The organism is Nocardia sp. NPDC004860, assembly GCF_040609015.1.
Classification (GTDB): domain Bacteria; phylum Actinomycetota; class Actinomycetes; order Mycobacteriales; family Mycobacteriaceae; genus Nocardia.
Map to the genome: position 1 here is coordinate 57,672 of NZ_JBEXJI010000033.1, position 46,608 is coordinate 104,279.

The following is a 46,608-nucleotide window of genomic DNA, read 5'->3' on the forward strand; positions in this document are numbered from 1 at the left end:
ATCAGTGCCCGTCCGATGCGCCCGTTCCCATCGGTGAACGGGTGGATGGACTCGAACTGGGCGTGCGCGATGGCGGCTTGCGCCAGGATCGGCAGATCGTCTCGGTTGACGAAGACCAGCAGATCGGCGACCAAATCGGCGACCAATTCGGGGGGTGGAGGGACATGCGCAGCGTTGATCGGCGTGTAGTCGCTGCCGCCGATCCAGTTCTGCACATCCCGCAGCTGCCCCGCATCGCGGGCGGTGTAGTAGTCGATGGCCATCAGTAACCGATGTGCTTCGAGCAGATCGTCCAGCCCGACGCTGCCCGTGCCGGCCGCATCGACCATCGCGATCAGGGCCTTGACCGCCGCCAATTGCGACTTCGCATCGTCGCTGGCCTTACCTCCGGCGACAGCTTTGCCGAAGGCTCGCCAGCCCGCATCGATATGTTCGATCTTCGAGGACGCGACGGACTCACCGCGCAGCAGGAAGTCGGCCAGTGGCACGAGGTGCTCGCCGAACCCGGCCTCGAGGCGGGCTATCGCAATCAACGCCGCTTCGTGGGCGCGAGCAACGGGCCCGGTCGGATCGTAGTCGAGCTGGCCTATTCTGGGCGGAATCGCGACCGTGATCCGATCAAGGGTTCGATCCGCCCGCGAGCCGTGACGCTCACGCGGGTTCCAGACCCGCTCTTCGCTCCGGTGTGGTGGCCAGTTCACGCGGTCTCCTTCGAATAAGGTCGACCAACTCTGCGGTTAGCTTACTTTATAGGTACGAAACGTAGCTAGCGCCGCCCTTAATCTACTTTGCGTGCTCCTCCGCGTCGGTGATGAAGCCCGGTTCATCGGGGACGGTGAGCAGTGGGAGGCGGCGGGCTAACCAGCCGCGACCGAAAGACATCGGCGTGGACGGCCTACTTCGAGTCTTTGCCGTAGCCGAACTGGCGAGCCGGGGCCCAGTCGATCTCTTCGACGAAGGGGCTCTCGAGCAGACGTGGTTCGGAGCAAGCGACGTCACATGGGAAAGGCGGGCCGATCGTCCTTTTTCTCGGGCATTTGGGCCTTGCTGCTGAGACCTAGAGGAGTGATCGTGGATTGATGACAAATGTCTCGAATCTGACCGCGCCGGAACGACGCCAGCTGGCCCAGCACACGCTGGACTCGCTGACGGACCGGGCGGGGCATACGTTGACGCAGGTGCGGTGCGGTTGTGGTCACCGCGTGGCGGCGGTGTTCGATACGCCGGCCGGCGCGGTGTATCAGTCGGCGACTGGGCCGCACGCGCATGGATCGCGTGATTTCGTCGATGCTGCGCACAGCGCTCACGGGCATGGCACCCGGTTTACGGACCTGCTTGCCGGTGACGGCTTTGTCGATGACGCGTTGCCCGCTTCCTGCGAGTGCGGGCCGCACACACTGTCGCGGTTCCGGCTCCAGGAAGCTGTTGCGAACCACGAGCATAAGATTCTGCTGCCCTGATCAGCCATCACAAGGCCGTAGCCGTGCGTCACCAGCGGCGCGGAGCCGGTCTGCCACGAAAGCTCAGCTGGTAGCCGTCCACAGCGCACTCCTCCCGCGACCCCGCCTGCCCTTGGAACCGGCGGCCGCCCCGGCGTGCCATGCGCTCGAGTGGCTCAGTTCGAGCTCAGGGCGGAGTTGAGCGTGTAGGTGCCGACGAGGTCGGCTTGCCCCAGGACGTGGCCGGACATCGCTTGGCGCAGCTGTTCTCCGGTCACCGCCCGCTGTAGCGGCAGCCGTTCGACATCCAAGGCGCAGACGGTGAACACGTAGTGATGGATGCGCTGGTCGTTCCAGGGCGGGCAGGGGCCGTCGTAGCCGTAATGATCCATTTTCGCACTGCTGAAGTCGTTGAGGCCGTACCGCGCGTTATGGGGTGTAGCCGGACCCGGCTTGCCGGGTGTGCTCTGGAGGCTGCCTGCGGCGATCTGCCGCACGTCGGCTGGGATATCGAACAGCACCAAATGGTAGAAGTCGTTGCGCGGCAACTCCTCCGGCACCGTTCGCCCCTCGATGTTCACGTCCGATCCGGTGCGGGGTACGTCGATGTCGCAGCACACGACCGCGAACGATCGTGTTCCCGCCGGCACCTCGTCCCACGCCAGATGCGGGTTCCGATTGGCGCCCGCGCGGACATGGTGCGCGGCATCCGGTACGCCGTAGGCGAACGTGGCCGGAATGCGCGCATTATCGTCGAACGAATCACTTCGGACCTTCATAACGATGCCTTCCACTCATGCGGCCCGATCAGCCTCCGCTATTCAGATGGCGATGAGGGCGCAATCAACACAGCTCGTCGGTGGGATCATTCTGCGGCGTTCCCGCGCCATTGGGGGAATCTCATCTCGTCGGTCGACCACACTGTCGTCCGAACCTCTGCCTGGGCGAATCAATTCGTGCGATACATAGATTCTGCGCTTCTGCCCTGCCCCCGCCCAGAAGCGAAGGTCATCGGAACGGTATCCCCGCCGCTACAATGGGCATTACGGACTGCTCGCGCCCGCCAACTCAGTGGACGAGAATTACCGCGGCCAGCCGCCGTCGAGTCGGTTGTGAACGGTCAGATGACATTCGGTCGCTGGGTCGGGGCCGTCGGCCCGAGCGAGTCCGGTTGGGGCCGTGAATCATTGAAGCCGGGGAATCCCGGTGTCCTGCGCGAAGTGGTGAATCGATCGATAAACGATGACGCAGACGAGTAGTCCACCGCAACAGAGTCCGGTCACTGTACTGCTGGGCGGTGATGTGATGCTCGGTCGCGGCGTCGATCAGATCCAGCCGCATCCGGGTGATCCGCTGTTGTACGAACCGTGGGTCGATGACGCCCGCCGCTACGTCGAGTTGGCCGAGAAGACGAACGGGCCGATACCGTACCCGGTCGACTCCGACTGGCCGTGGGGCGACGTGGGGCCGATGCTCGACCAATTGGCGCCCGAGGTCCGGCTGATCAACCTGGAAACGTCGATCACCGCCGACGGCAGATTTGCGCCCGCCAAGGGCATCCATTATCGGATGAACCCCGCCAATATCGCGACGCTGAAAGCGTTTCGGCCCGACGTCTGCGCGTTGGCCAACAACCACGTCCTCGATTTCGGAGACCGCGGTCTGCGCGACACGCTCGATACGCTCGACGCGGCGAGCATCCGCACAGCCGGGGCGGGAACGAGCATCGACGCGGCCTGCCGACCGGTGGTGGTGGAGCCGGGCACCGGGCCGCGGGTGGTCATCGTCTCGGTCGCCAGCACCAGCAGCGGTGTGCCGCTGGCGTGGGCCGCGCAGCACGATCGGCCGGGGGTGTGGCTGCCCGGTGATCCGTTGGGCCGTGGTGTCGCTGACCATGTCGCGGCGGAAGCGTTGGCGCACAAGCGCCCCGGCGATATTCTGATCGTGTCCGTGCATTGGGGCCCGAACTGGGGCTACGGGACCGGGCGGAGCGAAATCCAGTTCGCGCAACGGCTCATCGACGCCGGCGTCGACATCGTGCATGGGCATTCATCGCACCATCCTCGTCCCATCGAGATCTACCAGGGCAGACCGATTTTCTATGGCTGCGGTGATGTCATCGACGACTACGAAGGCATCCCCGGATATGAGTCCTACCGTCCCGAACTGCGGCTGCTCTACCTGGTTTCGGTAGATCCCGGCGGGCAGCCGGCCGGAATCCGGATGCTGCCCATGCGGGTACGCCGCATGCGGCTCGAACGTGCTTCCCGGGCCGATGCCGATTGGCTGGGTAAGACGCTCACTCACATCAGCCGCCGGTTCCACACCCATATCGACCGCGGAGCCGACGACCTGCTCGAGATCCGCTGGGGCTGAGCCCAACTCACACCAATGGCCAGCTCGAAGCGAAAGTCATCGATCGACTTCAGACATAGAGGGCGTCGATGCTGTCGGCGAGGTTCTCGATGACTATCTTGCGGCGCAGTTTCATACTCGGTGTGAGATCACCGGTCTCGACGGACAATTCGTGGTCGATGATGTCGAACTTCTTGATCTGTTCCCAGCGATTGAGTTGGGTGTTGAGTTGGGCGACGTAGGCCTCGATCACCTCGTGGGTCTTCTTGTCCCGCGCGATTTCGGCGAGCGGTTTGTCTGCCAGACCGTGCTTGCCAGCCCATTCGATGATGCTCTGGGTATCGAGGCCGACCAACGCGACGCAATAGGGTCGTGTCTCTCCGTAGACGATGAATTCCGCTGCGTACGGACACATTCCCTTGAAGGTGGCGGCAATCGCGGAGGGCGCGACGTACTTGCCCTGCGAGGTCTTGAACAAGTCCTTCTTGCGGTCGGTGATGTGCAGGAATCCTTCTGCGTCGATCTCGCCGATGTCGCCGGTGTGGAACCAGCCATCCGCGTCCAAAGCCTCGGCGGTGGCCTCCGGGCGGTTGTGATAGCCACTCATCACACCGGGACTTCTGAGCAGGATCTCGCCGTCCTCGGCGATCTCGACCTCGGTGCCGGGGAACGGTTTGCCTACGGTTCCGAAGCGGTATGCATCCGGTCGGTTGATGAACGAGGCGGCGGCGGTCTCGGTCAGGCCGTAGCCTTCGAGAACGATGATGCCGATCGCGTCGAACCACTGCGCGACATCGCGGTCCAAGGGGGCCGCTGCCGAAACGAAGAACCTCAGCCGGCCACCGAAGCGTTCGCGGACTTTGGAAAGCACCAGCCTGTCGGCGACTTTGTGCTGCAAGGAAACCAGCAACGACGGATACCTGCCTGCCTGCCTGGCACGCGAGACCCGCAGGCCAACCCCGACTGCCCAGTCGAAGAGCTTCTTCTTGATCCCGCCTTCTTCTGCCATCGTGCCCTCGATACGGGCATGCGCCTTTTCGAAGATGCGAGGGGCGGCCGCCACGATGGTGGGGTGCAGTATCACGAGGTTGTCCACGATTTTGTCGACCCGGCCATCGATTACCGTGGGAAAGCCGATCAGCGGTGACAGCGCCAACATCACCTTGCCGAAAGCGTGAGACAGCGGCAGCCACAGAAAGTTCAGGTCGTCCGGGCGGAGGGCATTCAGCGCGTCGATTGCCGCGGCGCTGTACGTCCATGCGGAATGCGGCAGCCGAACACCCTTCGGGGTGCCGGTCGTACCGGAGGTGTACATGATGCTGCTCAGGTGCTCGGGCCGGATGCCGCGGATGCGGTCGGCGACCGCGTCGGGGGATTCGGCGAGCAGTCGGTATCCGAGCTCTTCGAGGTTGTCGAGCGTGATCACCCAGTCGCCGTCGCCTTCGCCATCGAAGATCACCACTTTCTGCACGTCGGGCAACTCGGCGCGATGCTCGATCAGCTTGTCGACCTGTGCCTGATCCTCGGCAACCACGATCCGGCTGCCCGAGTTGGCGACGATGAACGCGACGCCGGGGGCGTTGGTGGTGGGGTACACGGTGGTAGTGGCCGCGCCGGCGCACATGACGGCGAAGTCGGCGAGCACCCATTCGTAACGCGTGGACGACGCAAGCGCGACCCGTTCTTCGGCCTGGATTCCCAGTGCAATCAGCCCGGCGGCGAGTATGTCGACGCGGTCGCCGAACTGCTTCCAGGACACACTGGTCCAGCCCTCGCCATCAAGGAATCGGAACGCCTCCGCCCCTGGCGTCTCGGCGATGCGGTCGACCAGCATCTGGGCAACCGATGACGCCCGGTCCTCGATCTTGCTGAGATCGGGAAGTTCCTCGGATTGCCGGAGGAACGTCATCACTTGATTCTAGGGATTCCCCGGCCGATCGATGAGGCGCTCGGACGAGAAAAGGCGTGTAGTGGGGACTGCGCAATGCGGGCGGGGCGGCCGCTATTGCCCTGGTGATCGGGAGGGGGCACTGTGAGAGGCACCGGTGGCGCCACCGGGCGCTGCCTCTGTGCAGAAAGGAGGTGGATCGTGTTCGCACGGTCTACCACGCTTCAGGCGCAACTTTCCGCTCTCGAATCCGGGATCGCACATGTGCGGGACGAGGTTATGCCGGGGCTGGAGGGCATTCCCGGTTGTATCGGACTTTCGTTGCTCGTCGATCGGCACACCGGCCGGTGCATCCTGACGACCTCATGGGAATCCGAGGAAGCGATGAGAGCGACCGCCGAGCAGGCGGTCCCGATGCGCAATCGTGCGGCAGAGATATTCGGCGGCAGTCCGATGGTCGAGGAATGGGAGATCGTGGCCATGCATCGCGCGCATCAGACGCCGCAGGGTGCGTGTGCGCGTGTCACCTGGGTGAAGACCGATCCCAGCCGGATCGATAACGCCATCGAGGTCTACCGTGCCCACACCTTGCCCGGTATGGAGCAGCAGCTCGAGGGATTCTGCAGCGCGAGCCTGATGGTGAACAGGTCGTCCGGTCGTGCCGTCTCGTCCAGTGTCTACGAGAATGCCGAGGCGATGGAACGCAACCGGATCGCGTCGGCCGCGTTGCGCGTGGACGCCGCCCGGCAGGCACGCGTCGAGGCCGTCGACGTCCGCGAATTCGAGTTGGCATTGGCGCATTTGCGCGTCCCCGAACTGGTTTGACCTCGAGCGGGGGTCGGCGAAACGGCAGGCCGAGACCGGAGGTTCGACACGTCCGGTCCGTCCCCGAGCAGGTGGTCACCGCAGCACGGCCGCAGCGCGCGGCCGTGCTCGGTCGGCCGGTTGGGGCAGTTTTCCTGGCGCGCAGCCGCATTCCCACGATCGCCGGCACGGCGAGGCCGGTGGCTGAGCGCGGTCGCCAGTGGTGAAAGCTCTTTGCGCAGAACCTGTTTGCCCGCAATCTTGGTGAACCCGTGGGAGCGTGCCCTTCTTGGCATGCACATGCCCCGGCCGCAACAACGAGTCGATATCGACGAACGCGCACACGGGCACCCGGCAACAGATCGGCCCGCTCACACGACCGGGGCGAGTGCGCACGCAAGACTGATTCCAGTCGATTCGACGGTCATGACCGAAACTGAACTCCCACAACAAGATTCCGATCGTCGGCGGCGCAGGCACCCGGTCGAACGCCCTGCCCATGCCGCCGCTGCGCAACACGTCGACATCATCGGTGCTTTCCATGCGCACACACATCCGGGCGATCAGTGTCGCCAGCTTCCGGGCTGTTCGGACAGCCGCATCACTGGCACCGGACCGGCCCGCGACACGAGTTTCTAGATCATCGAGCACCGCTGACTCCGGGCGAACATATGCGAAACTTGCCCCCGCAGTGCACTTCTAAACCTGCCCCGATCACTGCCTGAACAAGCGATCATCCCAGCTCGACCGGAACCCCACATCGCCGACCACTACGACATGTGATCGGCGGGGATGCTGCGCGCCCGTAGCCATATTTTCGTCACCATCACCACCCGCGCGATTGCCTATTGGATCAACGCTGGGCGGCCAGCCCTGACGAGGAGGAGTTCGGCGATGAGTTCCCTACGCGTCGGCAGTGTTTTGAACACTTTCCTGACAGTCGTTGGGGTGATTGTTGCCGTCCTTGTGCCGATCGGGCCGATCGCTGGGGTGGCTTCGGCGGCGGGCTGCACGCTGACACCGACCGGCGGGACCGTCCCGCGAATGATCGGCACTCGCAATTACACGCTCAACGTGCCGCAGGGATTGACCGGCCCGGCGGTTGGGTTGCTGATCAGCCTGCACGGCACCGGCGACACCTCGGCAGGCATCGAACGCGAAACCGGATGGAGTTCCTACGCAGCGGCTCACAATTTCATCGTCGCCTACCCGCAAGGCACCGAGTTCGACAAAACTTGGCACTTCGAGCAGGGGTCTGTCGACGTCACCTTCCTCGAGCACGTTGTCACCGACATCGAATCGACCTGGTGTGTCGACACCCACCGCGTCTACGCTGACGGCTGGTCCGATGGGGCGATCATGTCTCAGCGGATGGCCTGCGACGCCGCGGACCTGTTCGCCGCCGTCACCTCATGGGAGGGCACCGACCCGACGGACCCCAACCCCCTCGAACCCAGTGCCGTCGGCACACCGTGCACACCGAGCCGCCCTATTGCGGTCGGAATATTCCAAGGGGCGTTCGACCCCATCTCCAACCTCGTGGTCGGCCTCGCGAACGTCCGTGACTGGACCCGCCGTAACCGCTGCCCAGCGACAGCAGACCCCACCTCCGACCGTTACGGCACCCATACGAACTATCAGCCCTGCGCCGCCGGAACGAACGTCGCGTGGCGAGTCGAATACAACACGACACACCAGTGGCCCACCGGCGCCATCGGCCAGGATCTACGCGATCAGCTCTGGAACTTCCTCGATTCCCGCACTCTCCCATGACCACTGAAACGTAGCTATTGCGCCGCCGCCGTCTCTGGGCTGTGTCACATGCCGTCCAGCATGGGCTCGGGACGTTTTCTTGGTGCGGGGCAGGAACTTTTGCAAGACCAGGTGGTGCAGCCAGCGGTGGCCAGGGTCGATGAGGGCTTGGCGCGGGTCGAGCTGTGGGCTTCGGTACCTCGGGTCGAGCGCGTGCCGGAAACCAGTTCGGTCGGAACTGTTTGGGTCCGTTGATGATTCGCGTGGGGTTCGCGGAAGTTTGTCGGGGCGATGCTCTAACGTAACGCGGTATCTGTCCGTCACGACCGTGGAGCGTTATGGCTGCCTCGTTCGACCTTCATACCCTTGCGGTGCTCGGTGCGGCTGGGGAGCGGCTGGTCATCTGGCATGTGAATGTGGGTGCGGCGCTGGGGGAGTCGCGGCTATCGGGCGCTTGGGTGCTGGATCGATCGCGCACGGCGGAGATCGAAAGTCTCACGGTCGGATACCCGATCGTTGAGGCAGGCAATGACGCTGCTGCTCCTGGAACTGTAGGCAACGATGCCCAGACGGCTGGCACGGTGGGTAATCGCACTCAACAGGCCGGGATGGTAGGCGAGAGTAACCACTTGACGGACGTCGTGGGCGTTGGGGCCGCTGTGGCGATCGCGGACGATCGGATTGTCGGGGGTGCTGGGATTGTCGATGTCGATACGACTGTCGAAACCGTCTGTGCCGCAATCGAATCGGCCGACCAGCGGTTCGCCGCGCATCAGGATGCGAGCGGCGGGAAGTTCACCAGGCCGCAGTGGCCGGTGATCGTGGCGCCGGATGTGGTTGCGCTGCCGCAGTTTCGGGTGGATGTGGCCGACGATCACATTCGGCCGGTGCTCACGCTGGCGCGGGGGCTCGCGGATCTGGCGGATGCGTGGGCAGCGTTCGAGTCGCTACGGCTCGCCCGGCCTTTTCTGGAGGACCTCGGTGGGGCGGCCGCACGGCCGTTGCCGCTCGCGGTGCGGTGAGTATGGCGGGACTGTCGTTCGCCGCCATCGATGTCGAGACCGCTAATTCCGCGCGAGGCAGTATCTGTGCGGTCGGCGTCACCGTCGTGCGGGACGGGCGGCGCGGAGAGACCGCGTCGTGGCTGTGCCGCCCGCCCGCGGGGCTGGACTTCTTCAGCTGGCACAACATTCGCGTGCACGGGATCTCAGCAGCCATGGTCGCCGACAAACCGGAGTTCGCGCAGCGCTGGCCAGAGGTGGAGAGCCTGGTCGGTGAGTTGCCCGTCATCGCCCACAATGTCGGATTCGACAGCAGTGCGATACGGGAAGCATGCGGCCGCAGTGGAATTCGGATACCGGCCTGGTCCTACAGCTGCAGCCTCGCCCTGGCCCGCCGCCACCTGAGTCTCGACAGCTACCGCCTGCCCGACGTCGCGGCCGCTCTGGGCATCGACTTCACCAACCACCACGACGCAGCCGCCGATGCCGCCGCCGCGGCCGACATCGTGATCGCCCTGGCTGCCCGGGCCGGAGTCGATTCGCTGTCAGCGCTCGAGCGCATGGTGGTCAACCGGCCCCTGCGGACAAATCGGACATCACGAAAGTCCGCGGCTAACACGCTGATGCGCGCTGTGCCGACTGTTGTGGAACGCACTCCGCGCCGATCCTGGTTCGGCCGTGAGGAATTGGTGCTGCCGGAGGCTACCGGCACCGATCCATCGCACCCGCTGTACGGCCAAATCGTGGTATTCACAGGTGATCTCGCTGCCATGACCCGCCAGGAGGCGTGGGATGCCATCGCGGCATGTGGCGCGACTCCCGCGCGGAATGTCACTCGGCGCACGACCCGGCTGGTCATTGGTGACGGATTTCGTGGTGTCGATCCCGATGCGTTCACTACGACGAAGGCGCGTCGGGTCGCCGAGTTGCGGACGCGGGGGCAGCGGATCGAGGTCATGGATGAGGCCGCATTCGTGGCGTGTGTGGGGGCTGGGGCCGGGTTGTCCGGAGGTCGGGGCGGGGTGTGAGAAGTGCATTGTTGCGTGGTTTTGACGGGCTCGGTAGAGAGGGTGAGGGGAATCGGTCGGATGAGTTAGAGGCGGAAATGACGAGTGCAGGTGGTCGGCGTCGGTGGGTGGCGGTGGGAATCGCCCTGGTGGCGGCGGGCTTTGCTGTGGTGCCGGGGATTGCGTCCGCTGTGGAACCGCTGGATTCCGGCGCGGCATTCGCGGCCGACGGCTCGCATATCGACCATCTGGTGCAGCGGGATGATCGCAAATCCGCCGTATTCGTGTATTCGGCTGCGATGAACCGTGTCATCGAACTCTCGGTCATTCGTGCCGCCGACAATTCCACGCCGCGTCCGACGGTGTATCTGCTCAATGGCGCAGAGGATGGCATCGATGGGAGTGGCAACGAGGTCTCCTGGGAAACCCGCACCGATGTCGTCGATTTCCTGGCCGACCAGAACGTCAACGTGGTGAACGTCCTGGACGGCCGCTACACCTATTACACCGACTGGCAGTCCGACGACCCCATGCTCGGCCGCAACAAGTGGACCACTTTCCTCACCCAGGAACTCCCGCCCGTCATGGACTCGGCCCTCGGCTCGTCCGGCCGCAATGCCCTTGCGGGAGTGTCGATGTCGGCCACCTCGGCCCTCGCCCTCGCCGAATCCGCCCCCGGCCTCTACCAGAGCGTCGGGTCGTTCAGCGGCTGCGCCCAGACCAGCACCGACCCCGGCCGCCGCTACCTGCAGGCCACGGTTCTCTCCGGCGGCGGCAACCCGTGGAACATCTGGGGTGTCGATGGCTCCCCGGCCTGGACCGCGAATGACCCGTCCACCCCCGCCAACCTCGAGAAACTCCGTGGCATCGACCTCTATTTGGCGGCTGGAACCGGCGCGAACCCGGCCGCGGCAGGCGGTGGCCAAGTCGGCGCGTCCAGCACAGCACTGGAATCCACCGTTGAAACCTGCACCCGCGCGCTGCAATCCAGCATCGAAGACCTGGACATCCCGGCCACATTCGACTACCTCCCCGGCGGCGGCCACAACTGGTCCTCGTGGCAGGTCGACTTTCACAACGCCTGGCCCGGAATCGCTCGCAGCCTCGGCGTGTGACTCGCAGGCTCGGCGTGTGCGGAGGCTCGGCGTGTGCGGAGGCTCGGCGTGTGGCTCGGAGGCTCGGCGTGTGGCTCGGAGGCTCAGCGTGTGACTCGCAGGCTCGGCGTGTGGCTCGCAGGCTCGGCGTGTGACTCGCAGCTTCGGCCGGCGAATCGAGGCACCACGCCGGATGGCCACCCGTTCGGTTCCGCTGTCACTCGGGTGCGGGCGGGCCGATAAGCTGCTCCGGGTGACCGACGAGAAGCTGCTGCAGGGACCCATCCACGCCGTCCATGTCGAGCTGGGCGCTACCTTCGCTCCGTTCGGGGGGTGGGAGATGCCCGTTTCGTACGCGGGGACCGTGGGGGAGCACACGGCGGTCCGTACCGCTGTCGGGCTTTTCGACGTCAGCCATCTCGGCAAGGCGACAGTCAAGGGTGCGGGTGCCGCGGCCTTCGTGAACTCGGCACTCACCAATGACCTGAATCGGATTCGCCCGGGAAAGGCGCAGTACACGCTGTGCTGCACGCCGGAGGGCGGGGTCATCGACGACCTCATCGCCTACTACGTGAGCGATGACGAGATCTTCCTGGTACCCAATGCGGCGAATACCGCGACCGTGGTGGCGGAGCTGCAGAAGGTCGCGCCGGAGGGCATCACAGTCACCGACGAGCATCGCGGGTACGCGGTCTTCGCCGTGCAGGGCCCGCGGTCGGCGGAAGTCCTCGCCAAGCTCGGCCTGCCGACCGACATGGAGTACATGGCCTACGCCGACGCCGAGTGGGACGGTCGCCCGATCCGGGTGTGCCGCACCGGCTACACCGGTGAGCACGGCTACGAGCTGCTGCCCCGCTGGGCGGACGCCGAGGCCGTCTTCCGCGCGCTGGTGAGCGAGGTGCAGGCCGCTGGCGGCCAGCCCGCCGGACTCGGCGCGCGCGACACCCTGCGCACCGAGATGGGCTACCCGCTGCACGGACACGAACTGTCCCTGGACATTTCGCCGCTGCAGGCCCGCACCGGCTGGGCCGTCGGCTGGAAGAAGCCCGAGTTCTGGGGCAAGTCGGCGCTGGAGGCGGAAAAGGCGGCCGGTCCCCGTCGAATCCTGATGGGGCTCAAGGCGATCGACCGGGGCGTGCTCCGGCAGGGCCAGACCGTGATGCGTGGTGACGCCCAGGTCGGCGAAACCACCTCCGGCACCTTCTCGCCCTCCCTCAAGGTCGGCATCGCCCTGGCCCTCCTCGACACCGCCGCGGGCCTCGAGCCCGGCGACGAGGTCGAGGTCGACGTCCGCGGCCGCCGTCTGCGCTGCGAGGTCATCCGCCCCCCGTTCGTCGAAACCCGCACTGCCTGATCAGGTTTCCTGAGCCGCGAATCCGACCAGCCGCCTCTGGCGACTACGACGCCATCGCGCGCGTTGTGGACGACTGGTGGGGGCCGGTCGGTCGTGGCGGCGGTTCCCAGGCTTTTCCTGGATCACTTCGCCGCGACCAGCCTGGTCGCCGGACAAGCGTCCGGCCGCGCCATCGCCTCAGCTGAACCCAGATCCCCAGCCGTATTTGGCCTCGGCCACAACAATTCCCCGGCCGCACGAGGCCTCACCCTTTCAGAGCCCACGGCCCGCCCCCAGAGTCGCGACTGCATCGGAGTCCCGGCTGCTGCACCAGGGCTCATGCCGCTCTGGGTGTCAGCCGCACCAAGTGCCGACGACGTCGTTGTCCTGTTTGCAGGCTGCGGCGTCGAGTCCGGCAGGGCGGAGGGAGTTGAACATCGTTCGGATGGTGTCGTCGGTGGCCGTGCCGTCCGTGCCCTGATCAGCGTAGAGGACCATGACCACGGACTGGCCGTTGTTGCCGGGCACCGCGACGGCGTGGACGATCGAGGCGGCCGGGTGCGAGCAGTCGTTCGGGCCCGGGTTGGCGAGGGTCGCTGTCACGCGTGCGGCGGGTTTGCCCTGCACCGTAAGGGTTTCGACGTTGCTCATCGTGTAGGTGGAGTTGGGGCGGTCGTCATTGGCTCCGGCCACGGTGGCCCAACTGCCGGCCACGTCTTTGGCGGCGGCGGACACGTCGCCCAGTTTCGAGCCCGTCACGCCCGCGATGGCTTTCGAGTGGTGGCCGTCGCACGCCTTCGGGGAGAGTTCCGCGGCACCGCTCATCACCACGCGTCCGCCGCCGCCCTCGAAGCCGACGATGGTGGTCGGTGTCGGGACCGTCCAGTCCTGCGGCACGTCGTACACGGCATTGCGTGAGATGGAGTAGGACGTCTGCCATCCCGGCGTGAGCGACGCGATGGTGGATCTCGGTGCGCTCGCCGTCGTGGTGGGTAGCGGTTTGGCGCGGGTCGCGGTGTCCTGCGGCCCGTATTGGTCTGCGGGCAGCGCGGTTCCGGTCACGGTGTGTGCGGGCGTCAGCGCTGCTACGACGAGGATGGCGACCAGGCCCAGCACGCTCACTGCGATCAGCGCGATCATCAGGGGCCGGTGCGAACTGGGCGGCTTCGACAGCGGATGCTCCGGATACACGTCGCCCACCCTATCCAGGGGCAGCGACGGCGGCCGGTCACCGAACCGTCCGGCCGGTCGACAGGGGTAGCCCGGACCATCCGGTCGAGGGCGGCGAATTAGACTCCCGGTCATGACTCTTGCCGCACAGTTCACCCGTGTACCGCATCCCGCGCCACTACCGGCGGAGCGGCGGCAGGAGATTCTCGCGGAGCCGGGGTTCGGGCGCTACTTCACCGATCACATGGTGTCGATGGATTACGTGGACGGGCAGTGGACCAACGGCCGCGTCGAGCCCTACGGGTCGCTGGCCATGGACCCGGCCACCATGGTGTTCCACTACGGCCAGGCCATCTTCGAGGGTCTGAAGGCCTACCGTCAGGCCGACGGCAGCATCGCCACCTTCCGGGTGGATGCCAATGCCGCGCGTTTCCGCCGCTCCGCCGCGCGCATGGCGATGGCGCAGCTGCCCGAAGAACTGTTCATCGAATCGATCCGCCAGCTGCTCGAGGTGGACGCGGACTGGGTGCCCGCCGCCGGCGGCGAGGAGTCGCTGTACCTGCGGCCGTTCATGTTCTCCACCGAGGTCGGGCTGGGCGTGAAGCCCGCCTCCTCCTACAAGTACCTGCTGCTCGGCGGTCCCGCCGGCGCGTACTTCCCGCGCGGCCTGAAGCCGGTCAAGGTGTGGCTGTCCACCGAATATGTGCGCGCGGCTCCCGGCGGCACCGGTGAGGCCAAGGTGGCGGGCAACTACGCCGCCTCGCTGCTGGCCCAGCAGCAGGCCGCCGAGAAGGGCTGCGACCAGGTGGTGTGGCTGGACGCCTGCGAGCACAGCTATGTGGAGGAGATGGGCACCAACAACCTCTTCTTCGTCTTCGGCAGCGGCTCCGACGCCCGCCTGGTGACCCCCGAGCTGTCCGGCTCGCTGCTCCCCGGCATCACCCGCGACTCGCTCATCACCCTGGCCGCCGACTCCGGCTACAAGGTCGAGGAGCGGAAGATCTCCGTCGAGGAATGGAAGAGCGGCGTCGAATCCGGTGAGATCACCGAGGTTTTCGGTTGCGGCACCGCAGCCGTGGTCATCCCGGTCGGCTCGGTCCGCTCCGCCGACGGTGAATTCACCATCGGCAACAACGGCGAACCCGGCGAGGTGACCATGGCGCTGCGCGAGAGCCTCACCGGCATCCAGCGCGGCACCTTCGCCGACAGCCACGGCTGGCTGCGCACCATGGCCTGACCGGCCCGCCGAACGAAAAGCGCCCGCCCCGAGAGCATTTGGGGCGGGCGTGGACATTTCATGGTGCGGGAGCAGCACCTACCGCTGAACCTGGTGTCGCGGGGACGAGCAGCGGGGCGCAATGGTTGTGGCGGGCGTTCCCGATGGCCGCGTGTGCAAGGCCTCGCGGTTTCAAGGCGCTCGCTTCCGCCGACCTGCCAAGCGACACATCAGCACAGGGCATCTGGGCCGATACACCGCTTGCGGCACAGGGTCAGCTGGGCATGAACATGTGCCACTGCTCCAGGGTCTGGGGGCGCATGACGTAGTTGTGTTCCTTGATGTGGGTGAGCGACGCGCTGGGCTCGTCCGAGTACCAGTGGCCCGGGTAGACCGTCGGGTTCGACTTCAGATCGGCCAGGTAGCGCAGGCTGCGGAACATGGCGTCGGAGTCGCCGCCGGGGAAGTCGGTGCGGCCGCAGCCGTCGACGAACAGGGTGTCGCCCGCGATCAGCCGGTCCTCGAACAGGAAGCACTGGCTGCCCGGCGTGTGGCCGGGGGTGTGCAGGAGTTCGATCTCGAAGTCGCCGACCGCGACCTTGTCGCCGTGCGCGTGACCGGTCAGCTCGCTGGGCGCGATGCCGGTGACATTGGCGACCCAGGGCAGTTCCTCGGCATTGACGTGGACCGCCACATCGGTCTTCTCCAGCAACTCCTTCACCCCGCGCAGGGTGAAGCCCATCATGGTGCCGCCGACGTGGTCGGGGTGGTGGTGGGTGGCCAGCACTCCGGTCAGCCGCATGCCGTCGGCCTCGGCGATGTCGGCCAGCTGCCCCGCCTCGTACGCGGGGTCGACGACCACGCATTCACCGCTGTCCCGATCCCCGATCAGGTAGGCGAAGTTGCGCATCTGCGTGGCGATCGGATCGCCCACGGCCCAGTCGCGCCCGGAGAGCAACTGGCGAAAGTACAAACGGTCGGAGGCCATGCCTGACAGCGTATTGCCCGCCCGTCAAAACCAAGCATCCGGATCCGGGCAATATGTCCGAAATTGCCGTTTGACCAGGGGATTTGTTGTCGGTCGGTGTTGCTGATCTGCCGCCATGCCCTCGGTCCTGCATGAAGTCGTCATCGACCTGTTCCGGCACCGCCCGCAACTCGTCGCCGAACTACTGCCACTGGTGACCGATATCCCCCTACCCGAATTCGACCATGCGCGACTGGAATCCGGTGACTGCCCCGATATCGACCCCACCGAGTACCGCGCCGATGCCGTGATCGTGCTGGCCACCGGCACCACACCGCAATTGGCTGCTTCTTGGAGAGCCTTATGACCGCCGGAACATACAAGTACAAGAGCGAGTTCGCTCGGCGTTACTTCAGTCGGGGCGAAGCTGAGGGCCAGGCCAGAGGGGAGGCCAAAGGGGATGCCAAGGCGCTGCTGGCAGTCTTGCGGAGCAGGGGGATCACCGTGGATGAGTCGACCGTCGCTCGCGTCGGGGCGTGCACTGATATCGAGCAGCTCGACGTATGGCTCGTCAGGGCCGCGACAGCATGCTCTGCCAGCGAGGTGTTCGGGGTCTGAGGTCCGGTCGCACTCGAGACTTCGGTGCCGACCTTCGCCTTCCGAGGTTCGGTGAAGAGGGCGGACATTCTTGCCGCGACAAGTATCTGCACGCCGATTACATGGTCGGCGTGCAGATACGGTAATTGTCGTGGCTGGTCAGCGCAGGATGGCTTCGATCTCGTCCACGGCTTCGGGGCCGTAGGCCTCGCGCAGGCGCTTCATGGCGGCGTCGTGGTCGAGCCTCCAGTCCTGGGGGCCAACGGTTTCCAGGACCAGGACCGCCACCAGCGAGCCGAGCTGGGCCGAGCGCTCCAGGGACAGGCCCGCGGACTGGCCGGTGAGGAAGCCCGCGCGGAAGCCGTCGCCGACGCCGGTCGGGTCGACCTTGGCGATGTCGGGGACCACGTCGACGTGCAGTTCGGTGCCGTCGCGGTCGACGACCTTGGCGCCCTTCGAGCCCAGGGTGGTGACGCGAATGCCCACGCGCTCACCGATTTCCGCCTCGCTCAGACCGGACTTCTGGAGCATGATGCCCCATTCGTACTCATTGGTGAACAGGTAGTCCGCGCCGTCGATGAGACGCAGGATGGTCTCGCCGTCCACCAGCGCCAGCTGCTGGGAAGGGTCGGCGGCGAAGCGGATTCCGGCGGTGCGGCACTGATCGGTGTGGCGCAGCATCGCTTCCGGGTCGTCGGCGCCGATGAGCACCAGATCCAGGTCGCGGCCCAGCTGGGTGATGTCGATCTCGCGGGACTCGGTCATGGCGCCCGGGTAGAAGGAGGCGATCTGGGCCATGGTCTCGTCGGTGGTGCAAACGAAGCGCGCGGTGTGGGCCTCGGTGGAGACGCGCACGGCCGAACAGTCGACGCCGTTGTCCTCCAACCACTTCCGGTACTCGCCCCAGTCCTGGCCGACGGCGCCGACCAGCAGCGGGGTGCGGCCCAGCACGCCCATGGCGTAGCTGATGTTGCCGGCCACGCCGCCCCTGCGGATGACCAGATCATCGACGAGGAAGCTGAGCGACACGTGCTGCAGCTGGTCGGCCAGCAGCACATCGGAGAACTTGCCCGGGAAACGCATGAGGTGATCGGTCGCGATGGAAGCGGACACGGCGATGGTCACGGGGTAGATCCTTCGGTGACGTGCGGCTGCGCACCGGGATACGGAGATGACAGACGCGGGGGCCGGCGGTGGATGACGCGGCCGACAGGGCCGCAGTTCGAAACTACTCTGTCCGGGACAGGGTATTCCAGATCTCGTATGAGTCAGCGCACACAACAGCGCGGAACATCCGGTGTCGGACGTTCCGCGCTGGCGGACGCTATGTCAGTTGAAGCTGTCGCCGCAGGCGCAGGAGCCGGTGGCGTTCGGGTTGTCGATGGTGAAACCCTGCTTCTCGATGGTGTCGACGAAGTCGATCGAGGCACCCTGCACGTAGGGGGCGCTCATGCGGTCGACCGCGAGCTTGACGCCGCCGAACTCCACGACCAGGTCGCCGTCGAGGCTGCGGTCGTCGAAGAAGAGCTGGTAGCGGAGGCCCGCACAACCACCGGGCTGGACGGCGATGCGAAGGGCGAGATCGTCGCGGCCTTCCTGATCCAGCAGCGCCTTCGCCTTCGAGGCGGCGGCGTCGGTCAGAGTCACACCGTGAGTGGTGGTCTCGTTCTGCACAGTCATGAACTCTCCTAAGGGACCTGTTTTCAACCCGTGAAGGCGCACGGCTCGATGGCTACCAACACCTGCTGGCAGGCGGCTATTCCCCATCCTACGCGGCGCGTATTCCCCGGACGGCCCAGGTTGTGCAGTCGCTGACAGATAGCTGGTGAGGTGTGCGACACAACAATCCGGCAGACCAGGATTTTCCGGCAGACATGCCATCGAATAGCCTGGTCGGCGTGAAGTTCCTGCGCCGTGGCGAGTCCACCCCCACCTCCGACAGCTCCAGCACCGATGCCGTCGCCGCGGTGGAGGACAAGACCGTCACCCTGGGTAAAGGGCGGCCGACCCCGTCGCGGCGGGAAGCCGAGGGCCGCCGCCGCGGTCCGGTGGCGCCCGCGCCCAAGACCGCCAAGGAGGCCCGCGCCCGCCGCAAGGCGCTGCGCGGGACCAGGGAGGAGCGCAAGGCGTCCTCGGCCGAGCGCAAGGCCGATATGAACGATCGGCGCTCGCGCATGCTCGCCGGTGAGGAGCAGTTCCTGCTCCCGCGCGACAAGGGCCCGGTCAAGAAGTACGTCCGCGACATCGTGGACGCGCGCCGCAATCTGCTCGGCCTGTTCATGCCGCTGGCGCTGGTGCTGATCCTCAGCATGATCCTGTCGCCGGCGCTGCAGGCGATCGTCACGCTGGCCATGCTGGTGATGATGCTGTTCATGATCATCGAGGGCGTCGTCCTCGGCCGGATCGTGAACAAGCGGGTTCGGGAGCGCTACCCGGACACTGCCGATTCCTCGTTCTCGCTGGGCTGGTACGCCTTCGTGCGCGCCTCGCAGGTGCGCCGCATGCGCGCCCCGAAGCCGCAGGTGAGCCCGGGCGACGCGGTCTGATTGCCGCTGCTGCCGTCGGCGCTGACGGCGCTGGATGAATTCCCTGACGGGCGGTGTCTCACCGCCCGTCAGTTGTGTTCGCGGTAGGTCGACAGGGCGCGGATCTCGAGCGCCATGCGGTCACGGTCGCGGTCGACGACCTGGCTGGAACCGGCCATGTCCCAAGCGTTTTCGCGGTGGAAGGGGACGGCCCGGCCGGCCGCGGCCAGCAGTGCGACGATGCGGCGGAACAGGGTGACTGCCTCGGGGGCGCCGGTCGCGGTGCGGAACTGGCCGGAGGTGATGGTGGTCATGCGCGGATCTCGCTCTCATCGAGGGGTTCGGTGGTGTCTCCGGACATGAAGCCGAAGGTCAGGGTGCCCAGCGCTGCCATGGCGGTTCCGGCTGCGACGATTGCGGACAGTGCTTGCATGGCAGTAAGTTTTCTCTAGGGAAGTTCCTGCCAACAGTGGCTGTTCTGACATTGTTCGCAAATATCCGGCCAGAGGGGATCGGACCATGCTCTCGAAGGTCGCCGTCGTACTCAACGACAACCTCGCCATGTTCGAATTCGGCGTCGTCTGTGAGGTTTTCGGCCTCGACCGGACCGCGGACGGACTGCCCGCCTTCGACTATCGGGTCTGTGGCGCGGAGCCGGGGAAACCGCTGAAGTCCAGCTCACCGGGCATTCACGTGACCCCGGAGTACGGGCTCGAGGAGTTGCGCGACGCGGATCTGGTTGCCATTCCGGCCTTTCCGATCTTCGCGGACAACCCCTTCGATCGGCGTGTGGTGGATGCCGTGTGGGACGCCGCGCAGGCCGGGGCCACGGTGCTCACGGTGTGCTCGGGGGCCTTCCTCGCGGGCGCGGCCGGACTGCTCGACGGGCGTAAGTGCACCACGCACTGGCGGTACGTCGATCTGCTGGCGGAACAGTTTCCACAGGCCACCATCGATCCCGATGTCCTGTACGTGGACGAGGGCAATCTCATCACCAGCGCGGGCACCGCGGCCGGCATCGACGCCTGCCTGCATCTGGTGCGGCGCGAACTGGGCAGCAGCGTCGCCAACGCCATCGCCCGTCGCATGGTGGTGCCGCCGCAACGCGATGGCGGACAGCGGCAGTTCATCGAGCGGCCGGTGGTGGACTGCGATTCCGACAGCCTCAGCGAGACCCTGCACTGGATGGGTGAGCATCTGGAACTGCCGCACACGGTCGAAGCGCTGGCCGCGCGTAGCGCCATGTCGACGCGCACGTTCGCGCGCCGCTTCGCGGCCGAGACCGGGACGACGCCGGTGAAATGGCTGACCGGGCAGCGGGTGCTGCTGGCCAAGCAGTTGCTGGAGGACACCGACCTGGATCTCGAATCCCTCGCTCACCGTTGCGGATTCGGGTCCGGGGCGCTGCTGCGGCATCACTTCCAGCGGGTGGTGGGGATCGCGCCCGTCGAGTACCGGCGGCGGTTCGGCGCTCGCGTGTCTTGAATGGGCGGTGCCTGAAACAGGCGCTGTCCGAAGCGGTGCCTACGGCTACGATGCGCCACCGTGCGTTGGGGAGTGATGATCGCGGCCGCGCCCTTGGCGGTGCTGGTGGCCGGTGGGGCCGCCGGGTGCAAGGATCCGCGGAATGCGGCGGGGGACTGTGTGGTGGGGACTTCGCCCGATCCGCATGTGAAGCCGGCGCCCTGCTCGGGGCGGCACGACGGCAAGATCATCGCGGGTGTGAACCATCGATCGGACTGCCCGCAGGGCACGGACTGGTCGTATACCGCCAAGGACCCGAAGGTCATGTGCGTGCACAACGCGCAGAGCTCCTGAGCCGCACCCGGACGCGGGCGGTGAGACCGCGGTCCGCAGGCGTGTGATGGTCGTGCCTACTCGGCCGGAGCACAGGCACAGTTGATACCGTGCTGACGTGTCGCACACTGCTCAGACAACCGATCGGCCGTTGCGGACCCTGGTGCTCGGTGGCGCCCGGTCCGGGAAGTCGGCTTACGCGGAACAGTTGGTCGCGTCGGAGGCGGTGCGGTATGTAGCCACCGCGGTGGCCGATCCGGCCGACGCCGACTTCGCCGAACGTATTGCGGCGCACCGGGCTCGGCGGCCCGCGAACTGGACGATCGTGGAGGGCGACGCCGTCGCCGCACTGGCCGAGGCCACCCCCGTCACCCTGGTCGACGACCTGGGCACCTGGCTGACCGCGCGGCTCGATGCGCGCGCCGCCTGGGAGTCGCCGCGAGGCATTGTCGCGCCGGATATCGATGCGCTCGTCAGCGCGGTGGCCGGATACGGGCAGCGGCTGATCCTCGTCAGCCCCGAGGTGGGGCTCGGCGTCATCCCGGCGACCGCCTCCGGCCGTCTGTTCCGCGATGAGATCGGCACGCTGAACCAGCGGCTCGCGGAGGTCTGCGACGAGGTCTTCCTGGTGGTGGCCGGGCAGGCGATGCGGATCAAGCCCGATGTCGCGGCCGCGCTCGCGGATGCGGCCGCAGCGACTTCTGCCGCCGCAGTGGCGACTTCGGCCCAGGGTTACGGTGCCGACGCGGATGGAGCTGCGGTGCAGCCGGTTTCGGCCGCTACCGCGCAGGCTGGATCGGTCGGCAGCGGTGCAGTGCCCGCAGCGGCCCCGGCGGCTCCGGCGAGCGATGCGGGGGTTGGTGCGGGCGACGCGGCGGCTGCGGCTGGAAGCGGGCCGCGCAACGCGGAACTGGGAACGACGGCCGCCGGGGCGGCGACCGCGGCCGCACCGGGTGCCGCGGCGGCAGTTGGCACTTCGACCGAGCAGGACAATGCGACGGCGGTCGGGGCAGATACCGCGACCGCCGGTGCGGACCGCGCGAGTGCGGCCGGGGACGTCTCAGGTGCCCCGGTTCTGACCAAGCCCGTGCGGATTTCGTTCGGGCCGGTGCAGGGTCCCGACGCCGGGGTGCGGAAGGCCGCGGAGGAGCGGCAGTTGCAGCTGACCAAACCCGCCGGGGCGCTGGGGCGGCTGGAGAAGCTGGCCAACTGGGTCGCGGCATGCCAGGGGGTGTGCCCGCCCAAGCAGTTCGAGCGGGCTCGGGTGGTGGTCTTCGCGGGCGATCACGGGGTGGCGCAGCACGGGGTGTCGGCCTACCCGAGCGAGGTGACCGGGCAGATGGTCGCCAACTTCCTGAACGGCGGGGCCGCGGTGAATGTGCTGGCGCGCCTGGCCGACGCCACCGTCCGGGTCGAGGACATCGCGGTGGATTCCGATACCGCGCCGGAGATCTCGCGGCACAAGGTGCGGCGGTCCAGCGGCTCCATCGATCGTGAGGACGCGCTGACCGAGGCCGAGGTGCAGGCGGCGCTGACCGCGGGCGCGACCATCGCCGACGAGGAAATCGATTCCGGCGCCGACCTTCTCATCGCCGGTGACATGGGCATCGGCAACACCACACCCGCCACCGTGCTGATCGCGGCCGTCACCGACACCGAGCCGGTGATCGCCGTCGGCCGCGGCACCGGCGTCGACGACGCCGGATGGATCCGCAAGACCGCCGCCGTCCGCGACGCCATGTGGCGGGCCCGCCCGGTCGTCAAGGACCCGGTTGCCCTGCTGCGCACCGCATCCGGCGCGGACTTCGCCGCCATGGCCGGCTTCCTCGCCCGCGCCGCGGCCCGCCGCACCCCGGTCATCCTGGACGGCGTCGTGGTCACCGCCGCCGCCGTGGTCGCCGACCAACTGGCCCCGGGCGCCCGCGCCTGGTGGGTGGCGGGTCACCGCTCCAGCGAGCCCTCCCACACCATCGCCCTCCAGCGCCTCGACCTCGAGCCGCTGGTCGACATGAGCATGCGCCTGGGCGAAGGCTCCGGCGCGGTCGCGGCCCTCCCGCTCCTCCGCGCCGCCGTCGCCACCCTCGGCGAAATGGCGACCTTCGACTCCGCCGGAGTCAGCACCGCCGACACGGGCGCCGAAGCCGCCGGTGCCTAGCACCCCACCGCTCGCGGCACCGAGCCCCGCCTCGCGAGACGCGGTGCCGCGCAACCCGGTACGACGCCATGCGGTCGTAACGTCCCGGCCGAATGCCGCCGCCCGCGACCAGCGCGCACACGGCAGCTCCGCCGATGTGCCCGGCGCCGGGGTGGTCGGAGCTGCGCAATGGGCGGTGTGGGAACGGTTCAGGGGGATTGCGTGAATGCGGTTCGGCTGGCGGTGTCGTGGTTGACCGTGCTGCCGGTGCGGGGGCCGGACGAGGTGGATCGGGGCGTGGCGGGGCGGGCGATTGCGTGGGCGCCGCTGGTCGGGGTGGTGTTCGGGGGACTGGGTGCCGGATTGCTGTGGGGGCTGGGTGAATTGGGGGCCGGGTGGCTGCTGGCCGGGTTTGTGGCGGTGGCCGGGCTGGCGTTGATCACGCGGGGGATGCATATCGACGGGCTGGCCGACACCATGGATGGGCTCGGGAGTTATGGGTCGCCGGAGCGGGCCCGCGAGATTATGAAGAGTGGTGGGGCGGGGCCGTTCGGGGTGGCGGCGTTGGTGTTCGTCATTGGGATTCAGGCGGTTTCACTGGGGGCGCTGGCCGGGGGTGGGCGGTGGCTCTCGGTGGTGGTCGCGGTCGCTGTCGGGCGGGTCGCGGTTGTGCTGGCCTGCCGGAGAGGGATCGAGGCGGCACCGGGTGCAGGATTCGGGGCGCTGGTGGCGGGGACGCAGCATCCCGTTCTGGGTTGGGTCTGGGGTGGGATCGCGTGTCTCGCAGCGGTGTTCGCCACCAGGAATCCGTGGCAGGGGCCACTGGCCGTGGTGGTGGCGCTGGCAGGGGCGATGTTGCTGGTGCGGCACTGTGTGCGGCGGTTCGGCGGCCTCAACGGTGACGTGCTCGGTGCTGCACTGGAAGTGAGCGTCACGGTCGCTGCCGCAGTGCTGTCGTTCGCCCGCTAGGCGCGGCTGCGGGATTCCTCGCCGCCAAGTGCATGGGCTGAAGGTCGGTGGTATCGGCCGGGAATTCGGCAGCCGGCGTCAAGCTCGCGGGAGTCGGGACGAAGGTGTCGGCGGGGAGCATCCGTTGGGCTCAGTCGATGAGTAGTGCGACACGCCCGAGTGTGGGAAATGTCGAGGCGCGCAGTGGATTTGCCGCATTCGTCGAGACCGGGTGGCAGTTCGTTTGTGCTTCGCGATCCGACCGCCCGGTGGCCGCGAATACCTCATGATCGCAACTGCCATGGGTGGGAATGGAGTCGTGCAATGCTCGGAATCCTTACGCAGCTGGGTGTGCTGGTGTTGTTCGCGGTGGTGGCGGTCGGGGTCTTCGTCGTCGGGGATCGGGTGCGGCCGAAGTCGTGGCGGCACAGCGACGATGCGGGGGCGGGGCACATGATGCTGGACATGGTCAATATGTTCTTCGCGGCCATTGTGGCGTTCGTGGTGGTGATCCTCTGGGAGCAGTACGACACCTCCCATGAGCACACGGTGAGCGAGGGCAAGGCGCTGGTCAGCGTGTACGAGACCGCCAATGACATGCCGGCGCAGGATCGTAAGCAGATCCAGTCGCTGGTGACCGGCTACACCAAGCAGGTAATGGGCGACGAGTGGAAGGTGATGGACGAGCAGCGGCGGCTGAGCCCGGCCGCGCAGGCGACGCTGGACGATCTCCGCCAGGCGGTGGCCTCCGCGCCCGTCACCGACGCCGATGCCAAGTCGACCCAGGACAAGGCGCTCACCGCGGTGGACGCGATCGCCGAAGCTCGCTATGACCGCGGGCTGGATGCTGCATACCGACTGCCTGGATTCCTTTATGTGGCACTGTGGTTCGCGACCGTGATGCTGCTGTTCGGCACGGTCTTCTCCGGCGTGGTGGTCACCAAGCGCAGCATCCTCATGACCGGACTCTTCGGTGTGGTGATCGGCGCGGTCATCGTGGCCATCTACCAGCTGGACCAGCCGTTCTCGGGCGGCAACCACGTCTCCAAGGACGCCTACGAGCTGGCCCTGGCCCGCTTCCAGCACATCGCCTCGGACGCGCCGGTGGCGAGCGGCGGCAATCCGCGCTGATCTGCTCGACCGAGCAACCCGCACTTGGCTTTCGGAGGCAGCGTGAACGGAACTCGAAGAACAGCACGAGGATTCGCGGCGGCAACAGCGGTGCCACTGACCGCGGCACTGCTCGCCATTCATCCGAAGGTCGCGGCCGCCGATCCCGGACTCCCGGAGCTGCCGCTGATCGGTGAGATCATTACCGGCAGTGCGGCTCCGGATACCGGGGCCGCACCGATCGACGCGTCCACCGGGAGCGCGCTCGGGCTCGGCACGGGCAGCAGCTACACCGGTAGCCAGGGCGGCGCGGGCAAGGGCGGGGCCATCACCGGCAGCTCGGCGGGACTGGCGCAGAGTCCGGTGGCCGGAGTCCCGCTCGGTACCGGCGCGTCCGGCAGCGCCGAACCAGCGGACGGAACCGCGCCGCGCACAGCGGATCTCGCAATACCCGGACCGGCCACGGAGAGCCCGGCCGCCGTCCCGAACACTCTCGGCGGCCTGCTCGGCCTGAACTCGGGCAGCATGCTCACCGCCTGTGCGGGCAGCGCTGTGCTGGGCAGTGCGGCACTGGGTTTGGGCATTCTGACCGGCAGCAGCATGGGCTCGGGGTTGATCGGCCCCGGCTTCGTGCCCGGGTCCAGCGGGCTGGTCGGGCCGGGCTCGGCCGGAGCGGGCAGCGTGGCGGTGGGCAGCGCCGCCACCGGAAGCGCGCTGCTGACCTGCATGCTCATGCTGCCGGTGCCCATGGCGCCGGGACCCGGTATCCCGCTGCAGATCCCGCCCGCGCCTGCCATTGTGCCCGCGGCCGCACCGATACCCGTACCGGCGCCTGCGGCGATTCCACCTGCCCCGGTGCCGGTTCCGCCGCTGCCGCCCCCACCGCCGCCCGTCGAATACGCCGCCCCCATTCCACCCGAGCAACGGATGCCCCTGACCGCTCTCCAGGTCATGACGGTCATGATCATCACCATCATCGCCGGGGCCCGTGCCCGCCTTGCCCGCGCCCACCGCGGAGCGGTCGACTAGCGGGCACGCGTCGACTGGCCGAAAGTCATTGCCGGAATTTGGCTTCCAGATCAGTCGCGGTGGCCTGGAGATCGGCCGCGGTGTTGGTCTTGAAAATGCCCTGGAATCCGGCCTCGGCCTTGATCGCCGCCTCCACCTCCGGGTCGTGGTAGATCTGCGTCAGCTGCACGTACTTGGGGTTGTCCTTGTCGGCGGCCCGTGCGGCGAAGATATTGATGTACTGCTTCAGGTCCGGACGGTTCGGGTCATCGGTGTAGATGATCTGATCATTGGTCAGCCCCGACTGCCGCGCCCAGGTGTCGTCGACATAGGCGGCATCCACGCTGTCCAGTGACGCGGCGGTCAGCGTCGGGTCGATGGCGGTGAGCCGCACCTTGGAGGCGGACTTGTCGACGTCCTCGAGCTTCGAATCCCACGAGCCGCCGTTCTTCAGCACGATCAGCCCGGCGGCGGCCAGGTTGAGCAGCGGCCGCACCTGGTTGGCGGGATTGTTGCTCAGGGTGATCTCCCCGCCCTGGGGGATCTCCGACACGGACCTGTGCTTCTTCGAATACAGGCCCAGCGGGTAGACCTCCGTAGCCCCGATCGGTACGAGCGTGTCGTTGTTGCGGGCGTTGTAGTTGGCCAGATACCGGATGTGCTGGAACTTGTTGAGGTCGATGCGGCCCTGGGACAGCGCCGGATTCGGCTGGTTGTAGTCGGTGAAATTGGTGAACTCGACCGTGATGCCCGCTGCGGCGGCCTTCCTCTTGAACACGTCCCAGTGCGGTTGTGAGAGATCGTTCACGCCGATGCGGACCACGTCGCCGTGGTGTTCCGTGCCACAGGCGGCCGTCAGGGCCAGCGCGAACAGGACCGGAATCACCAGGAAACGGCGGAATCTTCGCATTTCAGGCACCGTAGGCGAGCGGTCGTCGCGGCCGGAAGCGTTTGGCTCCCCGGGATCGCAATCATTGCCCGGCGATTGCCCGCACGGTTGCATGGCCGGGTTCGATTTCCACCAGTCACGAAGCAGTACAAGCATGCGGGAGCACGAGTGAAATTCCATCGGGTACTGGCGATCCCGGTCCTGGTAGCAGCCGTCGCGAGCCTCACCCTCACGGCCTGCGGCAGCAGCGGCGACTCCGGCGGCACCACGGTGCGCATCGGCACCACCGAGTCCGATCCGCACTGGGACGTCTTCAAGGACAAGGCCAAGGAACAGGGCATCAACCTGAATATCGTTCACTACTCGGACTACTCGCAGCCGAATACGGCGCTGGCGCAGCAGCAGATCGATGTGAATCTGTTCCAGCACCTGCAGTTCCTGGGGCAGTACAACGTGGCCAACAATCAGGATCTGACGCCGATCGGGGCCACGCAGATCGTCCCGCTGGGGTTGTACTCGAAGAAGCACAAGTCGGTGGCAGAGATCCCGCAGGGCGGGGAGATCGCCATTCCGAACGATCCGACCAATCAGGCGCGGGCGCTGTTCGTCCTGCAGGCGGCCGGACTGCTGAAGATCAACGGGGCCGTTCGCCAGCCGACGCCCGCCGATGTGGACAAGGGCGCGTCCAAGGTGAAGGTGACCGCGGTCGACGCGGCGCAGACGGCGCTGTCACTGGAGTCGGTGGACGGGTCCGTCGTCAACAACACCTACCTGCTCAAGTCCGGCATCGATCCGAAATCCGCTTTGTACAAGGATGATCCGGGCAATCCCGGCGCCGAGCCGTACATCAACGCCTTCGTGACCCGGGCCGCGGACAAGGGCAATGCCACCTACCTGAAGCTGGTGGACATCTTCCACAGCCCCGAGGTGCAGAAGTCGGTGCAGGAGGATTCCAAGGGCACCGCGCTCGAAGTGACCAAGAACGGGCCCGAGCTGGAGCAGATCCTGGCGCGGGTGCAGCAGACGATCCGCGACACCAAGTGAGCGACGGCGGTGCCGTGACCGGCGAGAATTCGGCCGCGACCGGCGGGAGCTCCGTCGCGGCAGTCGAATTCCGGTCGGTCACCAAGGTTTTCCGGACCGGTAAGCAGCGCCACACGGCGCTCGACGGCATCGACCTGCGCATCGAGCAGGGCGAGATCTTCGGTGTGATCGGCTATTCCGGCGCGGGCAAGTCCACGCTGGTCCGGCTGATCAACGCCCTGGAGCAGCCCACCGACGGCACCGTGCTCGTCTCCGGAGACCCCATCACCGGCGTCCCGGAATCGCGGGTGCGGCAGCTGCGCCGCGATATCGGCATGGTGTTCCAGCAGTTCAACCTGTTCCGCTCGCGCACCGCCGCCGGCAATATCGAATACCCGTTGAAAGTGGCGGGCTGGCCACGCGCGCGGCGGAAGGCGCGCGTGTCGGAACTGCTGGAGTTCGTGGGGCTTTCGGACAAAGCGCGCAGCTACCCGGACCATTTGTCCGGCGGCCAGAAACAGCGAGTTGGCATCGCCCGGGCACTGGCCACCTCGCCGTCACTACTGCTCGCCGACGAGGCGACCTCGGCGCTGGACCCGGAGACCACCGGCGAGGTGCTGCGACTGCTGAAGAAGATCAACCGCGAGCTCGGCGTCACCATCGTGGTCATCACCCACGAAATGGACGTCATTCGCGCGGTGGCAGACCGCGTCGCAGTGCTGGCCGAGGGCCGAATCGTGGAGTTGGCCAGCACGTTCGAGGTGTTCTCCGCACCCGCCGCCCCACCCACCCGATCATTCGTGGAGACGGTCCTGCACAACCGTCCGACCGCCGACGAACTGCAGCGGCTGGGAGAGCGGCGCGCCGGCCGCCTGGTGACCGTTGCCGTCGACGACGAGCACGGGATCGGTCCGGCCCTGGCCGCCGCCGCAGCCCAGGGCGTGAGCTTCGAGATCGTCTTCGGCGGCGTCAGCACCTTGCAGGACAAGACTTTCGGCAGTCTGACCCTCGCCCTGGACGGCCCCGAGGACGCCGTGCGTCAAGTGGCCGAGCGCCTCGCCGCCCGCGCCACGACAACGGCCCCCGCACGCGCCGGGACGGCAGCCACGGATGGCACAGCAACCGCGTCCGCCGACGGCGCCGATTCGGCTACGGCCGAGCGTTTCGAGTCGCGGCCGCCCGTTCGCCCGGGGGCGGCAGTGGATCTCGCCGCGCCCGTGGAGCGGAACGCGGAGGCCGTGGTGGATGGTGTGGTCTCGGCGGCGGGGAAAGTCCGCACTCGGGAGTCGGAGCATGGGGTGGCTGCCGAGGTGGCGAGGAGTGTCGAGACGCCAGTAGTGGAGAAGGCGGCCGCCGACAATGCGGCGACGGTGGAGGCTGAGAACGATCGGAGGAGTGCATGAGTGGCGCTGTGAGCAGTCTGGCTGCCGTGCATACGGATTGGGATCGGCTGCGGCCTGTGCTCAGTGAGGCTGTCGGGACCACGATCTACCTGGTGCTGCTCACCTTTGTTGTCGGCGGCACCATTGGGCTGGCGTTGGGGACCGCGCTCTATACGACGCGGAAGGGTGGGTTGCTGGCGAATGCGCCGATCAATCTGGTGTTGAACGTGCTGGTGAATGTGGTGCGGCCGATTCCGTTCATCATCTTGCTGGCCGCGCTGGGGCCGGTGACGCTGAAGGTGATCGGGACGACGATCGGGACGGATGCGGCGGCGTTCGTGATGATCGTGGCCGCTTCGTTCGGGATCGCGCGGATTGTCGAGCAGAATCTGGTGACCGTGGATCCGGGGGTGATCGAGGCGGCGCGGTCGATGGGGGCGGGGCCGCTGCGGATCATTCTCACTCTGCTGATCCCGGAAGCGTTGGGGCCCTTGGTGCTCGGGTACACCTTCGTTGTCATCGCCATTGTCGATATGTCCGCGATGGCCGGGACGGTCGGCGGGGGCGGGTTGGGCGACTTCGCGCTGGTGTACGGCTATCAGCGGTTCGACTGGCAGGTCACCGTGGTGGCGACGCTGATCATTATCGCCGGGGTGCAGGGGATTCAGTTCCTCGGCAACTGGCTGGCCCGCCGGGTGCTGCGCCGGTGAGGACGCGTGCGACCCGGCGGGACATCGGTCAGCTCAGCTTCTCCAGCTTCGGGACCTGCCACTGTCCGTTGAGCACCTCGTCTTTCGGCGCGTATAGCCGCAGGGTGAGGGAGAACGGGCCGGTCTCCGGAATGGGCAGCCAGTGCCCGTCGGGCACGTCCGCGCCGGGATCGGCGCTCTGCACGGCGATCTCGACCGTGCCGTCGGCGGCGGGTTTGAGCGGCACCAGGTGGCCCACCGAGTAGATGCCCGCCGGATTCTGGATCAGGTAGCTCTCCTCGTCATAGGCCGTGAGCGACCAGAACGCGTCGACCGGCGGTAGCTGATCCTTGGCGAAGGTCACCCGGAATCGGTTGCCGCTCTCGGCCTTCGTGTCGATGCTCGGGTACACCGCGTCCCGAGGCAGATTCGCGCCCAGGCCGACCGCCGCGACCTGCGCGCGCAACATGTAGTTCGTGCCGTACGTACCGATATCGAGATCGAAGGTCCAGTCGTTCTGATGCTGGGCCTTGGGGTCCCGGTAGGCGGCGAGCCGTTTGCGGGCATCGGCGACGGCCGCGGTGAGGACGTCCGGGGGCGCGGTGCTCGCGGTGGCGTCGGTGGTGATGCCGATGGCGGCGAATCGCTTCATGGCGTCGGCGTCATCGGGCGCGGGCGGGTTGCGGGCCATCACCGCGCACATGCGGGTGAAGAAGGTGGGGCCGTCCATCTTCATCACCATCTGGGCCGGGACGCCGCCGCCTGCGAGCTGGGCGCCCGGGCCGCCGTGCACCGCGCTCGGGTCGTCGCTCCAGACGCTCAGCGGGGCCAGCTTCAGCTTCTGCTGCAGAGCCCGCACGTGCTTGATGTCGTTGTCGCCCTTGTACTCGATGCGGCCGAGCAACCAGCTGGTGTCGGTGGGCATGGCCAGCTGGGTCATGCCGTCGGGCACCGTGCCCTTCCAGCCCGGCCCGGTGACCAGATAGGTATACGGCGGATTGGGAACCCCGTCGTCGAGCCGGGGGTTCGTGCCGGCCGGATCGTGCACCGTGTTGGTCCACGCGTCCAGGAGCTGCATGAGCCAATATCGACCGGATTCGATGGCGGGCACCTGCACCACCATCGGCTCGGTGCTCAGGTCCAGCCAGGCCTGCGAGTAGAGGGTGTCCAGGTTGAGCCGGACCACCTGCTTCTCCTCCGGCGTGGGCGGATTCTGGTGCACGAATTGATTGGCCGGGCCGCCGGTTTCGCGGGTGACGTCCATGAGCACCAGCGGAAACCCGAAGATGTAGGCATCGGCGGCGACGGCCCCGGGGTCGTGGGAGGCGGCCGGGCTGGTGCTGGTCGCGGTCGAGCTGCTGCTCGACGTGCCGCAGGCGGTCAGTCCGAGGGTGGCCAGCGCGGCGGCGCCGAGTCCGAGGGCCGTGCGGCGGTTGACGCGCGGGGCGTCGCCAGTGGACGGGAGATCCATTGATACCGAGTCCTTTCCGAGAAGGTGTGGTGGCGAGGAGGACTTCCGGTGATACGAACACCCTATTGCAGTAGCGCTGCAAGTACAGTGGCTAACCAGTGGTTACCGTACTGCTGCGGCAGCGAACGAGCGCGCAAAATGAGCTCGGCCGATCTGATCGGCACCGGTGGACCGATCGTCACCGCGACGCGAACCACCCGAATCCCACCCATGTCGCCGTGACCGACGGCCGGATCATCGCCGTCGGCGGGTGCAGGTGCTGGACCGGAGCGGCGGCGGCACCGAGATCGTCGATCTGGGCGTGCGCTGCTGCCGGGATTCGTTGAGGCGCACACTCATCCGACCCAGGGCCAGATGATGCACACCGACCTGGTCGTCGACATCCGTCGGAACGGGTACAGCTTCCTGGCCTATCGGCCCACGAGTCGTCCGGCATCGACCAGCCGGAATTCAGGTGATGCAAGTTACATAGATTAGATCTAACTTAGATTGAATCTATGTAAGATGAAGTCTCCTATGAGTAGGAGGCTTGGGTGGAGTTCAGAGGGCGGGCGGCGGACCTCGATCTGCTAATGCGGCAGCTGGAACTTGTGACCGGTGGGACTGGGGCGACTCGAGGACGTGCTGTGGTCGTGACCGGGCGGCGGCGGGTTGGGAAGTCACGCCTGGTGCAGGAGTTCTGCGACCGTTCCGGTCTGACATATCTCGTCTTCCAGGCAACGCGGGGGCGAAACCCAGCTGCCGAACGAGGCGACTTCGCGGCTACCGTGGCGCAGTCGCCCCTGCCGGGGGCGGAATTGGTCGCGGGGATATCGGCAGGCGATTGGAACCAGGCGTTGCGGACCCTGTCCATCGCATTGCCGGATGACGCTGCGAGCATTGTCGTGCTCGACGAAGTGCCCTGGTTGGTGGAGCGGGACTCCGAGTTCGAGGGAGCGCTGCAGACGGTATGGGATCGGCACCTCTCGGCCAAGCCGGTGCTGCTGGTACTGGTTGGCAGCGACATCGCGGTGATGGAAGCGCTGCAAACGCACGGCCGCCCATTCTTCGGGCGGGCAGCGAAAATGACCGTTGCGCCACTGCATCTGGCGGATGTACAGGCCATGACTGAACTCCCGGCGGCCGAGGCGCTGGATGCGTTGTTGATCACCGGTGGATTCCCGGAAATCGTTCAGTCCTGGCAGTCGGGCATGAGCCGCACGGATTTCCTGCGTGAGGTAGCGAGGAATCCATTGTCGCCGCTGCTGGTGGCCGGCGAGTTGTCGCTGCTGGGTGAGTTTCCCGAGGCATCGCGTTCGCGTGCCGTGCTGGAGGCGATCGGCAGCGGTGAACGCACCTTCAGTTCCATCGCTTCCGCGGCGGGCAGTTCGGGTGTGCTGCCGGCCGGGACGTTGACGCCGTTGCTGAATACCTTGCAGGCCAAGCGAATAGTGGCCGCGGATCTGCCGCTGTCCACGAAGCCGGACACGAAGAACAAGCGCTATCGAATCGCTGATTCCTATCTGCGTTTCTGGCTGGCTTTTCTGGAGCGGGGAATTCCGCTCATCGAGCGTGGCCGGGGCGATCTGGCATTGGACCGGGTCGAGCGTTCGTGGACGACGTGGCGTGGCCGCGCGGTAGAACCGGTGATCCGGGAATCACTGCTGCGCTTGCTGCCCAATGCCCGATGGCCGGAAACCGAAGCAGTGGGCGGCTGGTGGAATCGGCAGAACAATCCCGAGCTCGATTTGATCGGTGCTGATCGCGAACCCGTCGCGGGTGCAGTGCACTTCATCGGATCGATCAAATGGCTGGAGGATCGACCATTCGATCGCCACGACTACGATGCCCTCGCACGCGGTGTGCTCGCCGTGCCCGGCGCGCAGTTCGACACCCCTTTGGTGGCGGTCTCGCGCTCCGGGGTGCACGGCGACTTGCCGCTTGCGGCTCACTGGGGGCCCGAAGATCTACTGCGTGCCTGGCAATGAACAGCAAAGAATCGGCTGAGCGGCGTCGCGCCGAAAATGTAAGGGCCGCACACCCATCCGGGTGCGCGGCCCTTACGCGAAGTCCAACTACAGGTTGACCGGGTAGGTCGGTTCCTGGATCTCGGGCTTGATGCGGTTCTCGACGAAGATGCCGTGCCAGATCATGAAGACGATCAGGGTCCAGAGGCGGCGGCTGTGGTCGACCGGGCCGGTGCGGTGGGCCTCCAGCATGGCCAGGATGGCCTGCTTGTTGAGCAGGTGGTCGGTGCCGGACTCGGTGATCTGGGCGCGGGCCCAGTCGTAGAGCTCCGGGCCGCGCAGCCAGTGGCGCAGGGGGACCGGGAAGCCGAGCTTGGCGCGGTTGAGGACGTGCGGGGGCACGATGTCCGTGAGCGCCTGGCGCAGGGCGTATTTGGTGGTTTCCTTGGTGATCTTCTGGTCGACCGGGATCTTCTCGGCGACCTTGAAGACCTCGGGGTCCAGGAAGGGGACGCGCAGTTCCAGGGAGTTGGCCATGGTCATCTTGTCGGCCTTGACCAGGATGTCGCCGCGCAGCCAGGTGAACAGGTCCAGGTGCTGCATGCGCGCCACCGGATCCCAGTGGTAGCCCTGCATCGCGTAGATGGGGGCGGTCACGTCCTGGTGGGTCCACTCGGGGCGGAATTCCCGCAGCACCGAACGCAATTGGGCGTCGTTGAAGCTGCGGGCGTTGCCGTAGTAGCGCTCCTCCAGGGTGAGCGAGCCGCGGTGCAGCAGGCTCTTGCCGCGGGTGCCCTCCGGAATCCGGTCCGACAGCTTGCCCGCCAGCTTGCGCAGCGGCTTGGGCAGGAACTCGAAGGGCTTGAGCGACAGCGGTTCCCGGTAGATGGTGTAGCCGCCGAACAGCTCGTCGGAGCCCTCGCCCGACAGCACCACCTTGACGTGCTTGCGGGCCTCCTTGGCCACGAAGTACAGCGGCACCAGCGCCGGGTCGGCCACGGGTTCGTCCAGGTACCAGACGATCTCGGGAATGGCGGCCGCGTACTCCTCGGGGGAGACCATGCGGATGTAGTGCTTGGCGCCGATGGCCTCCGCGGTCTCGGCCGCCACGTCGGCCTCGGAGTAGCCCTGCCGCTCGAACGCCGAGGTGAAGGTCAGCAGGTTCGGGTTGTGCCGGATGGCCAGCGCCGCAATGGCGGTGGAGTCGATGCCGCCGGACAGGAACGCGCCGACGGTGACGTCCGCGCGCATGTGCTTGGCGACGGAGTCCTCGAGCGCCTCCGCGATCTCCCGGTACCGCTTGGCCTCCGAGCCCGCCGCGAACTTCTGCACCCGGAACTGCGGGTTGAAGTAGCGGGTCACCCGCGGGGTCTCGCCCGGCTCGACCCAGGCGTAGCAACCGGATTCGAGGCGGCGGACGTCCTTGTGCAGGGTCTCGGCCTCGGGCACGTACTGCAGCACCGTGTAGTGCTCGAGCGCGCGCGGGTCCAGGTCGTCGGAAAGCTCCAGCGCCGGAAGCAGACCCAGCAGGCTCTTCTTCTCGCTGGAGAAGGCGGTGCCGCCGGCGCCGGTGGCGATGAACAGCGGCTTGATGCCGAACGGGTCGCGCGCCAGGAACAGCTTGTTCAACTGGGTGTCCCAGATGGCGAAGGCGAACATGCCGCGCAGCCGGCTCGGGGCCTTGGCGCCCCAGTAGTGGAAGGCAGCCATGATGGCCTCGCCGTCGCCCTCGGTGCGGAACATCGGCTCATCGCCGAACTCCGCCTCGTGCGCCTCCTTCAGCTCGGCGCGCAGCTCGAGATAGTTGTAGATCTCGCCGTTGAAGGTCATGGCGTACCGCTCGGGGTTCTCCGGCGGACCCCAGCGCAGCGGCTGGTGCGAGTGCTCGATATCGATGATCGACAGGCGGTTGAAGCCGAAGATCATGCGGTCGTCGTTCCAGGTGCCGCGCTCGTCGGGACCACGATGGCGCTGGCAGTGCAGGGCCTCGTACACCTGTGCCGCGGTGGTTTCGACCGTCCGCCCATCCGGAGTAGTAGCCGTTGTAGCTGTCAGAAATCCGAGCAGACCACACACTGCGCCGAGAACCTCTTTCCGGGGTCTAGGGATTGGGGCGTACCCGTACGGGCACGCTGCACGCGAAACCTACTGCCCGAGTATGCCGTACCGGGGCGGATCATGCTCAGCCCGTATCCAACACCGAAATGTTCGCAGCCCGCCTCGGTCTGGACTGCGCTCCGCCTCCCCGCGCTTGTCGCGGAAGCCGGAGCGAAGCGGAGGAGCGGAGGAGGGAAGACCGAGGTGACAGGGCTGCGAACAGCCGGAGCGAAGCGGAGGCGAGTTGGACAGAGCGTGTCGAACGGGACCCCGTCACAACGGGGGCGGTTCTTTGGTCTACGCTGCGTAGTACTTGGGAAACTCTCAGGGTCGGTTGCGCGTTCGCGCGTATCCTCCCCGAGGTCCAGAACTGTGCTGAAAATGTGTCGCCCGGCGGAAGGGAGTCCGGGCGACGCGGTGTCGGAATGACGACCAGGAAGGCGTTGAGCGTGGCGCACAAGGCGAGCGAGGCGATAGGGGCACGACCCGCCCAGGGTCGGCGGGGCCGCATCCTTCGGCGGGCCGGGCTGGCGGTGTCCTTGGGGATGACCGCGATGCTCGTCTCCGGCTGCTCGATCGACAACGTTTGGCTTCGATTCGGCTGGCCTTCGGGCATCACGCCGCAGGCCACCCGGATGCGCGAGCTGTGGACCTGGTCCGTGCTCGCCGCCCTCGCGATGGGCGTGCTGGTGTGGGGCCTGACCTTCTGGACCATCGCGTTCCACCGCAAGAAGCCGAACTCCCCGGAGTTCCCGCGGCAGACCGGTTACAACGTGCCGCTGGAGCTGAGCTACACGGCGATCCCGTTCGTGATCATCGCCGTGCTGTTCTACTTCACCGTGGTGGTGCAGAACTACGTCCACGAGAAGGTCGGCAATCCGGATGTCACCGTCGACGTGACCGCCTTCCAGTGGAACTGGAAGTTCGGTTACCAGAAGGTCGACATGCAGATCGACGGCCAGCCCGCTCGGTACACCTTCGACGGCGTCGACCACGAGCGCCAGGACATGAACACGGACATCCAGGAGCGCTACAAGGAAGCGACCAAGGATGGCCACCCGCAGCCGGGCCCGAACAACGGCCTGCCCGCGAACGACATCTCGTACCTGCACTACGACAAGGTCGAGACCGTCGGCACCTCCAACGAGGTTCCGGTGCTGGTCCTGCCGTCCGGTAAGAACATCGAGTTCCAGCTGGCCGCCGCGGACGTCATCCACTCGTTCTGGGTGCCGGAGTTCCTGTTCAAGCGCGACGTGATGCCGAACCCGAAGCAGAACAACTCGGACAACGTCTTCCAGATCACCAAGATCGAGAAGGAAGGCGCGTTCGTCGGCCGGTGCGCCGAGATGTGCGGCACCTTCCACTCGATGATGAACTTCGAGATTCGCGTGGTGTCCCCGGCGGACTTCCAGAAGTACATGGACGCGCGGACCAAGGACCACAAGACCAACGCCGAGGCGCTGGCCAGCATCGGTCAGTCGCCGGTGGCGACCTCCACCAAGCCGTTCAACACCGACCGCAAGGCGCGCGGTAACGAACTCGCCGACGCCAAGTGAGGATGAACTGACATGAAGGTCGAAGCTCGCATCTTCGAACTGATCACGGTCTTCTTCGTGATCGTGGCCGTCGTGTACGGCTACTTCACCGGCCGCTCGCGCACCGGCGTCGAGTGGGCGGGTACCACCGCCATCGTGCTGTCGGCGGGGCTGGCCCTGATCGTGGCCACCTACTTCCGCTTCGTCGCCCGTCGTCTGGACCTGCGTCCCGAGGACTACGAAGAGGCGGAGATCGTCGACGGCGCCGGCGACCTGGGCTTCTTCTCGCCCGGCTCGTTCTGGCCCATCCTGCTGGCCGGTGCGGGCTCCATCGCCGCCCTCGGCTTCGCGTTCTTCCAGTTCTGGCTGATCGGCCTCGGCGTGATCTGCATCCTGGTCGCCGCCGGCGGCCTGGTGTTCGAGTACCACCTCGGCCCGGAAAAGCACTGACGTAGGTCACGAAGCGCCCCACTCGGAATCCGAGTGGGGCGCTTCGCTGTTCGTGCATGAGCCGGGAATGTGACCGGGGGAGAACGGGTTTCGGGCTCGCGGGGGTGCGAGTCCGGGAGACCGCCGGTCGAGCTCAGATACCCAGGGCGTGCTTGAGACGGGTGGTCCGCGGGGACATCGAGGTCAGGCCCAGGAGGGCTCGGGGGAAGCGGGGCTGGATGATTTGCGGCGGGGGGGTGCGGATGGCGGTTTCGATCCAGCGGGCGGCCTCGGCGGGGTCCAGGGTGGGGTTCTCGGGGCGGTAGGCGGGGGAGCCGGAGTCGAGTGTGAAGGCGGGGTACCGGACCGTGGTGACGTGGATGCCGCGGGGGGAGAGTTCGGCGTCGGCGCATTGGCCGAAGGTGGTCCAGGCGGCCTGCGCGCTGGCATAGGAGGCGAAATTGGGGGCGGCGCCGGTGTCGGCGCTCCAGGGTCCGACATTCACCACGTGGCCGGAGCCGCCCGCCAGCATGGCCGGCAGCAGGCCGAGGGTCAGGCGCAAGGGGCCGAAGTAGTAGGCGGCCATCATGCGCTGGTAGTCGCGGAAGCGGTCCAGGGATTGCAGCACCGGGCGGCGGGTGGGGCGGCCGGTGTTGTTGACCAGGACGTCGACGGTGTCGAACTCGGTGAGCAGCCACTCGACCAGCTGATCCACATCGCCGAGGGCGGCGATGTCGCAGCGGAACCAGTGGGCGCGGCCCCCGGCCTCGATGATGGCGGCGCACTCCTCGACCAGCTGAGAGCCGTTGCGCGCCACCAGGATTACCTCGGCACCGTGAAAGCCCAGTAGTCGCGCGGTCTCCCGGCCGATCTCGGAGCAGGCGTCGGTGACGACGATTCGTTTGCCCTCGAAGGGGCGTTCCCCCGCAAGGGATCCGGCGGTGCGGGGACGGCGGGCAGCACGGAATTCGATCATGGGACAGGCAACCTTCATCAGAGGATTGAGCATGAACCATGCACCGACACCCCGCCGACAGTGCCGATACCGCCGCCCCGCCAGGCTGCTAACCGATAGCTGGCAGTGCGGCGGAACACATTCTATTCGGTCGGGTCATAACGCCGGGCGCGTTCAGCGAGACAGATCTCGTCGATTGCGGACACGATGTCCCGCAACAGTTCCGAGGGCAGCGCCGCCGGCCGCAACCGGCAGGTGAAGGTGATGAAGCCGTGGTCCTCGTTGTCGAGTTCGCGCAGGTAGTGAGACCGTACGCCATAGGTCATGGCGGAGATGACGGTGAAGCAGCCGGTGCGCTCGCGGTGCCCGGCGAACAGGTCGTGCAGGCCGTGGAAGACCCGGGCGTAGGAGGACAGCGGCGCGAAAACCGAGACGCGGTAAGCCGGTCCGCGCTCGGAGGAGCTGATGACGGTGTCGGCCAGGTACTCGGCGTCGCGCAGGGTCAGCACCTTCGGAGCGAACATGAGCGCGCCGGCGGCGGCATTGCGGACCGGCATACCGGCACGACCGCCCGCGGATGCGGCGATGGCGCCCAGCGACTTTCGGGCGCGCGCGCCGACCTCGCGGCGGGCCCGCAGCGAGAGGTTGGGGGTGGTGGGGTGCAGACTCGACCACTGGCCGAAGCGCACGGTGCCCAGCTGCACGGTACCGGTACCGACCGGCCGGGCAACTTTCAGGGGCGCGGTGTCCACCCAGCGGCCCACCTGCAGTATGGCGTCACCCGGCGACTGGATCTCGCGGTAGGAGTGCTCCACCCAGGTGTCGAAGTCCAGGAACCGGTGCGCGTCGGTGGTGAGCCAGGTGCGGTCCTTGTCCACACTGGTGACCTCGAGCGTCAGCGCGGTGATGATCCCGGTGCGCCCGCCGCCGCCAAGGATCCGGCGGAACCGCTCCGCGTGATGGGTACGCCCGCAGGTACCGAAACGCCCGTCCTGATCGACGTATTCGAGCTCGGCCACATTGTCGCTGAACATGCCGAAGCGATGCGACGCCGCCGACAGCCCGCCCACCGCCGCGAATCCGCCCGCCGTGATGTCCCGGTGGTCGCCGACCACGGGCAGCCCGAGCCCGTGCGCGCCCAGCGTCCGGTCGATGTCGTAGAGGCGTGCCCCCGCCTGCACCCGTACCGTCCGGGCGTCGGCGTCCACCACCTGGACCCGGTTCATCTTCCGCAGGCTCAGCACGGTGCCCTGATCGGGCAGCGCGAGCTCGTCCTCCGGCCGTTCCCCGCCCCGGATGATCAGCGGTTTCGTCGAACGGCGTGAATCCCGAACGGTCCGAACCACATCCGCGGTATCGCGGGGCAGAAATTCGTCGGGGTGGGTGGAGACGGGCGTGCTCATGGCGCTACAGCTAACCACAGTCACGCGTATTGTGCTCGTCCTTGGACGGGCGTCCTAGTGAGCACTGCGCGGACACGCCGTGAACAGCGCGTTTTGGGTTGTGGGACACAGGTTCCCTGCGGGTTTGCGGGCAGCGTTTGTCGCCCCTCGCGCGTAGAGTCCGGGCCATGAGTTTCCTGGGCGGGATGTTCGGTTCGCCACGAAATCGGTTCGGCAAGAAGGTCTTGGAACAGGTGCTCGGCTACGAGGCCGTGGAGACCGCGCACTTCGACACCGAGGCGTTCGAGATCGGCTACCGGCTGAAGAACGGGTACGTCGCCAAGATGAACCTGGGCACGTTGTACCGCCGGTTCGACGGGAAGATCACCGCCGGCCTGTTCCAGGCCGTCGACAACCTCATCCTGCCGCCGGAGGCGCCGCAGGGCTGGAAGCAGGCGGCGCCCAGGCTGCGACCGGTGCTGCGGCGGGCCGGGTACGGGTCCGGGGCGATACGAGTCGGCGAACTGGAGGGGCGGGACCTGGTGCTCTCGCGTCCGGCGCTGCCGTTCCTGACCGAGATGGTGGTCATCGATCTGCCCAGCACCGTGCAATTCGTGACGAAGCAGGAACTGTCGAGCTGGGGCGTGGACGCGGAGCAGGTCTATGCCGTCGCGCACGCCAATCTCACCGAGCTGGCCATGAACACGCTGGAGGCCCTCGAACCGCCGCAGGGGATGCGGGTGATGGACTTCGTCGACGACGACGGCGAGAGCTATGTCGGTTCGCTGCCGCTGGTGGCCGGATGGCTCGAGGGCGTGCGGGCCCGAACCGACACGCGCCCACTGCTTTTCCTACCCGGGCACCTGGGCATGCTGGTCGTGCTGGGTGCGACGCCCACGGCTCTGCCGCAATTGCTGGCGCTGGCGGCGGAGCGGCTCGAGGGGGCGCTGCGACCGCTGTCCGCGGTTCCGTACACCGTCGACGACAATGGCGACGTGGTCCCCTTCGAGGTGGACGCGGACCATCCGGCCCATGGGCTCATCCGCCGCGCGCACGCGCAGCTCGCGGTGGGGGCGTATCACGCGCAGACCGAGCGGTTGCGCGCCGAGGCGGAGCGCGAGGGCGCGATCATGGAACTGCTGCACGTGCGGGCGCCCGACGGCAGCGAGTACACCATGACCTCCTGGACCGACGGGGTCACGAATCTGCTGCCCGCCGCCGATTTCATCTGCTTCGTCACCGGCGACGGCGATGTCTTCCGCGTCGCCTGGGAGGACGTGTCCGGGCTGGTGACACTGGAACTCGCCGCCGAGTACGACCCGCCGCGCTATCGCGTGCACGACCACCCGCCCGCCGAGATCATGACCCGCCTGCGTGCACTCGCCAGCTGACTCCGTGCCCTACAGGCAACTCGGTGCCCGACAACCGAATGGACGCGGCGGCGCGTCGGCGGTGTGGCGCGATATCGCCACGATTCTGTCAGCTCTGTCGGCTAGGGTCGCGGCGTGGACAGGGCGCAGCTGACAGCGGACATGGCCGACGGGGCGAGACCGGAGTTCCTCTTCTTCTGGGGGCACACCCGCACCCCCGGCCACGAGGTCGGCAAGTGGGTGCTCAGCCAGTGGTGGCCGGTCGAATTCAGCGTCGACGGCCAGAACTACGGCAGCGCAGAACATTTCATGATGGCCGAGAAGGCCCGCCTGTTCGGCGACGAGGACATGCGCACCCGCATCCTGTCCAGCGACACCCCCGCGGACGCCAAGCGGATGGGGCGCGCCATCTCCGGCTTCGACCAGGACGCCTGGGAAGCCCACCGCTTCGACATCGTGCTGCGCGCCAGCATCGCCAAATTCGGCCAGCACGACCAGCTCCGCGACTTCCTGCTCGCCACCGCCGGCAAGGTGCTCGTCGAAGCCGCTCCCCGCGACACCATCTGGGGCATCGGCCTGGGCGCCGACAACCCCTCCGCCGCCGACCCGGCGCGCTGGCGCGGCGAGAACCTGCTGGGCTTCGCCCTCATGGACGCCCGGGACGCCCTGGCCCCGGCCCGTCAGTCCTGACCGGCTCCGCGGTGGGGGAGGATCGGGGGATGGACACGCTGCGAAGTCGTGAGGTGTACGCGAATCGGTGGATCACGCTGCGGGAGGACGTGGTTCGGCAGGCCGACGGGGAGGAGTCGGTGTACGCCTACATCCGGAAGGCGGACTTCGCGATCGTGATTCCGTGGGATGGCGAGCGATTCCACCTGGTCGAGCAGTATCGGTATCCACTGGGGCGCAGGTGCTGGGAGTTCCCGGGCGGGGCGGTGGCGGGGGAGAGCGATCCGATCGCGGTGGCTCGGCAGGAGTTGCGGGAGGAGACGGGGTTGCGGGCGGGCCGGCTGACGGCGCTGGGGAAGGTGGCGCCCGCCCCGGGCACCAGCACGCACTACGGAACCGTGGTGCTGGCCACCGAGCTGACGGCGGGGCCGCACGAGCGGGAGCCCTCCGAGATGGACATGGAGTCCGCCTGGTTCACCCGGGACGAGGTGGAGGCCATGATCCTGGCGGGCGCGATCGTGGATGCCCAGAGTGTGGCCGCGTATTCCCTGCTGTTGCTGCACGAAAGGCGCGGCGGGCTGGGCTAGCCCCGGTCGGCGTGCTCGATGAGGCCCGCGACGACCTCGGGGAAATCGGCGGTGATCTGGGGGCCGATCTCGGGGCCGAGGGTGGCGGCGGCGGGGCCGGTGATCTCGGTGCGGTAGACGACGCGGGTGGCGCCGGAGGGCAGGGCGTCGAGGCGGTGCTGGGTCAGCACCTCGAAACCCTCGCCCAGGAAGACGTCGCTCCAGAGTTCGCCGTCGACGATCTCCACGAAGCGCAGCTCCACGGTGTCACCGTCCGGCGAGGTCATGCGGAAGGTGGTGCCGGGCGCGAAAGGCCCGTCCAGCTCGAAGGTTTCGATGCCGGGATTCCACTCGGGCCAGCGGCTCGGGTCGGACCAGCTGCGCCACAGCGCTTCCCGGGGCACGGTGGTCTCGGCGCTGTGTTCGTACTCCCACATGATCTCGTCCTCGATCGAAGTTCAGTCGGATAGACGGTTTATCACAGTCGAAACCCGAAGATCGGCTGAAGTGAACCGCGATCCCCCTTTGCGCCGTGCCGGGAATGGCGTTTAATCGGCGTCGCGGTCCACGCATCGAAGGGCCGGGGGATTGATCATGGATCGTATTGGTGCACACAACGATACGAAGAGTGATCGATATGCGCGGAAAACTCCGACCGGCACTGATAGTGGTCACCCTGCTCACGGCTCCCCTGGCGACCGGCCTGGCCACCGCTCACGCAGCACCTCTGGTGAGCGCCCACGCTGTGCCCGCGGCGGCCGTCACCGCGGCCCGCCACCACGATGGCGATCAGGATCAGGACGGGAACGGCGATCAGGACGGCTCCGGCGGCGGCCAAGGCGGATTCGGCGATCAGAACGGACCGCGCGACCAGGGTGACTGGTGGTTCGTCCACCACTGCATCCAGCAGCACGAGTGGTGGCAGCAGCGCTGCCGCCGCGACGGCCCCGGCATGTGGCACCGCGGTGACCCCCAGCCGAACGGCAGCTGGTAGTCCTCACCATTCGATACGGCCGTACTCCTCCTGTCCCCAGATGTGACCCCAGAACGTGCCGGTCGGGCCGTCGGCGGGCAGCGTCGCGAGGTGGACGCTGGGCTCGGCGCCCTGTTCGGCGGTGCGGAAACCGCTGTTGGCGTTGAGATCTGTCGCGGTGTAGCCGGGGTTGGCGGCGTTCACCTTGATGGGGGTGTCCTTCAGTTCGAGCGCGTACAGGACCGTCACCATGTTCACGGCGGTCTTGGACGAGGTGTACGGGATGGCCGAAACCATTTGCGACATGGGGCTGTTCGGATCGGTGCGGCCGGCCAGTGAGCCGACCTCGCTGGACACGTTGACGATCCGGGCCGCCTCGGCGCGCCGCAGCAGCGGCAGCAGGGCATTGGTGACGGCGACCAGTCCGAAGACATTGGTCTCGTATACGTGCCGCAGAGTGGCGAGGGTGCCCGACGACGGCTTGCCGTCACCGTCGAGGCCGCCGCTGATGGCGGCATTGTTGACGAGGATGTCGAGCCGTCCGAAGTCCGCTTCGATCTGGGCGGCCGCCGCGGCGATGGACTGCTCGTCGGCGACGTCGATCCGGATGAAGTGGGCGTCCGCGCCTTCGGCCCGCAGTTTGGCGGCCGCGGCCTGCCCGAGTTCGGGATTCCGCGCGCCGAGCAGGACGGTCACGCCGTGCGCGGTCAGCTGCCGTGCGGTCTCGTAGCCGATGCCCTTGTTGGCGCCGGTGATGAATGCGGTGATGGTCATGGGACGAGCATCACGCCGGGCGGGTTGCGGCGGGAGGCCCAACCAATACCACCCAAAATCGAGACGGCGGCCCACACTGGAGCCATGGCTGACAGAAGCGAACTCGCGGCCTTTCTGAAGGCTCGGCGTAATCGGCTGACACCCAGCGATGTCGGCCTGCCCAATGGGCTCAACCGCCGCGCCCTGGGATTGCGCCGTCAGGAGGTGGCGCAGTTGGCGGGGATCTCGGTCGATTACTACATCCGCATCGAGCAGGCCCGCGGCGCGAAGCCGTCGCGGCAGGTGCTGGCGGCGCTGGCCCGCGCGCTCATGCTGACCGTGGACGAGCGCGAGTATCTGTTCCGGATGGCCGGGGAGTCGCCGCCGGTCACGGCCGGGCCGCACAAGACTGTGCCGCAGGCGGTCCGGTCCATCCTCGACAACCTGGCGGCGCCGGCCTATGTGGTGGACGCGACCTACGAGGTGCTCGCCTGGAACCGGGCGGCCACGCCCTTCGTCGGCGATCTCGACACCGTGCCCGAGCACGAGCGCAATATGATCCGCTGGATGTTCCGGGAGGCCGCCGACCATCCGCAGTGGGCCGACGCCGAAACCCGCGACTTCGCCCGCGCCCTCATCGCCGATCTGCGCGCGGCCAATGCCCGCTATCCGGGGCATCCGGCGCTGGCCGCGCTGGTCACCGAACTGCTGGGCACGTCGAAGCGGTTCGCGGACATGTGGGCCGCCCACGATGTGGAGGTGCGCCGAATCCACCGCAAGCGCATCCGTCACCCGGAGCTCGGGCCGCTGGACTTCCACTGCCAGGTGCTGCACATCTCCGACACCGATCAGCGGGTCATCGTCTACTGCGCGACGCCGCACACGCGGACCGCTGCCGTGTTCCAGTCGCTGGCCGCCGCCACCGACCGCTGAAGGTTTGCCAACATTCGTTGGCCAACAAGTGTTGACATCACTTCGACCGGGTCGTACCGTCTAAATCAACAGACGTTGGCCAACGAATGTTGGCAGAGCCTCAGGAGTCGTCATGAACACCGTCCCCGCCACCGCCTCGGTCGTCATCGTGGGTGCCGGTCCCGCCGGGCTGACCGCGGGCATCGCGCTCGCCGACGCGGGTGTGAACGTGGTGCTGCTCGACAAGCTGGCCGAGGGCGCCAACACCTCCCGCGCGGTCGTCGTGCACGCCCGCACCCTGGAGGTGCTCGAGCAGTTCGGCGTCACCGAGACCCTGCTCGAGCGCGGAATCGTGGTGCCGCACTTCGTGATGCGCGACGGCGACCACGCGCTGGCCCGCATCTCGTTCGAGGGACTGCCCACCGCCTACCCCTACACCGTGATGATCGGTCAGGAATCGACCGAGGCGATCCTGCTGGCGCGCCTCGAGAAGGCGGGCGGGCAGGTGCACCGGCACACCGAGGTCACCGGCGTCGTCCAGGACGCCGACGGTGTCACCGTCTCCTTCACCGACGCCGACGGCGCCCCGAATTCCGTTCGCGCGGACTGGGTCATCGGCGCGGACGGCATGCACAGCCCGGTCCGCGAGGCCGCCGGGATCGGCTTCACCGGCGCCACCTACCCCGAGTCTTTCGTTCTCGCCGATGTGCGCATGACCTGGCCGGACCCGCGCGACGAGGTCTCCCTGCACCTGTCGCCCGAGGGGGTCACGGTCGTCGCGCCGCTGCCCGACCCGCAGCCCGACCGCTTCCGCATCGTCGCCACCGTGGCCGACGCTCCCGAACACCAGGATCTGGCCTATGTGCAGGCGCTGGTCGACGCCCGCCGGCCCGGCGCGCACGCGAAGATCGAGGAGATCGTCTGGAGCTCGCGCTTCCGCGTGCACCACCGGGTCGCCGACCACTACCGCGCCGGGCGCATCCTGCTCGCCGGGGACGCCGCGCACGTGCACAGCCCGGCGGGCGGCCAGGGCATGAACACCGGCATCCAGGACGCCGCCATGCTCGGCCGCCTGCTCGCCGCGGTGGTCGCGGGCGCACCCGAGTCCACCCTCGACGAGTACGAGCAGACCCGTCGCCCGGTGGCGCTGGGCGTGGTCGGCTTCACCGATCGCATGACCCGCATGGCCACCCTGCGTCCGCTGCCCGCGCGGCTGGTCCGCAACCTCGTCATCAGCACCGCCGCCCGCATTCCGGCGTTCCGCCGCAAGATGGCCTACCAGCTCTCGGAACTGGCCAATCGCTGACTGCCGCAGCATGATTCGGCGGGCCCCCCCCCCGGGGGGGGGGCGCCCGGCCGGGGGGGGTGGGGGGATAAGCCCGGGCGAGAACGGTGCCGGCCCGCGGAGCAGGGGCCGCGCGG

The 46,608-nt window shown here is 67.3% G+C and carries 45 protein-coding genes and 2 pseudogenes (1 of these 47 cut by a window edge); 30 read left to right on the top strand and 17 right to left on the bottom strand.

Features of this window, described 5'->3' with window-relative positions; all coding sequences use genetic code 11:
• Nucleotides 1-701, bottom strand: partial view of a Fic family protein gene (locus tag ABZV44_RS38130; RefSeq protein ID WP_354847729.1) — the 5' portion only. It extends 490 nt beyond the left edge of the window; the window shows 701 of its 1,191 coding nt (coding positions 1-701); its start codon is at nucleotides 699-701; its stop codon lies beyond the left edge, outside the window.
• Between the two features lie 378 nt (nucleotides 702-1,079).
• Here ABZV44_RS38130 and ABZV44_RS38135 point away from each other — a divergent pair, with 378 nt between their 5' ends.
• On the top strand, nucleotides 1,080-1,460 hold the full coding sequence (locus ABZV44_RS38135; protein ID WP_354847731.1) for a hypothetical protein: 381 nt from the start codon (nucleotides 1,080-1,082) through the stop codon (nucleotides 1,458-1,460).
• A 155-nt stretch (nucleotides 1,461-1,615) separates the two neighbouring features.
• On the opposite strand, the gene ABZV44_RS38140 is transcribed toward ABZV44_RS38135, so the two are convergent.
• Nucleotides 1,616-2,218, bottom strand: a complete 603-nt coding sequence (locus ABZV44_RS38140; RefSeq protein ID WP_354847733.1) for a YbhB/YbcL family Raf kinase inhibitor-like protein — start codon at nucleotides 2,216-2,218, stop codon at nucleotides 1,616-1,618.
• Between the two features lie 463 nt (nucleotides 2,219-2,681).
• Here ABZV44_RS38140 and ABZV44_RS38145 point away from each other — a divergent pair, with 463 nt between their 5' ends.
• Nucleotides 2,682-3,815 (top strand): CapA family protein, encoded by a 1,134-nt coding sequence (locus tag ABZV44_RS38145; RefSeq protein WP_354847736.1) that lies wholly within the window; start codon nucleotides 2,682-2,684, stop codon nucleotides 3,813-3,815.
• A 49-nt stretch (nucleotides 3,816-3,864) separates the two neighbouring features.
• On the opposite strand, the gene ABZV44_RS38150 is transcribed toward ABZV44_RS38145, so the two are convergent.
• Nucleotides 3,865-5,703, bottom strand: coding sequence for a long-chain fatty acid--CoA ligase (locus ABZV44_RS38150; protein WP_354847739.1), 1,839 nt, complete (start codon nucleotides 5,701-5,703; stop codon nucleotides 3,865-3,867).
• Between the two features lie 180 nt (nucleotides 5,704-5,883).
• Between ABZV44_RS38150 and ABZV44_RS38155 the strand changes: the two genes are divergently transcribed.
• Entirely contained in the window at nucleotides 5,884-6,507 is a 624-nt protein-coding gene (locus ABZV44_RS38155; protein ID WP_354847741.1) for an antibiotic biosynthesis monooxygenase, read from the top strand.
• 127 nt (nucleotides 6,508-6,634) lie between these two features.
• Here the strand turns inward: ABZV44_RS38155 and ABZV44_RS38160 are convergent.
• Nucleotides 6,635-7,115: pseudogene (locus tag ABZV44_RS38160) on the bottom strand (IS1380 family transposase); the annotation flags it as partial.
• A gap of 415 nt (nucleotides 7,116-7,530) precedes the next feature.
• Between ABZV44_RS38160 and ABZV44_RS38165 the strand changes: the two are divergent.
• The 5 genes from ABZV44_RS38165 (at nucleotide 7,531) to gcvT (ending at nucleotide 12,694) form a co-directional block, all read left to right on the top strand.
• Nucleotides 7,531-8,259, top strand: a complete 729-nt coding sequence (locus ABZV44_RS38165; protein ID WP_354847744.1) for a PHB depolymerase family esterase — start codon at nucleotides 7,531-7,533, stop codon at nucleotides 8,257-8,259.
• 317 nt (nucleotides 8,260-8,576) lie between these two features.
• Nucleotides 8,577-9,260: a hypothetical protein gene (locus ABZV44_RS38170; RefSeq protein WP_354847747.1), complete on the top strand. Its 684-nt coding sequence runs from the start codon at nucleotides 8,577-8,579 to the stop codon at nucleotides 9,258-9,260.
• A gap of 2 nt (nucleotides 9,261-9,262) precedes the next feature.
• On the top strand, nucleotides 9,263-10,267 hold the full coding sequence (locus ABZV44_RS38175) for an exonuclease domain-containing protein (RefSeq protein ID WP_354847749.1): 1,005 nt from the start codon (nucleotides 9,263-9,265) through the stop codon (nucleotides 10,265-10,267).
• Nucleotides 10,268-10,344: 77 nt separating this feature from the next.
• Complete coding sequence (locus ABZV44_RS38180) at nucleotides 10,345-11,361, top strand: alpha/beta hydrolase family protein (protein ID WP_354847752.1); 1,017 nt, start codon at nucleotides 10,345-10,347, stop codon at nucleotides 11,359-11,361.
• Between the two features lie 232 nt (nucleotides 11,362-11,593).
• Nucleotides 11,594-12,694 (top strand): glycine cleavage system aminomethyltransferase GcvT, encoded by a 1,101-nt coding sequence (gcvT, locus tag ABZV44_RS38185; RefSeq protein WP_354847755.1) that lies wholly within the window; start codon nucleotides 11,594-11,596, stop codon nucleotides 12,692-12,694.
• A 333-nt stretch (nucleotides 12,695-13,027) separates the two neighbouring features.
• Here gcvT and ABZV44_RS38190 read toward each other — a convergent pair whose 3' ends face one another.
• The gene (locus ABZV44_RS38190) at nucleotides 13,028-13,864 is read right to left on the bottom strand and encodes a hypothetical protein (protein ID WP_354847757.1); all 837 of its coding nucleotides are present in this window, start codon (nucleotides 13,862-13,864) and stop codon (nucleotides 13,028-13,030) included.
• 112 nt (nucleotides 13,865-13,976) lie between these two features.
• Between ABZV44_RS38190 and ABZV44_RS38195 the strand changes: the two genes are divergently transcribed.
• Complete coding sequence (locus ABZV44_RS38195) at nucleotides 13,977-15,080, top strand: branched-chain amino acid aminotransferase (RefSeq protein WP_354847759.1); 1,104 nt, start codon at nucleotides 13,977-13,979, stop codon at nucleotides 15,078-15,080.
• A 253-nt stretch (nucleotides 15,081-15,333) separates the two neighbouring features.
• On the opposite strand, the gene ABZV44_RS38200 is transcribed toward ABZV44_RS38195, so the two are convergent.
• Nucleotides 15,334-16,047, bottom strand: a complete 714-nt coding sequence (locus ABZV44_RS38200) for an MBL fold metallo-hydrolase (protein ID WP_354847762.1) — start codon at nucleotides 16,045-16,047, stop codon at nucleotides 15,334-15,336.
• Between the two features lie 115 nt (nucleotides 16,048-16,162).
• On the opposite strand from ABZV44_RS38200, the gene ABZV44_RS38205 reads away from it, so the two are divergent.
• Both ABZV44_RS38205 and ABZV44_RS38210 read left to right on the top strand, forming a co-directional pair.
• Nucleotides 16,163-16,393, top strand: coding sequence for a hypothetical protein (locus tag ABZV44_RS38205; RefSeq protein ID WP_354847765.1), 231 nt, complete (start codon nucleotides 16,163-16,165; stop codon nucleotides 16,391-16,393).
• On the top strand, nucleotides 16,390-16,644 hold the full coding sequence (locus ABZV44_RS38210) for a hypothetical protein (protein WP_354847768.1): 255 nt from the start codon (nucleotides 16,390-16,392) through the stop codon (nucleotides 16,642-16,644). The genes ABZV44_RS38205 and ABZV44_RS38210 overlap by 4 nt, the downstream gene beginning before the upstream one ends.
• A gap of 138 nt (nucleotides 16,645-16,782) precedes the next feature.
• On the opposite strand, the gene ABZV44_RS38215 is transcribed toward ABZV44_RS38210, so the two are convergent.
• Nucleotides 16,783-17,748: a carbohydrate kinase family protein gene (locus ABZV44_RS38215; protein WP_354847771.1), complete on the bottom strand. Its 966-nt coding sequence runs from the start codon at nucleotides 17,746-17,748 to the stop codon at nucleotides 16,783-16,785.
• Between the two features lie 204 nt (nucleotides 17,749-17,952).
• On the bottom strand, nucleotides 17,953-18,303 hold the full coding sequence (locus tag ABZV44_RS38220) for an iron-sulfur cluster assembly accessory protein (RefSeq protein ID WP_033089671.1): 351 nt from the start codon (nucleotides 18,301-18,303) through the stop codon (nucleotides 17,953-17,955).
• A gap of 218 nt (nucleotides 18,304-18,521) precedes the next feature.
• Here ABZV44_RS38220 and ABZV44_RS38225 point away from each other — a divergent pair, with 218 nt between their 5' ends.
• Nucleotides 18,522-19,169 (top strand): DUF3043 domain-containing protein, encoded by a 648-nt coding sequence (locus ABZV44_RS38225; protein ID WP_354847842.1) that lies wholly within the window; start codon nucleotides 18,522-18,524, stop codon nucleotides 19,167-19,169.
• A gap of 68 nt (nucleotides 19,170-19,237) precedes the next feature.
• Here ABZV44_RS38225 and ABZV44_RS38230 read toward each other — a convergent pair whose 3' ends face one another.
• Together ABZV44_RS38230 and ABZV44_RS38235 are read right to left on the bottom strand one after the other, a co-directional pair.
• Nucleotides 19,238-19,462 (bottom strand): hypothetical protein, encoded by a 225-nt coding sequence (locus tag ABZV44_RS38230; protein ID WP_354847774.1) that lies wholly within the window; start codon nucleotides 19,460-19,462, stop codon nucleotides 19,238-19,240.
• Nucleotides 19,459-19,581 (bottom strand): hypothetical protein, encoded by a 123-nt coding sequence (locus ABZV44_RS38235; RefSeq protein ID WP_354847777.1) that lies wholly within the window; start codon nucleotides 19,579-19,581, stop codon nucleotides 19,459-19,461. Before ABZV44_RS38235 ends, ABZV44_RS38230 begins: the two co-directional genes overlap by 4 nt.
• Before the next feature lie 86 nt (nucleotides 19,582-19,667).
• On the opposite strand from ABZV44_RS38235, the gene ABZV44_RS38240 reads away from it, so the two are divergent.
• The 6 genes from ABZV44_RS38240 to ABZV44_RS38265 all read left to right on the top strand — a co-directional run bounded on the left by ABZV44_RS38240 (nucleotide 19,668) and on the right by ABZV44_RS38265 (nucleotide 26,166).
• Complete coding sequence (locus ABZV44_RS38240; RefSeq protein ID WP_354847780.1) at nucleotides 19,668-20,633, top strand: helix-turn-helix domain-containing protein; 966 nt, start codon at nucleotides 19,668-19,670, stop codon at nucleotides 20,631-20,633.
• 60 nt (nucleotides 20,634-20,693) lie between these two features.
• A complete protein-coding gene (locus tag ABZV44_RS38245; protein WP_354847783.1) occupies nucleotides 20,694-20,966 on the top strand; it encodes a hypothetical protein in 273 nt (90 codons plus the stop codon).
• Nucleotides 20,967-21,063: 97 nt separating this feature from the next.
• Nucleotides 21,064-23,100 carry a nicotinate-nucleotide--dimethylbenzimidazole phosphoribosyltransferase gene (gene cobT, locus ABZV44_RS38250; RefSeq protein WP_354847785.1) on the top strand — a complete coding sequence of 679 codons (2,037 nt, stop codon included), beginning with the start codon at nucleotides 21,064-21,066 and terminating at the stop codon, nucleotides 23,098-23,100.
• 201 nt (nucleotides 23,101-23,301) lie between these two features.
• Nucleotides 23,302-24,048, top strand: a complete 747-nt coding sequence (locus ABZV44_RS38255) for an adenosylcobinamide-GDP ribazoletransferase (RefSeq protein ID WP_354847788.1) — start codon at nucleotides 23,302-23,304, stop codon at nucleotides 24,046-24,048.
• 303 nt (nucleotides 24,049-24,351) lie between these two features.
• Entirely contained in the window at nucleotides 24,352-25,158 is an 807-nt protein-coding gene (locus ABZV44_RS38260) for a DUF4239 domain-containing protein (RefSeq protein ID WP_354847791.1), read from the top strand.
• Nucleotides 25,159-25,200: 42 nt separating this feature from the next.
• Complete coding sequence (locus ABZV44_RS38265; protein ID WP_354847793.1) at nucleotides 25,201-26,166, top strand: hypothetical protein; 966 nt, start codon at nucleotides 25,201-25,203, stop codon at nucleotides 26,164-26,166.
• Nucleotides 26,167-26,191: 25 nt separating this feature from the next.
• Here ABZV44_RS38265 and ABZV44_RS38270 read toward each other — a convergent pair whose 3' ends face one another.
• Entirely contained in the window at nucleotides 26,192-27,055 is an 864-nt protein-coding gene (locus ABZV44_RS38270) for a MetQ/NlpA family ABC transporter substrate-binding protein (RefSeq protein ID WP_354847796.1), read from the bottom strand.
• A gap of 147 nt (nucleotides 27,056-27,202) precedes the next feature.
• Here ABZV44_RS38270 and ABZV44_RS38275 point away from each other — a divergent pair, with 147 nt between their 5' ends.
• The 3 genes and pseudogenes from ABZV44_RS38275 to ABZV44_RS38285 all read left to right on the top strand — a co-directional run bounded on the left by ABZV44_RS38275 (nucleotide 27,203) and on the right by ABZV44_RS38285 (nucleotide 30,149).
• A complete protein-coding gene (locus tag ABZV44_RS38275) occupies nucleotides 27,203-28,078 on the top strand; it encodes a MetQ/NlpA family ABC transporter substrate-binding protein (RefSeq protein WP_354847799.1) in 876 nt (291 codons plus the stop codon).
• Between the two features lie 14 nt (nucleotides 28,079-28,092).
• A pseudogene (locus ABZV44_RS38280) lies at nucleotides 28,093-29,121 on the top strand (methionine ABC transporter ATP-binding protein); the annotation flags it as partial.
• A 365-nt stretch (nucleotides 29,122-29,486) separates the two neighbouring features.
• The gene (locus tag ABZV44_RS38285; protein ID WP_354847845.1) at nucleotides 29,487-30,149 is read left to right on the top strand and encodes a methionine ABC transporter permease; all 663 of its coding nucleotides are present in this window, start codon (nucleotides 29,487-29,489) and stop codon (nucleotides 30,147-30,149) included.
• Between the two features lie 28 nt (nucleotides 30,150-30,177).
• Here ABZV44_RS38285 and ABZV44_RS38290 read toward each other — a convergent pair whose 3' ends face one another.
• Entirely contained in the window at nucleotides 30,178-31,599 is a 1,422-nt protein-coding gene (locus tag ABZV44_RS38290; RefSeq protein ID WP_354847802.1) for a DUF1254 domain-containing protein, read from the bottom strand.
• Nucleotides 31,600-32,225: 626 nt separating this feature from the next.
• Here ABZV44_RS38290 and ABZV44_RS38295 point away from each other — a divergent pair.
• A complete protein-coding gene (locus ABZV44_RS38295) occupies nucleotides 32,226-33,566 on the top strand; it encodes a DUF234 domain-containing protein (RefSeq protein ID WP_354847805.1) in 1,341 nt (446 codons plus the stop codon).
• Between the two features lie 87 nt (nucleotides 33,567-33,653).
• Here the strand turns inward: ABZV44_RS38295 and asnB are convergent, their stop codons facing one another.
• Nucleotides 33,654-35,621: an asparagine synthase (glutamine-hydrolyzing) gene (asnB, locus tag ABZV44_RS38300; protein ID WP_354847807.1), complete on the bottom strand. Its 1,968-nt coding sequence runs from the start codon at nucleotides 35,619-35,621 to the stop codon at nucleotides 33,654-33,656.
• A 566-nt stretch (nucleotides 35,622-36,187) separates the two neighbouring features.
• Here asnB and ABZV44_RS38305 point away from each other — a divergent pair.
• The gene (locus ABZV44_RS38305) at nucleotides 36,188-37,198 is read left to right on the top strand and encodes a cytochrome c oxidase subunit II (RefSeq protein ID WP_354847847.1); all 1,011 of its coding nucleotides are present in this window, start codon (nucleotides 36,188-36,190) and stop codon (nucleotides 37,196-37,198) included.
• A gap of 12 nt (nucleotides 37,199-37,210) precedes the next feature.
• Nucleotides 37,211-37,627, top strand: a complete 417-nt coding sequence (locus ABZV44_RS38310; protein ID WP_354847810.1) for a cytochrome c oxidase subunit 4 — start codon at nucleotides 37,211-37,213, stop codon at nucleotides 37,625-37,627.
• A 133-nt stretch (nucleotides 37,628-37,760) separates the two neighbouring features.
• On the opposite strand, the gene ABZV44_RS38315 is transcribed toward ABZV44_RS38310, so the two are convergent.
• Nucleotides 37,761-38,582, bottom strand: a complete 822-nt coding sequence (locus ABZV44_RS38315) for an SDR family NAD(P)-dependent oxidoreductase (protein WP_354847813.1) — start codon at nucleotides 38,580-38,582, stop codon at nucleotides 37,761-37,763.
• Between the two features lie 122 nt (nucleotides 38,583-38,704).
• Nucleotides 38,705-39,964, bottom strand: coding sequence for an FAD-dependent oxidoreductase (locus tag ABZV44_RS38320; protein WP_354847816.1), 1,260 nt, complete (start codon nucleotides 39,962-39,964; stop codon nucleotides 38,705-38,707).
• Between the two features lie 167 nt (nucleotides 39,965-40,131).
• On the opposite strand from ABZV44_RS38320, the gene ABZV44_RS38325 reads away from it, so the two are divergent.
• From ABZV44_RS38325 to ABZV44_RS38335, 3 genes are all read left to right on the top strand, one after another.
• Complete coding sequence (locus ABZV44_RS38325) at nucleotides 40,132-41,334, top strand: hypothetical protein (protein ID WP_354847818.1); 1,203 nt, start codon at nucleotides 40,132-40,134, stop codon at nucleotides 41,332-41,334.
• 114 nt (nucleotides 41,335-41,448) lie between these two features.
• Nucleotides 41,449-42,003 (top strand): NADAR family protein, encoded by a 555-nt coding sequence (locus ABZV44_RS38330; protein ID WP_354847821.1) that lies wholly within the window; start codon nucleotides 41,449-41,451, stop codon nucleotides 42,001-42,003.
• Between the two features lie 29 nt (nucleotides 42,004-42,032).
• On the top strand, nucleotides 42,033-42,569 hold the full coding sequence (locus ABZV44_RS38335) for an NUDIX hydrolase (RefSeq protein ID WP_354847824.1): 537 nt from the start codon (nucleotides 42,033-42,035) through the stop codon (nucleotides 42,567-42,569).
• Here ABZV44_RS38335 and ABZV44_RS38340 read toward each other — a convergent pair.
• The gene (locus tag ABZV44_RS38340) at nucleotides 42,566-42,985 is read right to left on the bottom strand and encodes an SRPBCC family protein (protein WP_354847826.1); all 420 of its coding nucleotides are present in this window, start codon (nucleotides 42,983-42,985) and stop codon (nucleotides 42,566-42,568) included. The genes ABZV44_RS38335 and ABZV44_RS38340 overlap by 4 nt on opposite strands.
• Before the next feature lie 200 nt (nucleotides 42,986-43,185).
• Between ABZV44_RS38340 and ABZV44_RS38345 the strand changes: the two genes are divergently transcribed.
• Nucleotides 43,186-43,542 (top strand): hypothetical protein, encoded by a 357-nt coding sequence (locus tag ABZV44_RS38345; RefSeq protein WP_354847828.1) that lies wholly within the window; start codon nucleotides 43,186-43,188, stop codon nucleotides 43,540-43,542.
• Nucleotides 43,543-43,545: 3 nt separating this feature from the next.
• Here ABZV44_RS38345 and ABZV44_RS38350 read toward each other — a convergent pair whose 3' ends face one another.
• A complete protein-coding gene (locus ABZV44_RS38350) occupies nucleotides 43,546-44,295 on the bottom strand; it encodes an SDR family oxidoreductase (protein WP_354847830.1) in 750 nt (249 codons plus the stop codon).
• An 84-nt stretch (nucleotides 44,296-44,379) separates the two neighbouring features.
• Between ABZV44_RS38350 and ABZV44_RS38355 the strand changes: the two genes are divergently transcribed.
• A complete protein-coding gene (locus ABZV44_RS38355; protein WP_354847833.1) occupies nucleotides 44,380-45,207 on the top strand; it encodes a helix-turn-helix domain-containing protein in 828 nt (275 codons plus the stop codon).
• A gap of 112 nt (nucleotides 45,208-45,319) precedes the next feature.
• Complete coding sequence (locus ABZV44_RS38360; RefSeq protein ID WP_354847836.1) at nucleotides 45,320-46,492, top strand: FAD-dependent monooxygenase; 1,173 nt, start codon at nucleotides 45,320-45,322, stop codon at nucleotides 46,490-46,492.
• Nucleotides 46,493-46,608: the final 116 nt, after the last annotated feature.

What these genes read in the sequence shown, in the direction of transcription:
- ABZV44_RS38135 (WP_354847731.1), top strand. Translation starts at nt 1,080, where the DNA reads ATGACAAATGTCTCGAATCTGACCGCGCCGGAACGACGCCAGCTGGCC.
- ABZV44_RS38140 (WP_354847733.1), bottom strand. Translation starts at nt 2,218, where the DNA reads ATGAAGGTCCGAAGTGATTCGTTCGACGATAATGCGCGCATTCCGGCC.
- ABZV44_RS38145 (WP_354847736.1), top strand. Translation starts at nt 2,682, where the DNA reads ATGACGCAGACGAGTAGTCCACCGCAACAGAGTCCGGTCACTGTACTG.
- ABZV44_RS38150 (WP_354847739.1), bottom strand. Translation starts at nt 5,703, where the DNA reads ATGACGTTCCTCCGGCAATCCGAGGAACTTCCCGATCTCAGCAAGATC.
- ABZV44_RS38165 (WP_354847744.1), top strand. Translation starts at nt 7,531, where the DNA reads ATGATCGGCACTCGCAATTACACGCTCAACGTGCCGCAGGGATTGACC.
- ABZV44_RS38170 (WP_354847747.1), top strand. Translation starts at nt 8,577, where the DNA reads ATGGCTGCCTCGTTCGACCTTCATACCCTTGCGGTGCTCGGTGCGGCT.
- ABZV44_RS38175 (WP_354847749.1), top strand. Translation starts at nt 9,263, where the DNA reads ATGGCGGGACTGTCGTTCGCCGCCATCGATGTCGAGACCGCTAATTCC.
- ABZV44_RS38180 (WP_354847752.1), top strand. Translation starts at nt 10,345, where the DNA reads ATGACGAGTGCAGGTGGTCGGCGTCGGTGGGTGGCGGTGGGAATCGCC.
- ABZV44_RS38195 (WP_354847759.1), top strand. Translation starts at nt 13,977, where the DNA reads ATGACTCTTGCCGCACAGTTCACCCGTGTACCGCATCCCGCGCCACTA.
- ABZV44_RS38200 (WP_354847762.1), bottom strand. Translation starts at nt 16,047, where the DNA reads ATGGCCTCCGACCGTTTGTACTTTCGCCAGTTGCTCTCCGGGCGCGAC.
- ABZV44_RS38205 (WP_354847765.1), top strand. Translation starts at nt 16,163, where the DNA reads ATGCCCTCGGTCCTGCATGAAGTCGTCATCGACCTGTTCCGGCACCGC.
- ABZV44_RS38210 (WP_354847768.1), top strand. Translation starts at nt 16,390, where the DNA reads ATGACCGCCGGAACATACAAGTACAAGAGCGAGTTCGCTCGGCGTTAC.
- ABZV44_RS38220 (WP_033089671.1), bottom strand. Translation starts at nt 18,303, where the DNA reads ATGACTGTGCAGAACGAGACCACCACTCACGGTGTGACTCTGACCGAC.
- ABZV44_RS38230 (WP_354847774.1), bottom strand. Translation starts at nt 19,462, where the DNA reads ATGACCACCATCACCTCCGGCCAGTTCCGCACCGCGACCGGCGCCCCC.
- ABZV44_RS38235 (WP_354847777.1), bottom strand. Translation starts at nt 19,581, where the DNA reads ATGCAAGCACTGTCCGCAATCGTCGCAGCCGGAACCGCCATGGCAGCG.
- ABZV44_RS38240 (WP_354847780.1), top strand. Translation starts at nt 19,668, where the DNA reads ATGCTCTCGAAGGTCGCCGTCGTACTCAACGACAACCTCGCCATGTTC.
- ABZV44_RS38260 (WP_354847791.1), top strand. Translation starts at nt 24,352, where the DNA reads ATGCTCGGAATCCTTACGCAGCTGGGTGTGCTGGTGTTGTTCGCGGTG.
- ABZV44_RS38270 (WP_354847796.1), bottom strand. Translation starts at nt 27,055, where the DNA reads ATGCGAAGATTCCGCCGTTTCCTGGTGATTCCGGTCCTGTTCGCGCTG.
- ABZV44_RS38290 (WP_354847802.1), bottom strand. Translation starts at nt 31,599, where the DNA reads ATGGATCTCCCGTCCACTGGCGACGCCCCGCGCGTCAACCGCCGCACG.
- ABZV44_RS38305 (WP_354847847.1), top strand. Translation starts at nt 36,188, where the DNA reads ATGACCGCGATGCTCGTCTCCGGCTGCTCGATCGACAACGTTTGGCTT.
- ABZV44_RS38310 (WP_354847810.1), top strand. Translation starts at nt 37,211, where the DNA reads ATGAAGGTCGAAGCTCGCATCTTCGAACTGATCACGGTCTTCTTCGTG.
- ABZV44_RS38315 (WP_354847813.1), bottom strand. Translation starts at nt 38,582, where the DNA reads ATGATCGAATTCCGTGCTGCCCGCCGTCCCCGCACCGCCGGATCCCTT.
- ABZV44_RS38320 (WP_354847816.1), bottom strand. Translation starts at nt 39,964, where the DNA reads ATGAGCACGCCCGTCTCCACCCACCCCGACGAATTTCTGCCCCGCGAT.
- ABZV44_RS38325 (WP_354847818.1), top strand. Translation starts at nt 40,132, where the DNA reads ATGAGTTTCCTGGGCGGGATGTTCGGTTCGCCACGAAATCGGTTCGGC.
- ABZV44_RS38335 (WP_354847824.1), top strand. Translation starts at nt 42,033, where the DNA reads ATGGACACGCTGCGAAGTCGTGAGGTGTACGCGAATCGGTGGATCACG.
- ABZV44_RS38340 (WP_354847826.1), bottom strand. Translation starts at nt 42,985, where the DNA reads ATGTGGGAGTACGAACACAGCGCCGAGACCACCGTGCCCCGGGAAGCG.
- ABZV44_RS38345 (WP_354847828.1), top strand. Translation starts at nt 43,186, where the DNA reads ATGCGCGGAAAACTCCGACCGGCACTGATAGTGGTCACCCTGCTCACG.
- ABZV44_RS38350 (WP_354847830.1), bottom strand. Translation starts at nt 44,295, where the DNA reads ATGACCATCACCGCATTCATCACCGGCGCCAACAAGGGCATCGGCTAC.
- ABZV44_RS38355 (WP_354847833.1), top strand. Translation starts at nt 44,380, where the DNA reads ATGGCTGACAGAAGCGAACTCGCGGCCTTTCTGAAGGCTCGGCGTAAT.
- ABZV44_RS38360 (WP_354847836.1), top strand. Translation starts at nt 45,320, where the DNA reads ATGAACACCGTCCCCGCCACCGCCTCGGTCGTCATCGTGGGTGCCGGT.